Origin of the sequence: Kitasatospora phosalacinea (genome assembly GCF_030268885.1) — a bacterium.
Lineage (GTDB): Bacteria > Actinomycetota > Actinomycetes > Streptomycetales > Streptomycetaceae > Kitasatospora > Kitasatospora phosalacinea_C.
On record NZ_BSSA01000016.1, the window covers coordinates 1 to 57,024 of the forward strand.

Annotated in this window: 47 protein-coding genes, 2 tRNA genes and 1 riboswitch (1 of these 50 only partly in view); of the genes, 36 read left to right on the forward strand and 13 right to left on the reverse strand. The window is 72.9% G+C overall.

What is annotated here, in order from left to right:
* The first annotated feature begins 187 nt into the window (after positions 1-187).
* The 4 genes from QSK52_RS22165 (at position 188) to QSK52_RS22180 (ending at position 3,945) form a co-directional block, all read left to right on the forward strand.
* On the forward strand, positions 188-916 hold the full coding sequence (locus tag QSK52_RS22165) for a SigE family RNA polymerase sigma factor (RefSeq protein WP_285737876.1): 729 nt from the start codon (positions 188-190) through the stop codon (positions 914-916).
* The gene (locus QSK52_RS22170; protein WP_285737877.1) at positions 909-2,066 is read left to right on the forward strand and encodes a hypothetical protein; all 1,158 of its coding nucleotides are present in this window, start codon (positions 909-911) and stop codon (positions 2,064-2,066) included. Before QSK52_RS22165 ends, QSK52_RS22170 begins: the two co-directional genes overlap by 8 nt.
* Positions 2,067-2,365: 299 nt before the next feature.
* Entirely contained in the window at positions 2,366-3,268 is a 903-nt protein-coding gene (locus QSK52_RS22175; RefSeq protein WP_435053328.1) for an ABC transporter ATP-binding protein, read from the forward strand.
* Between the two features lie 11 nt (positions 3,269-3,279).
* On the forward strand, positions 3,280-3,945 hold the full coding sequence (locus QSK52_RS22180) for an ABC transporter ATP-binding protein (RefSeq protein WP_285738018.1): 666 nt from the start codon (positions 3,280-3,282) through the stop codon (positions 3,943-3,945).
* A 59-nt stretch (positions 3,946-4,004) separates the two neighbouring features.
* Here the strand turns inward: QSK52_RS22180 and QSK52_RS22185 are convergent, their stop codons facing one another.
* Entirely contained in the window at positions 4,005-4,835 is an 831-nt protein-coding gene (locus QSK52_RS22185) for a patatin-like phospholipase family protein (protein WP_285737878.1), read from the reverse strand.
* A 139-nt stretch (positions 4,836-4,974) separates the two neighbouring features.
* Between QSK52_RS22185 and QSK52_RS22190 the strand changes: the two genes are divergently transcribed.
* The 4 genes from QSK52_RS22190 to QSK52_RS22205 all read left to right on the forward strand — a co-directional run bounded on the left by QSK52_RS22190 (position 4,975) and on the right by QSK52_RS22205 (position 9,559).
* A complete protein-coding gene (locus tag QSK52_RS22190; RefSeq protein ID WP_285737879.1) occupies positions 4,975-7,653 on the forward strand; it encodes a sensor histidine kinase in 2,679 nt (892 codons plus the stop codon).
* On the forward strand, positions 7,650-8,330 hold the full coding sequence (locus QSK52_RS22195) for a response regulator (RefSeq protein WP_285737880.1): 681 nt from the start codon (positions 7,650-7,652) through the stop codon (positions 8,328-8,330). The genes QSK52_RS22190 and QSK52_RS22195 overlap by 4 nt, the downstream gene beginning before the upstream one ends.
* Positions 8,331-8,396: 66 nt before the next feature.
* Positions 8,397-8,807 carry an OB-fold nucleic acid binding domain-containing protein gene (locus QSK52_RS22200; protein WP_285737881.1) on the forward strand — a complete coding sequence of 137 codons (411 nt, stop codon included), beginning with the start codon at positions 8,397-8,399 and terminating at the stop codon, positions 8,805-8,807.
* A complete protein-coding gene (locus tag QSK52_RS22205; RefSeq protein WP_285737882.1) occupies positions 8,804-9,559 on the forward strand; it encodes a DUF3159 domain-containing protein in 756 nt (251 codons plus the stop codon). Before QSK52_RS22200 ends, QSK52_RS22205 begins: the two co-directional genes overlap by 4 nt.
* A gap of 48 nt (positions 9,560-9,607) precedes the next feature.
* Here QSK52_RS22205 and QSK52_RS22210 read toward each other — a convergent pair whose 3' ends face one another.
* Positions 9,608-10,264, reverse strand: a complete 657-nt coding sequence (locus QSK52_RS22210; protein WP_285737883.1) for a potassium channel family protein — start codon at positions 10,262-10,264, stop codon at positions 9,608-9,610.
* Positions 10,264-10,932: a potassium channel family protein gene (locus QSK52_RS22215; RefSeq protein WP_285737884.1), complete on the reverse strand. Its 669-nt coding sequence runs from the start codon at positions 10,930-10,932 to the stop codon at positions 10,264-10,266. Before QSK52_RS22215 ends, QSK52_RS22210 begins: the two co-directional genes overlap by 1 nt.
* Positions 10,933-11,177: 245 nt before the next feature.
* Here QSK52_RS22215 and QSK52_RS22220 point away from each other — a divergent pair, with 245 nt between their 5' ends.
* The 9 genes from QSK52_RS22220 (at position 11,178) to QSK52_RS39485 (ending at position 21,979) form a co-directional block, all read left to right on the forward strand.
* Positions 11,178-13,256, forward strand: a complete 2,079-nt coding sequence (locus QSK52_RS22220; RefSeq protein WP_285737885.1) for an APC family permease — start codon at positions 11,178-11,180, stop codon at positions 13,254-13,256.
* Between the two features lie 521 nt (positions 13,257-13,777).
* A complete protein-coding gene (locus QSK52_RS22225; RefSeq protein WP_285738019.1) occupies positions 13,778-15,118 on the forward strand; it encodes a class I SAM-dependent RNA methyltransferase in 1,341 nt (446 codons plus the stop codon).
* Between the two features lie 145 nt (positions 15,119-15,263).
* Entirely contained in the window at positions 15,264-17,084 is a 1,821-nt protein-coding gene (locus QSK52_RS22230) for a TerD family protein (RefSeq protein ID WP_285737886.1), read from the forward strand.
* 145 nt (positions 17,085-17,229) lie between these two features.
* On the forward strand, positions 17,230-17,466 hold the full coding sequence (locus QSK52_RS22235; RefSeq protein ID WP_111556198.1) for a toxin-antitoxin system HicB family antitoxin: 237 nt from the start codon (positions 17,230-17,232) through the stop codon (positions 17,464-17,466).
* A complete protein-coding gene (locus QSK52_RS22240) occupies positions 17,463-17,876 on the forward strand; it encodes a hypothetical protein (protein WP_033216979.1) in 414 nt (137 codons plus the stop codon). Before QSK52_RS22235 ends, QSK52_RS22240 begins: the two co-directional genes overlap by 4 nt.
* Positions 17,877-18,016: 140 nt before the next feature.
* Entirely contained in the window at positions 18,017-18,847 is an 831-nt protein-coding gene (locus tag QSK52_RS22245) for a putative RNA methyltransferase (protein ID WP_285737887.1), read from the forward strand.
* 98 nt (positions 18,848-18,945) lie between these two features.
* Entirely contained in the window at positions 18,946-20,373 is a 1,428-nt protein-coding gene (locus QSK52_RS22250; protein WP_285737888.1) for an AAA family ATPase, read from the forward strand.
* Complete coding sequence (locus QSK52_RS22255; protein ID WP_352230297.1) at positions 20,370-20,816, forward strand: nucleotide pyrophosphohydrolase; 447 nt, start codon at positions 20,370-20,372, stop codon at positions 20,814-20,816. Before QSK52_RS22250 ends, QSK52_RS22255 begins: the two co-directional genes overlap by 4 nt.
* Positions 20,817-20,998: 182 nt before the next feature.
* Entirely contained in the window at positions 20,999-21,979 is a 981-nt protein-coding gene (locus QSK52_RS39485) for a DUF6099 family protein (protein WP_352230298.1), read from the forward strand.
* A 323-nt stretch (positions 21,980-22,302) separates the two neighbouring features.
* Here the strand turns inward: QSK52_RS39485 and dapD are convergent, their stop codons facing one another.
* A complete protein-coding gene (gene dapD, locus QSK52_RS22270) occupies positions 22,303-23,292 on the reverse strand; it encodes a 2,3,4,5-tetrahydropyridine-2,6-dicarboxylate N-succinyltransferase (RefSeq protein ID WP_435053325.1) in 990 nt (329 codons plus the stop codon).
* Positions 23,293-23,393: 101 nt separating this feature from the next.
* Here dapD and QSK52_RS22275 point away from each other — a divergent pair, with 101 nt between their 5' ends.
* The 3 genes from QSK52_RS22275 (at position 23,394) to argF (ending at position 28,860) form a co-directional block, all read left to right on the forward strand.
* The gene (locus QSK52_RS22275; RefSeq protein ID WP_285737890.1) at positions 23,394-25,115 is read left to right on the forward strand and encodes a 3' terminal RNA ribose 2'-O-methyltransferase Hen1; all 1,722 of its coding nucleotides are present in this window, start codon (positions 23,394-23,396) and stop codon (positions 25,113-25,115) included.
* Positions 25,112-27,718, forward strand: coding sequence for a polynucleotide kinase-phosphatase (locus tag QSK52_RS22280; RefSeq protein WP_285737891.1), 2,607 nt, complete (start codon positions 25,112-25,114; stop codon positions 27,716-27,718). Before QSK52_RS22275 ends, QSK52_RS22280 begins: the two co-directional genes overlap by 4 nt.
* Positions 27,719-27,858: 140 nt before the next feature.
* Complete coding sequence (argF, locus tag QSK52_RS22285) at positions 27,859-28,860, forward strand: ornithine carbamoyltransferase (RefSeq protein ID WP_285737892.1); 1,002 nt, start codon at positions 27,859-27,861, stop codon at positions 28,858-28,860.
* A gap of 88 nt (positions 28,861-28,948) precedes the next feature.
* Here argF and QSK52_RS22290 read toward each other — a convergent pair whose 3' ends face one another.
* The 4 genes from QSK52_RS22290 to QSK52_RS22305 form a co-directional block, all read right to left on the reverse strand.
* The gene (locus QSK52_RS22290; protein ID WP_285737893.1) at positions 28,949-29,500 is read right to left on the reverse strand and encodes a superoxide dismutase family protein; all 552 of its coding nucleotides are present in this window, start codon (positions 29,498-29,500) and stop codon (positions 28,949-28,951) included.
* Positions 29,501-29,676: 176 nt separating this feature from the next.
* Entirely contained in the window at positions 29,677-30,078 is a 402-nt protein-coding gene (locus QSK52_RS22295) for a type II toxin-antitoxin system VapC family toxin (protein ID WP_285737894.1), read from the reverse strand.
* Positions 30,079-30,168: 90 nt separating this feature from the next.
* On the reverse strand, positions 30,169-31,086 hold the full coding sequence (locus QSK52_RS22300) for a hypothetical protein (protein ID WP_285737895.1): 918 nt from the start codon (positions 31,084-31,086) through the stop codon (positions 30,169-30,171).
* Between the two features lie 107 nt (positions 31,087-31,193).
* On the reverse strand, positions 31,194-31,709 hold the full coding sequence (locus QSK52_RS22305; protein ID WP_285737896.1) for a SigE family RNA polymerase sigma factor: 516 nt from the start codon (positions 31,707-31,709) through the stop codon (positions 31,194-31,196).
* A gap of 406 nt (positions 31,710-32,115) precedes the next feature.
* Between QSK52_RS22305 and acnA the strand changes: the two genes are divergently transcribed.
* The 5 genes from acnA (at position 32,116) to QSK52_RS22330 (ending at position 40,111) form a co-directional block, all read left to right on the forward strand.
* Positions 32,116-34,818, forward strand: coding sequence for an aconitate hydratase AcnA (gene acnA / locus QSK52_RS22310; protein WP_285737897.1), 2,703 nt, complete (start codon positions 32,116-32,118; stop codon positions 34,816-34,818).
* 169 nt (positions 34,819-34,987) lie between these two features.
* Positions 34,988-36,319, forward strand: coding sequence for a glycoside hydrolase family 18 protein (locus tag QSK52_RS22315; RefSeq protein ID WP_285737898.1), 1,332 nt, complete (start codon positions 34,988-34,990; stop codon positions 36,317-36,319).
* Between the two features lie 370 nt (positions 36,320-36,689).
* Positions 36,690-38,087, forward strand: coding sequence for an N-acetylglucosamine/diacetylchitobiose ABC transporter substrate-binding protein (ngcE, locus tag QSK52_RS22320; protein WP_285737899.1), 1,398 nt, complete (start codon positions 36,690-36,692; stop codon positions 38,085-38,087).
* 127 nt (positions 38,088-38,214) lie between these two features.
* Positions 38,215-39,147 (forward strand): carbohydrate ABC transporter permease, encoded by a 933-nt coding sequence (locus QSK52_RS22325; protein WP_285737900.1) that lies wholly within the window; start codon positions 38,215-38,217, stop codon positions 39,145-39,147.
* A 10-nt stretch (positions 39,148-39,157) separates the two neighbouring features.
* Positions 39,158-40,111, forward strand: a complete 954-nt coding sequence (locus tag QSK52_RS22330) for a carbohydrate ABC transporter permease (RefSeq protein WP_285737901.1) — start codon at positions 39,158-39,160, stop codon at positions 40,109-40,111.
* A 62-nt stretch (positions 40,112-40,173) separates the two neighbouring features.
* Here QSK52_RS22330 and pepN read toward each other — a convergent pair whose 3' ends face one another.
* Positions 40,174-42,768, reverse strand: a complete 2,595-nt coding sequence (gene pepN, locus QSK52_RS22335; protein ID WP_285737902.1) for an aminopeptidase N — start codon at positions 42,766-42,768, stop codon at positions 40,174-40,176.
* A gap of 183 nt (positions 42,769-42,951) precedes the next feature.
* Here pepN and QSK52_RS22340 point away from each other — a divergent pair, with 183 nt between their 5' ends.
* Positions 42,952-43,587 carry a mycothiol-dependent nitroreductase Rv2466c family protein gene (locus tag QSK52_RS22340; protein WP_435053326.1) on the forward strand — a complete coding sequence of 212 codons (636 nt, stop codon included), beginning with the start codon at positions 42,952-42,954 and terminating at the stop codon, positions 43,585-43,587.
* A 66-nt stretch (positions 43,588-43,653) separates the two neighbouring features.
* Here QSK52_RS22340 and QSK52_RS22345 read toward each other — a convergent pair whose 3' ends face one another.
* Positions 43,654-45,051 carry an amino acid permease gene (locus QSK52_RS22345; protein WP_285737903.1) on the reverse strand — a complete coding sequence of 466 codons (1,398 nt, stop codon included), beginning with the start codon at positions 45,049-45,051 and terminating at the stop codon, positions 43,654-43,656.
* Positions 45,052-45,327: 276 nt separating this feature from the next.
* Between QSK52_RS22345 and QSK52_RS22350 the strand changes: the two genes are divergently transcribed.
* Complete coding sequence (locus QSK52_RS22350; RefSeq protein ID WP_285737904.1) at positions 45,328-45,924, forward strand: biotin transporter BioY; 597 nt, start codon at positions 45,328-45,330, stop codon at positions 45,922-45,924.
* Positions 45,925-45,995: 71 nt separating this feature from the next.
* Entirely contained in the window at positions 45,996-46,481 is a 486-nt protein-coding gene (locus QSK52_RS22355) for a ribose-5-phosphate isomerase (protein WP_285737905.1), read from the forward strand.
* Between the two features lie 45 nt (positions 46,482-46,526).
* On the opposite strand, the gene QSK52_RS22360 is transcribed toward QSK52_RS22355, so the two are convergent.
* Positions 46,527-47,780 carry a GNAT family N-acetyltransferase gene (locus tag QSK52_RS22360; RefSeq protein WP_285737906.1) on the reverse strand — a complete coding sequence of 418 codons (1,254 nt, stop codon included), beginning with the start codon at positions 47,778-47,780 and terminating at the stop codon, positions 46,527-46,529.
* Between the two features lie 159 nt (positions 47,781-47,939).
* On the opposite strand from QSK52_RS22360, the gene QSK52_RS22365 reads away from it, so the two are divergent.
* The 3 genes from QSK52_RS22365 to QSK52_RS22375 all read left to right on the forward strand — a co-directional run bounded on the left by QSK52_RS22365 (position 47,940) and on the right by QSK52_RS22375 (position 51,295).
* Positions 47,940-49,151, forward strand: a complete 1,212-nt coding sequence (locus QSK52_RS22365) for a PP2C family protein-serine/threonine phosphatase (RefSeq protein WP_285737907.1) — start codon at positions 47,940-47,942, stop codon at positions 49,149-49,151.
* Between the two features lie 429 nt (positions 49,152-49,580).
* Positions 49,581-49,775, forward strand: coding sequence for a hypothetical protein (locus QSK52_RS22370; RefSeq protein WP_285737908.1), 195 nt, complete (start codon positions 49,581-49,583; stop codon positions 49,773-49,775).
* Between the two features lie 402 nt (positions 49,776-50,177).
* Positions 50,178-50,297, forward strand: a riboswitch (cyclic di-AMP (ydaO/yuaA leader).
* A 5-nt stretch (positions 50,298-50,302) separates the two neighbouring features.
* Positions 50,303-51,295 (forward strand): LysM peptidoglycan-binding domain-containing M23 family metallopeptidase, encoded by a 993-nt coding sequence (locus QSK52_RS22375; RefSeq protein ID WP_285737909.1) that lies wholly within the window; start codon positions 50,303-50,305, stop codon positions 51,293-51,295.
* A gap of 110 nt (positions 51,296-51,405) precedes the next feature.
* Here the strand turns inward: QSK52_RS22375 and QSK52_RS22380 are convergent.
* Positions 51,406-51,479 (reverse strand) — tRNA-Gly (locus tag QSK52_RS22380).
* Between the two features lie 151 nt (positions 51,480-51,630).
* Here QSK52_RS22380 and QSK52_RS22385 point away from each other — a divergent pair.
* The 5 genes from QSK52_RS22385 (at position 51,631) to clpX (ending at position 56,455) form a co-directional block, all read left to right on the forward strand.
* A tRNA-Pro gene (locus QSK52_RS22385) sits at positions 51,631-51,704 on the forward strand.
* 211 nt (positions 51,705-51,915) lie between these two features.
* Complete coding sequence (gene tig / locus QSK52_RS22390; protein WP_285737910.1) at positions 51,916-53,307, forward strand: trigger factor; 1,392 nt, start codon at positions 51,916-51,918, stop codon at positions 53,305-53,307.
* Positions 53,308-53,552: 245 nt separating this feature from the next.
* Positions 53,553-54,182 (forward strand): ATP-dependent Clp protease proteolytic subunit, encoded by a 630-nt coding sequence (locus tag QSK52_RS22395; protein WP_285738023.1) that lies wholly within the window; start codon positions 53,553-53,555, stop codon positions 54,180-54,182.
* 44 nt (positions 54,183-54,226) lie between these two features.
* Positions 54,227-54,889 (forward strand): ATP-dependent Clp protease proteolytic subunit, encoded by a 663-nt coding sequence (locus tag QSK52_RS22400; RefSeq protein WP_285737911.1) that lies wholly within the window; start codon positions 54,227-54,229, stop codon positions 54,887-54,889.
* A gap of 279 nt (positions 54,890-55,168) precedes the next feature.
* Entirely contained in the window at positions 55,169-56,455 is a 1,287-nt protein-coding gene (gene clpX / locus QSK52_RS22405; RefSeq protein WP_033250235.1) for an ATP-dependent Clp protease ATP-binding subunit ClpX, read from the forward strand.
* Positions 56,456-56,554: 99 nt separating this feature from the next.
* Here clpX and QSK52_RS22410 read toward each other — a convergent pair whose 3' ends face one another.
* A protein-coding gene (locus tag QSK52_RS22410; RefSeq protein ID WP_285737912.1) for a hypothetical protein crosses the window boundary here: on the reverse strand, positions 56,555-57,024 show its 3' portion. It continues 349 nt past the right edge of the window; the window shows 470 of its 819 coding nt (coding positions 350-819); its start codon lies beyond the right edge, outside the window — the gene reads right to left on this strand; the stop codon is at positions 56,555-56,557.

Here is a 57,024-nt window from a genome sequence, read left to right on the forward strand (position 1 = left end):
CCTCACAGCGCCGATGGTACTGCAGGGGGGACCCTGTGGGAGAGTAGGACGCCGCCGAACAATCTTTCAGAGAAAGGGCTCCAGCCATGCGGCTGGGGCCCTTTCCGCATTTCCGGGCCAGGTCGGATCGGGCCGGAACGAGAGCCGGTGTTGCCGGGTGGGACGGTGCACGGCACACTGTGGCGTCATGGTCGTGGAGCAGGGCGAGGGGGCCGGCGACAGAGCCGGTCAGGGCGACGGCGACTTTCGGGCGTTCTACGAGGCGGCGTACGGGCAACTGGTGGCGCACCTGTACGCGCTGACGGGGGATCTGGGTGAGGCGCAGGACGCTGCCCAGGAGGCGTTCGTGCGGGCGTGGAACCACTGGGGGCGGCTGGTGTCGCACGAGAACCCGGTGGCTTGGGTGCGGTTGACGGGGCAGCGGATCGCGATCAGCCGGTGGCGGCGGGCCCGGACGGCGTTGCAGAGCTGGATCCGGCACGGGGACGGGCAGCAGTCGCCGGTCCCGGGGCCGGGGCCGGAGACGGTCGCGCTGGTGGAGGCGTTGCGGCGGTTGCCGGAGGCGCAGCGGTCGGCGTTGGTGTGGCACCACATGGGCGGGCGTTCGGTGGCGGAGATCGCTGCGGACGAGGGGGTGCCGGTGGGGACGGTGAAGGCGCGGTTGCACCGGGGGCGGCAGGCGTTGGCGGTGCTGTTGGGGGAAGAGCCGGCGGCGGTCGTGGAAGAGCCGGTGGTCGCCCCGCTGCGGCCGGTTCGGGCGGCTGCCGCGGGTGAGGTACGGGGTCGGGGGGAGTCGGCGGACGGGGCGGGGGAGCGGCGGAGGACGGGGGGCGTCGGTGCGGAACGGGGGCCGGTGGACGTGGAGTTGACGGGGGATCGGGTGCGGGTGGCGGAGGACTGCGGGTCGCATGTCTAGGCCCGAGGTCCCTGAGCTGGACGAGGCGGAGGACCGTCCGGCGATCGGTGCTGCCCGGTTGGAGGCGATGTTCGACGGACTGCGGCGCGAGGTGGCGACGGGGGTGCCGGCCCCGGACGCGGTCGAGGTGGTGCGGCGCGGGGTGCGGCGTCGGCAGCGGCGTCGGGTGGGTGCGGTGGCCGGGGCCGGGGTGCTGGGTGCCGCGGCGCTGTGGACGGTGGCGACGGTGGTGCCGTTGCAGTCGAGGCACGGGGTGGCGGGGGTACCGGTGGAGCAGTCGGCGGCGCCGTTGCCGAAACCGTCGAAGGGGTGGGCGTCCTCTGCGGCGCCGGTGCCCTCGTTCCCGGCGGAGCCGACGCCGAGCGGTGCTGCGTCGGCGCGGGTGTGGACGCTGCTGCCGTTGGAGGGGGCCGAACCGGAGGTGCGGGCGCTGGCGCTGGGGGTGCGGCGGATGCCGAGCGTGCTGGGCGGGTACGGCCCGTGGACGGCGGTGGCGCCGTCCACGGGCGCGTCCCCGTTCCTGTCCCCGTCCCCCTCGGTGTCCGCGTCCGCGTCCGGAGCGGGTGCCGGGGCTTCGGCCGCGCCGTCGGGCGGGGCGTCGGGTGCGGGCGTGGTGCTGCCGGTCCCGTCGTCACCGGAGGAGGAGTTCGCGGACGGCTGCGTGGCGGGGTTGGTGGCGCGGACGGGGGCGTCGCGGGCGTGGGGTGAGACGTACACGGACGGCTCGAGGGTGGAGGGCGCAGAGGGAGCAGCGGGCACGGAGAGGGCGGAGGAGGCGACGGCGCACCAGTACGTGCTGGACTTCGGGACGCCGGGGGCGGCGAAGGCTGCGGGAGCCCGGTTGTTGGCGGGTGGGGGGTGCGTGGCGCCGGGGGCGGGGTGGACGGTGGAGGACCAGGGGATCGGCGTGGTGGCGCTGGGGACGAGGGCACCGGCGCCCGCCGCGGAGGAGGTCGCGGTGCACGTCACCGGCTCGGTGGTGGCGGTGCTGACGGTGCGGCGGAGCGGGGACGGGGTGGTGCCGGAGGCGGGGCTGTCGGACTCGTTCCTGTTGGCGGCGGAGGAGTTCCTGACGCTGGGGCAGCCGACGCCGACGGGCTCCCGGGCGGGCTCCCCGACGAGCTCCCCGACGGGTCGAGCGACGGGTTGAGCGACGGTTCGGGCGGGGCGCGGGGCGGGGCGCGGGCGTTCGAAAAAAGTTCGGAACCCCGTGCAACCTGTCCGCCCCGGGCGGCGTTGGAGTGTTGGGACCGTCGTCGTGTGGGCGTCGGTCGACGGGGGAGCATCGAGCCGGTCGGTCGGGGCAGAACAGGGGACTGTCCCGGTCGGCCGGTTCGGAGCCCGCCCGGTGCGAGAGGCCGCGAGAGGCCTTGGTGAGCCGTGCGGCCCGGGCCGCGGAGGGGGAGTGGCGTGGGGGTCGAGGCCGTGGGTACGGAGGCCGTGCCGGATCTGGAGGAGTTGCGCAGGCGCGCGTCCGGGGAGGGCCCGCCGCCCGCGGAGGGCATGGTGGTGTGCGAGAACCTGGTGCGGATCCACCGTTCCGAGGGGGTCGAGGTGCAGGCCCTGCAGGGACTGGACCTGGTGGTGGAGGACGGCGAGCTGATCGCGGTGGTCGGCGCCTCGGGGTCGGGGAAGTCGACGCTGCTGGGCATCCTGGCGGGGCTGGACGTGCCCACGGCGGGCAGTGCCCGGGTGGCGGGGCACGACCTGCTGGCGATGGGCAAGCGCGAGCGGCTGGAGTTCCGGCGCCGGACGGTCGGGTTCGTCTGGCAGCAGACGGCGCGCAACCTGCTGCCGTACCTGACGGCGGCGGAGAACGTGATGCTGCCGATGGGGTACGCGGGCGTGCCGCGGGGCGAACGGCGGCGGCAGGCGGGGGAGTTGCTGGAGCTGCTCGGGATCGGGCACCTGGCGGGCCGTCGTCCGGCCGAGATGTCGGGCGGTGAGCAGCAGCGGGTGGCGATCGCGGTGGCGAACGCGAACTCCCCGGCGCTGCTGCTGGCGGACGAGCCGACGGGTGAGCTGGACAGCGCGACCAGCGAGGAGATCTTCGCGGCGCTGCGTTCGGTGAACGAGGAGCTGGGGGTGACGGTGCTGATCGTCACCCATGACCTCATGGTGGCGCAGGAAGTGCGCCGGACCGTGCGGATCCGCAACGGGCGCACCTCGACGGAGGTGCTGCGTCCCGAGCGGGGCGAGCCGGGCGTGGAGTACGCGGTGCTGGACCGGGTGGGCCGGTTGCAGCTGCCGCCGGACTTCACGGAGGCGTTGCAGCTCAGCCGTCGGGTGCGGCTGGCACTGGAAGAGGACCACATCGGGGTGTGGCGGGCCGAGGAAGAGGTGTGCGGGTGAGCGGCGACGCGATGGTGGTCGTGGAGGACGTGCACCGGACGTTCGGTGAGGGCGACCGGGCGGTGCACGCGGTGCGCGGGGTGTCGTTCACGGCGCGGGCCGGGGAGTTGACGGCGCTGCGGGGACGGTCGGGTTCGGGCAAGACGACGCTGCTGAACCTGGTGGGCGGGCTGGACACGCCGTCCGCGGGGAAGATCAGCATCGCCGGGACGGACCTGGCGGGGCTGGACGAGGCGGGCCGGTTGGAGCTGCGGCGGGACCGGATCGGTTTCGTGTTCCAGTCCTTCGGCCTGATCTCGGTGCTGACGGCGGCGGAGAACGTCGGGGTGCCGATGCGGCTGCGCAAGGTGGCGGTGAAGGAGCGCGAGGAGCGGGTCCGGACGCTGCTGGCGATGGTGGGGCTGGCGGAGCACGCGGAGCAGCGGCCGGCCGAGATGTCGGGCGGCCAGCAGCAACGGGTGGCGGTGGCGCGGGCGTTGGCGAACGAGCCGACGCTGCTGATCGCGGACGAGCCGACCGGCCAGCTCGACTCGGACACCGGGTTGGCGATCATGCAGTTGCTGCGGGCGGTGGTGCGCAGCGAGGGCGTGACGGCGCTGGTGGCGACGCACGACCCGCAGTTGATGGAACTGGCCGACCGGGTCCTGGAGTTGCGGGACGGGAAGATCGTCGAGTAGTCGGCGGGTGGTCCGGGCGGCCGTGTGGGGCCGCCCGGGCCGGTCGACCCGGGCCGTGGTCAGGGCGTCCAGAGCGCGCGGACCTGGTCGGCGATCCGGTGGCCCTGGGCCCGGCCGGCTTCGGCGGAGGGGGTGCGGACGGCGCTGTCGAGCGGGTTGGGACCGGCCGCGGCGAGGGAGGCCTCGTCGGGGGTGACGGCGAGGACCCGGCCGGTGCTCTCCAGCTGGGCGAGTTCGCCGGCCAGGAACGGGTCGGTCATCGGGGCGAGGACCAGGACGGCCTGCTGCCCGGTCATCAGGTCGGCGTTGTTGGAGCTGCGGATGCCGCCGTCCATGTAGTGGCGGCCGTCGATCTCGACGGTGGGCCAGACGCCGGGGACGGCGCAGCTGGCGGCGACCGCGTCGAGCAGCGGGACGCCGCTGTGGCGGTCGAAGGTGCGGGGTTCGCCGGTGGCGGTGTCGACGGCGGTGAGGGTGAGCGGCCAGGCGGGCCAGTCGCGGCCGGGGAGGCGTCCGGCGATGACGGCGAGCCGGTCGGCGGCCGGGACGGTGTCGGCGGCCAGGGCGAGTTCGCCGATGCGGCGGCGCAGTTCGGTGGGGTCGTCGATCTCGGCCATCAGCTCGCCGACGGTGTCGAGGAGCGCGCCGAGGGCTTCGGCGGGCGGGGTGATCTCGTGGTTCTGCAGGGCGGGCTCGGTCTGGCGGCGGTAGAGCTCGGCGAGCGGGAGGCCGGAGGCGAGCTGTCCGGCGACGGTGGCGCCCGCGGAGGTGCCGAGGACGTGGTCGGCGGTGCCGGGGACGTCGACGCCGGCTTCGGCGAGGCCGTGCAGGAGGCCGGTCTCCCAGGAGATGCCGGCGAGCCCGCCGCCGCCGAGTACGAGTCCGCGCATGGTGGTTCCCCCTCGAATCGTTCGTTTCCGGTGGCATTGTGGCCCAGGCGGCGGGGAGGGGCGTCAAGAATGCGACAATTCTTCGCTGGTGGCCGTCTGATCAGCGGATATTGCGATTTCTGGCCGTAGTCTCTGAGCCATGGTGCACACGGCCCGCGGCAGGCTGCGGATCTACCTCGGGGCGGCCCCGGGCGTCGGCAAGACCTACGCGATGCTGGCCGAGGCGCACCGCCGGACCGACCGCGGCGCGGAGGTGGTGGTCGGCTTCGTGGAGACCCACGGCCGGGCCCGCACCGCCGAGTTGCTGGACGGCCTGGAGACCGTCCCGCGCCGGACGGTGGTCCACCGGGGCGCCGAGTTCACCGAGCTGGACCTGGACGCGCTGCTGGCCCGGAGCCCGGCGGTCGCGCTGGTCGACGAGCTCGCCCACACCAACGTCCCCGGTTCGCGCAACGCCAAGCGCTGGCAGGACGTGGAGGAGCTGCTGGCCGCCGGGATCGACGTGGTCTCCACCGTCAACGTCCAGCACCTGGAGTCGCTGGGGGACGTGGTCGAGGGCATCACCGGCGTCCGGCAGCGGGAGACCGTCCCGGACGAGGTGGTGCGCCGGGCCGAGCAGATCGAGCTGGTCGACATGTCCCCGCAGGCGCTGCGCCGCCGCCTGGCGCACGGCAACGTGTACGCGCCGGAGAAGGTGGACGCGGCGCTCGCGCACTACTTCCGGCTGGGCAACCTGACCGCGCTGCGCGAGCTGGCGCTGCTGTGGACGGCCGACCGGGTCGACGAGTACCTGCAGCGCTACCGGGCCGAGCAGGGCATCCAGGGCACCTGGCAGGCCCGGGAGCGGATCGTGGTCGGCCTGACCGGCGGCCCGGAGGGCGCCACGCTGATCCGCCGGGCGGCCCGGATCGCGGCCCGCACCAGCGCGGGCGAGCTGCTGGCGGTGCACATCTCGCGTTCCGACGGGCTGCCGGGCTCCTCCCCGCAGGCGCTGATCGAGCAGCGCGCCCTGGTGGAGAGCCTCGGCGGCACCTTCCACAGCGTGCTCGGCGACGACCCGGCGGCCGGGCTGCTGGACTTCGCGCGCGGCGTCAACGCCACCCAGATCGTGCTCGGCACCAGCCGCCGCAAGGTCTGGCAGTACGTGTACGGGCCGGGGGTCGGCTACACGGTGACCCGGGACTCCGGCGACATCGACGTCCACATGGTCACCCACGAGCACGCGGCGCGCGGCCGCGGCCGGATCCCGATCCGCCGGGTGACCGACCTGGGCCGCACCAGGACGGTCGCGGGCTGGCTGATCGGCGTGGCCGGGCCGCCGCTGCTGGCCCTGCTGCTGACCGGGTTCAGCGGCCCGGGGCTCTCCACCGACATGCTGCTGTTCCTGTCGCTGACGGTGTGCGCGGCGCTGGTCGGCGGGCTGTACCCGGCGATCGCCTCGGCGCTGGTCTCCTCCTCGGCGCTCAACTACTACTTCGCGCCCCCCATCCACACCTTCACCATCGCCCAGCCGGAGAACATCGTCGCGGTGGCGATCTTCGCCGCGGTCGGCATCGCGGTCGCCACCGTGGTCGACCTGGCCGCCCGGCGCAGCCACCTCGCGGCCCGCGCCCAGGCCGAGGCGCAGACGCTGTCCGCGCTGGCGGGCACCGTGCTGCGCGGCGCGCCGAGCGGGGAGGGGGTGCTGACGGCGCTGTTGGAGCAGGTCCGGGAGACCTTCCAGCAGGAGGCGGTGGCGCTGCTGGAGCGGGCCGACGCGCACGGCGCCTGGCAGGCCGCGGCCGCGGTCGGACCGCGGCCGCCCGCCGGGCCGGAGCAGGCCGACGTGGACGTCCCGGTCGGTGAGCGCCTCGCGCTGGTGCTGCGCGGCCGGGTGCTGCCCGCCGCGGACCGGCGGATGCTCGGTGCGTTCGCCAACCAGGCCGCCGTCCTGCTGGAGCGCCGCCGACTGGCCGGGGAGGCGGCCGCGGCCCGCCGGGAGGCGGAGGGCAACCGGATCCGCACCGCGCTGCTGGCCGCCGTCTCGCACGACCTGCGCACCCCGCTGGCCGGGATCAAGGCCGCGGTCTCCTCGCTGCGCGCCGAGGACGTCGAGTGGGACCCGGAGGACGAGGCCGAGCTGCTGGCCGGGATCGAGTCCGGCGCGGACCGGCTCGACCACCTGATCAACAACCTGCTGGACATGAGCCGCCTGCAGACCGGCACGGTCACCCCGCTGCTGCAGCCCACCGACCTGGACGAGGTGGTGCCGTTCGTGCTCGGCGGCGTCCCGCCGGGCAGCGTGCGGCTGGAGGTGGCGGAGTCGCTGCCGATGGTGCGGGCCGACGCCGGGCTGCTGGAGCGGGTGCTGGCCAACCTGGTGGAGAACGCCGTCAAGTACGGGCCGCCCGGCTCACCCGTCCTGGTGAAGGCGGAACTGCTGGAGCGCACCGGACGGGTCGAACTGCGGGTGGTCGACCGCGGCCCCGGCGTCCCCGAGGAGGCCCGGGAGCGGATCTTCGCCCCGTTCCAGCGGCACGGCGACGCCCCGCGCGGCGCCGGGGTCGGCCTCGGCCTGGCGGTGGCCCGCGGCTTCGCCGAGGCGATGGACGGCACCGTCACCGCCGAGGACACCCCAGGCGGCGGGCTGACCGTGGTCGTCTCGCTGCCCGCCGCCCCGCCCGGGCGGCACCCCGGCGAAACACCCGCGACTCCCGCGACTCCCGCGACGCACGAGGCCCACGAGACGCACGAGGCCCACGAGACGCACAAGGCCCACGAGACGCACGAGACGCACGAGACGCACGAGGCACACGAGCGAAAGGCCGGTCCCGCATGACCCGGGTCCTGGTGGTGGACGACGAACCGCAGATCGTCCGCGCCCTGGTGATCAACCTCAAGGCCCGCAGGTACGAGGTGGACGCCGCGCACGACGGCGCGAGCGCCCTGGAACTGGCCGCCGCCCGCCACCCCGACGTGGTCGTCCTCGACCTGGGCCTGCCCGACATGGACGGCGTCGAGGTGATCCGCGGCCTGCGCGGCTGGACCCGGGTGCCGATCATCGTGCTGTCCGCCCGGCACGCCTCCGACGAGAAGGTCGAGGCGCTGGACGCCGGGGCCGACGACTACGTCACCAAGCCGTTCGGCATGGACGAGCTGCTGGCCCGGTTGCGGGCCGCGGTGCGCCGGGCCGAACCGGTCACCGCCGAGGGCGAGCCGGTGGTCACCACCGAGGGCTTCACCGTCGACCTGGCCGCGAAGAAGGTCAACCGGCAGGGGGCGGACGTCCGGCTCACCCCCACCGAGTGGCACCTGCTGGAGGTGCTGGTGCGCAACTCCGGGCGGCTGGTCAGCCAGACCCAGCTGCTCCAGGAGGTGTGGGGCCCGGCCTACCGCAAGGAGACCAACTACCTGCGGGTCTACCTGGCGCAGTTGCGCCGCAAGCTGGAGGCGGACCCCTCGCACCCCCGGCACTTCATCACCGAACCGGGGATGGGCTACCGCTTCGAGCCGTGACCCGGCCGCGGCCGGGGCCGCGCGCGGCCCTGCCGTCCGGCACCGGCGAACCGGTACCCTTCCGGCATGAGTGGTGACAACACCGGCGACCAGCCGCAAGGCCGTTTCCGCCGCATGCTGAACCGGCTGACCTCCTCCTCCGAGGAGCTCGAGGCCGAGGAGCTGCGGCAGGACACCGCGGAGGCGGGCTGCACCCCGATCGCCGCCTGCGGCGACCGCGAGGTCGTCACCGTCACGGGCACGCTGCGCACCGTCACGCTCCGCCCGCGCGCGGGGGTGCCCGCGCTGGAGGCCGAACTGTTCGACGGCACCGAGGCGCTGGACGTGGTGTGGCTGGGGCGGCGCTCGATCGTGGGCATCGAACCGGGCCGCCGCCTGATCGCCAGCGGCCGGATCAGCCACGCACGCGGGCGCCGCGTGCTCTTCAACCCCCGCTACGAGCTGCGTCCGGTGGGACACGGGAGCGAGTCCGCGTGAGCAACGAGGCGATCAGGGTGAGCGCGCACGGCCCGCACGGCCCGCAGGACGACGGGCAGCCCGGCGGGTACGAGCAGCCCGCCGCCGGGCAGGAGCCCGAGCGGGACGCCTCGAAGGAGGCCGCCGAGACGGTGCTCAAGGCGTTCGGCGGCGTGCGCGGCATGGTCGACATGACGCTGCCCGGCCTGGTGTACATCGTCGCGTTCAACATCACCCACAAGGTGCCGGTGGCCGCCTGGTCGGCGCTGGCGCTGTGCGCGGTGTTCGTGGTGGTCCGGCTGGCCCGCCGGGAGACCATCCAGCACGCCTTCTCCGGCGTGTTCGGGGTGGCGATCGGCGCCTGGATCTCGATGAAGACCGGCAAGGCCGAGGACTTCTACCTGCCGGGCCTGCTGTGGAACGTCGGCTACTGCCTGGCGCTGGCGGTCTCCGCGCTGGTGCGCTGGCCGATGATCGGCCTGATGCTCGGCCCGATCACCGGCGAGATGTTCACCTGGCGCAAGCAGAACCCTGGCCGACTGGCCGCCTACACGAAGGCGACCTGGGCCTGGGTGCTGATCATGGGCCTGAAGCCGGTGATCCTGTTCCCGCTGTGGGCCTCCGGGCAGATCAACCTGCTGGGCTGGCTGAAGGTCGCGCTCGGCATCCCGCCGCTGCTGCTGGCGATGTACGTGACCTGGCGGATCCTGCTGACCGCGCCGCCGCCGATCAAGGCGGAGCTCGACGCGGACGACGAGGAGCCGCAGAAGTGACCGGAGGGCCCCGCGCGGCGCGCGGGGCCCTCCGTCGTGCGGGGCGGGTCAGCCGGCCAGCAGCGTCTCCAGCTCCTCCTCGCGCTCCTGGGCGGCGACGAACAGCAGCTCGTCCCCGGCCTCCAGGGTGTCGTTGCCGCTCGGGACCAGCACCCGGCCCTCGCGGATGATGGTGACCAGCGCGGTGTCCACCGGCCAGGCGACGTCGCCGACCCGGGTGCCGACCAGGTCGGTGTCCGCGGCGAGGGTCAGCTCGACCAGGTTGGCGTTGCCCTGGGAGAAGCGCATCAGGCGGACCAGGTCGCCGACGCTCACCGCCTCCTCGACCAGCGCCGACATCAGGCGCGGGGTGGAGACCGCGACGTCCACGCCCCAGGACTCGTTGTACAGCCACTCGTTCTTCGGGTTGTTCACCCGGGCGACCACCCGCGGCACGCCGTACTCGGTCTTGGCGAGCAGCGAGACCACCAGGTTGACCTTGTCGTCACCGGTGGCGGCGATCACCACGTGGCAGCGCTGCAGCGCCGCCTCGTCCAGCGAGGTGATCTCGCAGGCGTCGGCGAGCAGCCACTCGGCGAGCGGGACGCGCTCCACCGAGATGGAGTTCGGGTTCTTGTCGATCAGCAGGACCTCGTGGCCGTTCTCCAGGAGCTCCCCGGCGATGGAACGGCCGACGGCTCCGGCTCCGGCGATGGCGACGCGCATCAGTGACCAGCCTCCTCGGGACCCTGGGCGAAGGCCGCCTCGACCGCGGTCAGTTCGTTGCGGCGCAGCATCACGTGCACCAGGTCGCCCTCCTGGACCACCATCTGCGGGGTGGGCAGCACACCCTCGCCGACCCGGGTGACGAACGCCACCCGGACCCCGGCGGCCTCCTCCAGCTCGGCGAGCCGGTGGCCGATCCAGGACGGGGCGAACGCGACCTCGGCCAGCTGCACGGCGCCCGACGGGTCCTGCCAGAGCGGCTCGGCGCCGCTGGGCAGCAGCCGGCGCAGCATCTGGTCGGCCGTCCAGCGGACGGTGGCGACGGTCGGGATGCCCAGGCGCTGGTACACCTCGGCGCGGCGCGGGTCGTAGATGCGGGCCGCGACGTGCTCGACGCCGAAGTTCTCGCGGGCCACCCGGGCCGCGATGATGTTGGAGTTGTCGCCGCTGGAGACGGCGGCGAAGGCGCCCGCCTCCTCGATGCCGGCCTCCTTCAGGGTGTCCTGGTCGAAGCCGACGCCGGTGACCCGGCGGCCGTTGAAGCCCGCGCCGAGCCGACGGAAGGCCGTCGGGTCCTGGTCGATGACCGCGACCGAGTGGCCTTGTTTCTCGAGCGTTCTGGCGAGGGCGGAGCCTACGCGTCCGCAGCCCATGATGACGATGTGCACGCGCCTACCTCACCCGGTCCGTTGGGGTCATGACCTGCGTAAACACCGCTCATCGTCCTTCCGTGCCCGCGATTTCGGGGGCGTTTCGTCGACCGCGCCTGTGATCCGACGCGAGGGGCAACTCGGTGTTGCCCGCAAACCCTTCTGTCGACACGCTAGCCGGTCCGCCGAACACAGTCGCGACCAAGGTGGCCCCGCGAGGCATCCGGTGCCATCGGGAGCCCTTACGATTCCTTGCTGTGCCTATGCCTGCTGACCTACCGAAACGCATCCTGATCGGGCGTGCGCTGCGCAGCGACAAGCTGGGGGAGACCCTCCTCCCCAAGCGAATCGCGCTGCCGGTGTTCGCCTCGGACGCGCTCTCCTCCGTCGCGTACGCGCCCGAGGAGATCCTGTTGACGCTGTCGCTGGCCGGTGCCTCGGCCATCCACTTCTCGTGGCAGATCGGCGTCGTGGTCGCCATCGTGATGCTCGCGGTGGTCGCGTCGTACCGGCAGAACGTGCACGCCTATCCCAGCGGAGGCGGTGACTACGAGGTCGCGACCGTCAACCACGGGTCGAACTCCGGCCTGGTGGTGGCGAGCGCGCTGATGGTCGACTACATCCTCACCGTGGCGGTGTCGACCACCTCCGGCGTGGCCAACGTGGTCTCGGCGGTGCCCGCGCTGCGCGGGCACGAGATGGCGCTGTCGGTGTTCCTGGTCATCCTGCTGATGGGCATGAACCTGCGCGGCGTGCGCGAGTCCGGTTCGGCGTTCGCCGTGCCGACGTACGCCTTCATGGTCGGCGTGATCGGCATGGTGGTCTACGGCCTGGTCCGGCACTTCGGGTTCGGGGCCGAGCTGCCCGCGGAGAGCGCCTCGTACCACCTGGCGGCGACGCCCGGCAACGACTCGCTGGCCGGGTTCGCGCTGGTGTTCCTGCTGCTGAAGGCGTTCTCCTCGGGCTGTGCGGCGCTGACCGGTGTGGAGGCGATCTCCAACGGCGTGCCCGCGTTCCGCAAGCCGAAGAGCAAGAACGCGGCGACCACGCTGCTGATGATGGCCACCATCGCCGTGACGATGTTCATGGGCATCATCTACCTCGCCCACCTGACCGGCACGCAGATGGCCGAGAACCCGACCGAGCAGCTGGTCGGCGCGCCCGCGGACTACCACCAGAAGACCGTGCTGGCGCAGATCTCCGAGGCGGTCTTCTCCAACTTCACGCCCGGCTTCTACTTCGTCGCCGCCACCACCGGCCTGATCCTGGTGCTGGCCGCGAACACCGCGTTCAACGGCTTCCCGGTGCTCGGCTCGATCCTCGCCCAGGACCGCTACCTGCCGCGGCAGCTGCACACCCGCGGCGACCGGCTCGCCTTCTCCAACGGCATCGTGCTGCTGGCCGGTGCGGCGATCCTGTTCATCGTGGCGTTCGGCGCCGACCCGAACCGGCTGATCCAGCTGTACATCGTCGGCGTCTTCGTGGCCTTCAACATGAGCCAGTCCGGCATGATCCGGCACTGGACCAGGCTGCTGCGCACCGAGACCGACCCGAAGAAGCGCGCCCACATGCAGCGCAGCCGGGCGATCAACGCCTTCGGCCTGGTGATGACCATGGCCGTGCTGATCGTGGTGCTCGCCACCAAGATCGGCCACGCCTGGATCGCGATCGCCCTGATGGTCGTGCTGTTCGTGCTGATGAAGGCGATCCGCCGCCACTACGACCGGGTCAGCACCGAGCTCAAGGCCGCCGAGGAGCCCGACGACGTCGCCCCGCCGACCCGGGTGCACGCCATCGTGCTGGTCTCCAAGCTGCACAAGCCCGCGCTGCGCGCCCTCGCGTACGCCCGCCTGGCCCGGGCCCAGACCCTGGAGGCCGTCACCGTCAACGTCGACCCGGCGGACACCGCGGCGCTGCGCCAGGACTGGGAGGAGCGCGGCCTCGACGTGCCGCTGAAGGTCCTCGACTCGCCCTACCGCGAGGTCACCGGGCCGGTGCTGGAGTACGTCAAGAACCTGCGCCGCTCCAGCCCGCGCGACGTGGTCGCCGTCTACATCCCCGAGTACGTGGTCGGCCACTGGTACGAGCACCTGCTGCACAACCAGAGCGCGCTGCGGCTCAAGGGACGCCTGCTGTTCAAGCCCGGCGTGATGGTGACCTCCGTACCCTGGCAGTTGGAGTCCTCGGAGCGGCGCAAGGCGCCCAAGGCGTGGTCCGCGCCCGGCGCGGTGCGCCGCGGCGAGCCGCGGCGGCGGCCGACGGCGGGCGGGTCGGGCGATCCGGCCGGTTCCGGCGGCCGGGCCGACGGGTCGAGCGGGGCGGACGCCGCGTCGCGCGACTGAGCGCCCGCGCTGCCCGTCCGGCCCCCGGATGGCCTTCAATGGGCCCGTGGCGGATCGTTCCCGGTCCGCCGCGGGCCGCCGTGTTCGCGCCCGCCGCACGGTGCTCCACCCGTTTGTGTCCCGCTGTCTCCCGTAAGGAAGCGACCCCCGTGACCCGCAACAACCCGCCCCGCTCCTCCGGTCGCCAGGGCCGCCCCGGCCGCACGTCCGGCGCCAAGCCGGGGCAGGTCGCGCACCCGCGCTGGAGCAGCCGGCCCGCCCGGCCCGAAGCCACCGACCGGGAGGGCAACACCGCCCGCAGCCTGCCGCCGGTGCCGGGCGAGCAGCGTCCGGAGAAGCCCGCGAAGACCACGAAGGCCGCTCCGCAGGAGGGGGCCCCGAAGCAGCAGCGCGCCCCGAAGCAGCAGCGCGCCCCGAAGCAGGAGCGCGCCCCGAAGCAGCAGGCCGCCGCGCCGGGCGAGGGCGGGAGGAAGCCGGCCCGGCAGGGGCGCAAGCCCGGGGCGGTGCGGCCGCCGAAGGCGCTGCGGCCCGCCCAGCCGGTGCTGCGGCAGCCCTCCGGGGACCCGCTGGTCGGCGAGCGCTACGAGGTCGAGGTCGGGCCGGTCGCGCACGGCGGCCACTGCGTGGCCCGGCACGAGGGCCGGGTGCTGTTCGTCCGGCACGCGCTGCCCGGCGAGCGGGTGGTCGTGCAGGTCACCGACGGCACCACCACCTCGCGCTTCCTGCGGGCCGACGCGGTGGAGGTGCTGGAGGCCGCCAAGGACCGGATCGAGGCGCCCTGCCCGTTCTCCGGCCCCGGCCGCTGCGGCGGCTGCGACTGGCAGCACGTCACCCCCGGCGGGCAGCGCAAGCTCAAGGCCGCCGTCCTCACCGAGCAGCTCGCCAAGCTGGCCGGCCTCACCCCCGAGGAGGCGCACTGGGACGGCTCGGTCGAACCGGTCGGCGGCAAGCTCCCCGCGGGCGAGGTCCCGGCCTGGCGCACCCGGGTCCAGTACGCGGTGGACGAGGAGGGCGTGATCGGCCTGCGCAAGCACCGCTCGCACGACGTCCAGCCGATCGACCGCTGCCTGATCGCGGCGCCCGGGGTGAGCGAGCTCGGCGTCGAGTCCCGCGACTGGACCGGGGTGGCCGCGGTGGAGGCGATCGCCGCCTCCGGCTCCTCCGACCGGCAGGTGATCCTGCGGCCGCGGCCCGGCGAGCAGCTGCCGCTGGTCGAGCTGGACCGCGAGACCTCCATCGCCCGGATCGACGAGCAGGACCTGTTCCACCGCGTCCACGGCCGCACCTTCGTCCGCGAGCGCGCCGCCGGCCGCACCTGGCGGGTCTCCGAGGGCGGCTTCTGGCAGATCCACCCCGAGGCCCCCGACACCCTGGTCGACGCCGTCCTCACCGGCCTCGACCCGCAGTGGGGCGAGAGCGCGCTCGACCTGTACTGCGGCGTCGGCCTGTTCGCGGGCGCGCTCGCCGAACGGGTCGGCGAGGAGGGCGCGGTGCTCGGCATCGAGTCCGGCAAGCAGGCGGTGGCCGACGCCCGGCACAACCTGGCCGCGCTGGAGCAGGTCCGGATCGAGTGCGACAAGGTCGAGACCCTGCTGCCCCGCACCGGCATCACCTCCACCGACCTGATCGTCCTCGACCCCCCGCGCTCCGGCGCGGGCCGCGACACCGTCGCCCACCTCAGCTCCCTGGAGGCCCGCCGGATCGCCTACGTCGCCTGCGACCCGGCCGCCCTCGCCCGCGACCTGGCCTTCTTCCGCGAGGGCGGCTACCGGCCGGTCTCGCTGCGGGCCTTCGACCTGTTCCCGATGACCCAGCACTTCGAGTGCGTCGCCATCCTGGAGCCGGTCGAGCAGGGCCGCTGACCCGCCGTCGGCACCGGGTGCCACCACCCGGTGCCGCCACCGGTGCCGACGGGCCGGCGCCGACGGACCGGTCGGGGAGAACCGGCGGGGGGAGAATCGGCGTTCGGGTTGAAGCGGCCGATGCAGCCGCCCCATCCTTGCTGCCATGCCGCTCGCCTTCCCGCCCGACGCGTCCCGTCCGCCCGGCTACGCGTACGACTGGGCCCTGGTCGACGTCGAGACGTCCGGCCTGGTCGCCCGGCGCGACCGGGTCCTCTCGATCGCCGTGCTGACCTTCGGGCCGGACGGGGTGCAGAGCGGGGAGTACTCCACCCTGCTCGATCCGGGCTGCGATCCGGGGCCGGTGCACGTCCACGGCCTGACGGCGGAGCGGTTGCGCGGCGCCCCGACCTTCGAGCAGGTGGCCGACCGGATCGGGGCGCTCCTGCGCGGCCGGGTCATGGTGGCCCACAACGCCCAGTTCGACTACGACTTCCTGGCCCACGAGTTCGCCCGGGCCCGGCTGCACCTGCCCGTCGACCGGCGCCTGTGCACCCTGGCCCTGAACCGGCGGGTGGAACCGCCGGTGGCCGGCCTCGGCCTGGCGGCCCTCGCCGAGCACTACGGCGTGCCGCAGACCAGGGCGCACGACGCGCTGGACGACGCGCGCGTCCTCGCGGGGGTGTTCCGCGCCTCCCTGGCCGAGGCCGTGCGGCTGGGGGTCCCGCTGCCGCTGGTGGCCTGTCCGCCCCGGCAGGACCCGCGGTTCGCGCCGAAGCCGCCGAAGACGCCGTGCGCCTACCGGAACCCGGGCCGTCCGGCGTCCGGTGGACCGCTGGTCCAGGGCATGAAGGTGGCCTTCACGGGCGAGAGCACCGTCCCCCGGGCGGAGTTGGTGGCCCGGGCCGTCGACGCGGGCCTGAACGTCATGTCGTCGGTCAGTCGACACACCGGCGTCCTGGTCACCAACGACGTGGTCTCGGGTTCCGCCAAGGCGCGGCGGGCGATCGCGGAGGGCGTCACGGTCGTCGACGAGCGGGCCTTCCTCGGGCTGCTGGAGCGGGTGCGGCCCGGGACGCTCCACGAGGGACCGGCCGCGCCACCGACCGCGCCCGCCGAGGCCCCCGCGCCCGTGGCCGCGGCGGCGCCCGCACCCCCGCGGCGGCCCGGGGCACCGTACGCGGCCAAGCCGTTCGGCCGCCGCAGGGTGCTCGTGCTGGGCGGCACCCACGAGGAGGCGTCCGCGGTGCGGGCCAGGGCCGTCGAGCTGGGCGGGACGGCCGCGATCAACCTCTCGGCCGGGGTCACCGACGTCGTCCTCCTCCCCGGCGGCGAGCGCGACCGCCGGATGACCCGGGTCGCAACGCTGGGCATCCCGGTGCACCCGCGCGAATGGCTCGGCGCCCCCGCCGCGGAGCCGGCCGGAGTCCCCGCCCGGGGCACCGCGGAGCACCGGGACGGCACGGCGGCCGAGGTGCTGCCGCGCGGCGGGGTCATCGACCTCCCGGCCGCCGGGCAGTGGCACGTGGCCGCCTCCTGGGCGCAGCAGACGGGCTGCGAGATCGACGTCGTCGCCTTCGTCCTCGACGGGGACGAACAGGTCGCCTGCGACGAGGACTTCGTCTTCTACGGCGCCCCGGAGAGTCCGGGCGGGTCGGTCCGCCTCCTCTGCGACGGCCCGACCGAGCAGACCGTCGCCGTCGACCTCGCAGCGCTGCCGCCCGCCGCCCGCCGGATCGCGATCGCCGCCGCCATCGACGGGACGGACACCTTCGGGGACGTCGGAGCGGTCCAGGTGGCCCTCGCCCCGGGCGCCGACGCACCGGTCGTCGCCCAGGCCACGTTGGACGCCGCCACCAGCGAGCGCACCCTGCTCCTGGCCGAGGTCTACCGCCGCGGTCCGCGGTGGCGCTTCCGCGCCGTCGGCCAGGGCTACGACCACGGCCTGGAGGCCCTGGTGCGCGGGTACGGCGTCGAGGTGGAGTAGTCCCGTTCCGGGACGCTCCCGGTGTCCGTCGGCGGATCGGGACGCGCGGCCGGTTTTCGCGGGGGCGCGGGCGGACATGGTGGGGGAGCGGGGGACGGCCGGTTTGCGCCCTTGTTGTGCTAGCACCTCGGCGCTAGCGTGAAGTATGGCCAAGAAGCAGCTGAACGTCAGGGTGGACGCGACCACCGCCGAGATGGCCCGTGAGCGGGCCGAGCAGCAGGGGATCAGCATGAACCAGTACATCGAACGACTGGTGCAGCAGGACATGGGCGAGGCCGGACGCAACTTCGTGGACGCCGCGGCGCAGTTCATGAAGGAGCACGAGGCGGTGTTCCTCGCCGAGTTCGGGTCGCCCAGCGAACTCCAGGAGGTACGCCGTTGAAACTTGAGGTCGACCTCTCGTGGCTGCTCATGACCGCCGAGCAGTACACGCCCGGTGACCCGCAGGTCACCGACTACGGATCGCTGCTCGCGGCGATCACCAGGCACCAGGCCGAGATCTTCGACATCGCGGTCTACCCCGAACCGCAGGACCGGGCGGCCGCGCTGATGCACCAGCTGATCCGGGTGCCCGCGCTGGAGCGCAACAACGAGCTGTTCGCCACCGCGGTGGCCTACGCGTACCTGGTGGCCAGCGGCTGCCGGGTGGCGACCACGGCGCGCGAGGTTCGCAGCCTGGCCCGGGCGATCCGGGAGGGCAAGCTCGGCATCACCGGCGTGGCGGAGCGGCTGGCGATGTGGGTGGTCGACGAGTCGGAGGAGGAAGAGGTCGGCGACGACGGCGAGGAGTGAGCCGCCGCCGCGGGCGGCATCAGGGGCCGGGAGAGCGACGAGGCGCCCGCGGGCGGGATACCCTCGACGTTCCCCCGGCCCCTGACGGCCCCGGCCGTCCCTCGGGGCACCGAACGATCTGCGCCGAGGATGCGAGCGAGTTGCTGCAGGACATCGAGCCCTACCTGGTCTGCCCGCACTGCGCCCGCCCGCTGGCGCTGGCCGGCCGCACCCTGCGCTGCGCCGACGGCCACAGCTTCGACCAGGCCCGGCAGGGCTACGTGAGCCTGCTCGCGGGGGACGCCGGGCCGGGCACCGCCGACACCGCCGACATGGTCGCGGCCCGCAGCGACTTCCTGGCGGCCGGCCACTACGCCCCGCTGGAACGGGCGTTGGCCGCGGCCGCCGCCGCGACCCCCACCGACAGCGGACTGGTCGCTGACCTCGGCGCGGGCACCGGCCACTACCTGGCCCGGGTGCTGGAGACCCGGCCGGACGCGGCGGGCGCGGCCCTCGACCTGTCCAAGTACGCGCTGCGCCGCGCCGCGAAGGCCCACCCGCGGATCGGCGCCGTGGTCTGCGACGCCTGGCGCCCGCTCCCGCTGCGGGACGCCGCCGCGGACGTGCTGCTGAACGTGTTCGCGCCGCGCAACGGCCCCGAGATGCGGCGGGTGCTGCGCCCCGGCGGGCGGCTGCTGGTGGCCGCCCCGACCTCCCGCCACCTGCGCGAACTGGTCGGCGCGCTGGGCCTGCTGACGGTCGACGAGGACAAGGACCGGCGGATCGAGCAGAAGCTCGGCCCGTGGTTCACCCCGGTCGGGCGCACCGAGGTGGAGTTCGCGCTGCGGCTGTCGCGGACGGACGCCGCCGCCGTGGTCGGCATGGGCCCGAGCGCCTGGCACACCGACCGGGCCGCGCTGGCCGCCGCGCTGGCGGCGCTGCCCGAACCGGTGGAGGTCACCGGTTCGGTGCTGGTCACCGCGTACGAGTGACGCCCCGTCCGGCTGTCGGGGTCGGTTGGGACTCGAAGGGGTGAAAGGGCGCCAGGAGAGACGTTTCTGCAGCTCAGGGCGCACCTAGAGTGCTCCGGGTGACCAGCGAAGCCCCCTTGGCCCCGCCCCCGGTGGCCCCCTCGGCCCCGTCCCCGGTGGCCCTCTCGGCCCCGCCCCCGGCGGCGGCCGCCGCCCGCGAGGTGCGGTCCGCGTCCGCCCGTGACGAACGGCCCGCGTCCGCCCGCGAGGTGCGGCAGGCACCCGGCCCGACGGTGAAGCGCCCCACCGTCGAGGAACTGCGGCTGACCTCCTTCAAGTCCTACCGGCGGGCCACCCTGCCGATGTCGCCGCTGACCGTGCTGCACGGGCCGTCCGGGGCGGGCAAGTCCAACGCGCTGGACGCCCTGGCCGTGCTCTCCCGGCTCGCCCTCGGCGAGGAGATCCGGCCCTCGCTGGACGGCCTCGGCGGCCCGCGCGGCCCGCTCGCCACCCCGGTGCGCGGCGGCCTGAACGGCTGCGTCCCGCACGGGCGCAACGCGATCATCCTCGGCTGCACCGTGCGCTCCGGCGTCGGGACGATCCGGCTCGAAGTCGTGGTCCGCACCGACGGACGCGTCCGGATCGCCCGCGAATGGCTCACCCTGGACGACCGCACCCTGATGGAGACCGGCGAACAGGACCTCGCCCGCGGCCGGGTCAACGTCACCTGGCACAACGACTCCCGGCAGGGCGACATCCGCGCCCCGTTGCCCAGCGGCAGCCTGATCACCGCCCAACTCCCGCTGCGGGTCGCCGGGTCCTCCAACGGCGAACGCAAGGTGCTGGCCGCCGCCGAACAGGTGCTCACCGCGCTGCGCGAGGTGTTCGCGCTGCACCCCGTGCCCGCCGCGATGCGCGGCTGGAACCGGCCCGAACCGCAGGCCAGGCTGCTCGGCACCGCCGCCAACGTCTCCGCCGTCCTCGACCGGCTGGAGCACGAGTGCCCGCGCCGCTGGGCCCGCCTGCTGCGCGCCGTCCAGGCCGCCGCCCCGCACCCGCTGCTCGGCCTCGGCGTCGCCCGCCGCGGCGACGGCGACCGGCGGCGCCTGCTCGCCGTCTTCGACGAGGGCGTGCTCGGCCGCACCGGCGCCGACCAGGCCGCCGACGGCATGCTGCGCCTGCTCGCCTTCGCCGCCGTCCTGCTCACCGGCGCCGCCGTCCTCGACGTCGACCCCGCCATCGAAGTGCCGGACGCCCACCGGCAGTTGGTCCTGCTCGCCGAGGACCTCGGCGCGGGCCTGGCGTCCGACCAGGTCACCGCCCTGCTGGCCCTCGCCCGCGAGGTCACCGGCAAGGGCGACATCCGGCTGCTCGCCACCCTCCAGGAGCCCGGCCCGGCGCTCGGTCCGGACGGCGTCGAACTCGTCGAGTGCCGACGCGATCCGGCCACCGGGCACAGCCTGCTGCGCCGCACCGACCCCGCCGCCCGGGTGCCGGTGCAGGGGGCGGCGCGCGGCGAGGGCGCGGTGGTAGACCTGGGGGAATGAGCGACGAAGAGGAACCCGCGGCCGTGGCGGATCGGGTGGACCGGGCCGGTCGGGCTGATCGGGTGGACCGGGCCGGTCGGGCGGACCGGGCGGACCGGCCGGGCGGGGGCGGCCTGCCCGAGGCCGGGCCGACGGTGCCCGAACTCCAGCGGCGGCTGGCCGAGTTCGCGGCCGTCCGGCAGTGGCAGCAGTACCACACCCCGAAGAACCTGGCCTCGGCGCTGACCGTCGAGGCGGGCGAACTGCTGGAGGTCTTCCAGTGGTTGACGCCCGAGCAGGCCGCGGACGTGATGTCGGACGCGGACTCGGCGCACCGGGTCCGCGACGAGGTGGCCGACGTGCTGGCCTACCTGCTGCAACTGTGCACCGTGCTGGAGGTGGACCCGCTGCAGGCACTGGCGGAGAAGATCGAGCGCAACGAGAGCAGGTTCCCGGCGCCCTGAGCGGGTTCCCGGTGGCGGGGGAAATCATCCGGAGTTCCCCCCTGCGGGGGACCCCGGTTGTCCACAGGGCCGGGTTGTCCACAGGCCGGCCGAACCCGCTGGGCGCCCCCCGCGACCGGCGGCACGCTGATCCCCGTGACCGACCGCCGAAGGACGGCGGCGGCGAGCGAGGGGAGCGCACCGTGGAGGCGCTGCGACTGATCAAGACCGTCCGGCACGCCCTGGCCGAGGCCCGGACGACCGGCGACATCCTGCACGAGGCCTGGCAGTCCGGGCTGCTCACCGAAGCGGTCGGGGCCCGGATCGCCGACCACGACGAGGAGGCGATCGCCACCCTCGGGCAGCTGCTCTGCGAGGCCGGTGCGCACACCGCGAGCTGCCTGCGCCAGCCGCCCGAGCCGGGCCTGGACGACCTGCCCGGCGGGCCGGTCGGCGTCTACCCGGAGTGGACCGGCCCGACGCTGGTCGAGCGGTTCGGCGCGCTCGGCGAGCTGGAGCCGGTGCTGGCCGAGCTCGCCCTGCTGCTGGGGGACGCCAACGAGAGCCTGGTGGTGCTCGCCTGCGGGGCGGACACCGAGAGCCTGTACTGGAGCTGCATCGACGGGCTGGACGCGGGCTCCGAATGCCGCGACCTGGTGGCCCGGCTCCTGCGCGAGCAGCGGAGACTGACGGCCGCGCGGGCCCCGGACGACGGGCCGGACGACGGGCCGGAGGACGGGCCGGACGGCGGGTCGGGTGACGGGCCGGACGGCGGGCCGGACGGCGGGCCGTGGAACGGGGCGGGCGGCGAACCGTGGGACGGGCCGGGGGAGGGCGCGGCCGGGGAGGTGGGAGCGGCGGTCGGGGCGGGGGCCCCGGGCGCGGCCCGGCGGGAGGAGAGGAGGCTCGTGATCCCGCTGGGTCCGCCGGTCCCGGCGGCGCGCAGCGCTCAGGCGCGGGGCGAGCCGTCCGCCGGGGCGTCCTGCCCGCCGCGGGCGGGCGAGGAGCGCAGGTCGGAGTCGAGTCCGGCCAGGTCGGTGTTGATCGAGGCGAGCAGCTCCTGCATCTGCTCCAACAGCGACTTCGGGGTGGCGGGCGCGCCGCCCGCGGCGGTGTCCGCGGTGGGCGGCTCGGTCCAGGGCTCGGACATGAGGGGGCCCCTTCAACTCGGTGGTGCGGTGTGAAGCGCCGGGGTCGGCGCCGCCGGTCCAACGAGCCCCCGCCGCGCGCGGTCACCCCGGACCACCCGTTGAGGTCCAACCGGCGGGCCCGGTCAGCCGCAGGAGTGAGCCGAGTTTGCGGGGGCCGCCCCCGCTCGGCTACGGCCCCGGGCCGGTACCGGGGCCGTAGCCGGAGCGTCGGGGGCCGGGGCTGCCGGGGCCACCGTGGCCACCGGGGCCGCTGAGGTCGCTCCGGCGGGAGCCGGACGACGGCGGTACGACAGCCGGACGGCCGGGCTGCTGGGGAGCAGACACCGGCCGCCGGACGGACACCACCTGACAGGAGGTCAGTTGTGCGAGTGCAGGTCCGCGTTCAGACCGCCCCACGAACCGGTGCGGGCGATCACCTCGACCGCACCGGACTGCGAGTTGCGGCGGAACAGCAGGTTGTCCTGGCCGGACAGCTCCACCGCCTTGGCCACCGAGCCGTCCGGGGCGGTGACCCGGGTCCCGGCGGTGACGTACAGGCCCGCCTCGACCACGCAGTCGTTGCCCAGCGAGATGCCGATGCCCGCGTTGGCGCCCAGCAGGCAGCGCTCGCCCACCGAGACGACCTGCTTGCCGCCGCCGGACAGGGTGCCCATGATCGAGGCCCCGCCGCCGATGTCGCTGTGGTCGCCGACCACCACGCCCGCGCTGATCCGGCCCTCGACCATCGAGGTGCCCAGGGTGCCCGCGTTGAAGTTGACGAAGCCCTCGTGCATCACGGTGGTGCCCTCGGCCAGGTGCGCGCCCAGGCGCACCCGGTCGGCGTGGGCGATCCGGACGCCGGACGGCGCCACGTAGTCGGTCATCCGCGGGAACTTGTCGATGCCGTACAGGGCGAGCTGCCCGCCCTGGGCGCGCACCGCCAGCCGGGCCTGCTCCACGTTGGCGACCGGGGTCGGGCCGATCGACGTCCAGGCGACGTTCGCCAGCAGGCCGAAGATGCCGTCCAGGTTCTGGCCGTGCGGCTTCACCAGGCGGGCGGAGAGCAGGTGCAGGCGCAGGTAGACGTCGTGCGCGTCCAGCGGCTTCTCGTCCAGCGAGGAGATCACGGTGCGCACCGCCACCACCTCGACGCCGCGGCGGGCGTCGGTGCGGAGTGCCTCGGCCGCGCCGGGGCCGAGCGCCAGTTCGGCCTCCTCGGCGCTCAGCCGGACGGTGCCGGACGGGCCCGGGGCGGCGGCCAGCTCGGGCGCGGGGAACCAGGTGTCGAGGACGGTGCCGTCGGCCGCGATGGTCGCCAGGCCGGCGGCCACCGCGCCGCTTGCAGGGGTGGAGGTTTCAGCAGTCACATCCCGCACCGTAACCAATCGGGCCGAGGGCTGACCAACACGCTCACCGGACGGACAAAACCCGGTGCCCCCGGACGGGCCCGCAGGACATACTCGGCCGGGTGTTCGTATCGATCTCCACTACCGGCACCGCCGAGAACCCCGCCTCCGACCTGGGCTTCCTGCTGCACAAGCACCCCGACCGGGTGCAGCAGTTCGCCACCGCGCACGGCACCGCGCACGTCTTCTACCCCGAGTCCGGTGCGCAGTCCTGCACCGCCGCGCTGCTGCTGGAGGTCGACCCCGCGGCGCTGCTCCGCCAAGGCCGCGGCAAGGGCCGGTCCGGCTCCCCCGACCTGGCGCTCGCCCAGTACGTCAACGACCGCCCGTACGCCGCCTCCTCGCTGCTCGCGGTGGCGCTGCGCACGGTCTACCGGTCCGCGATGAAGGGCGAGTGCGCGCACCGGCCCGAACTGCCCGGCCGCGCGCTGCCGCTGCGGATCGCGCTGCCCGCCGTCCCGGTGGCCGGTGCCGGCGATCCCGCGCTGGTGGAGCGGCTGTTCGCACCGCTGGGCTGGCAGGTCGACGCGCGGCCCGTCCCGCTGGACGAGTCCTTCCCCGAGTGGGGCGACTCCCGGTACGTGCGGCTCGAACTGACCGGCACCCTGCGGCTCGCCGACGCGCTGCAGCACCTCTACGTGCTGCTGCCCGTCCTCGACGGGGCCAAGCACTACTGGGTCGCCCCCGACGAGGTCGACAAGCTGCTCGCGGCGGGCCACGGCTGGCTCGCCGACCACCCCGAACGGGCCCTGATCACCCGCCGCTACCTGGCTCGCCGTTGGTCGCTGACCAAGCTCGCGATGGAACGCCTCGCCCTGGCCCGGCTGGCCGAGGCCGACGACCGCGAGGCCGAGGAGATCGACAACGCCGTCCCGGACGTTCCGGATGTTCCGGACGCCCCGCAGGCTCCGCAGGCTTCGGAGGTTCCGGACGCCCCGGAGGCTCCGGACGCCGCAGCGACCGCAGACACCGCAGGGGCAGCGGAGATGACCGCCGTCGACCCGGCCGACCCGGCAGGCCCGCTCACCGCTCCGGCCGCTCCGGCCGCGGTCACCGAGCGGGGTGAGTCGCTCGCCGTGCAGCGGCGGACGGCGATCCTGGCGGCGCTGGCCCGGACGGGCGCGGCCCGGGTGCTCGACCTGGGCTGCGGGCAGGGCGAGTTGGTCGGCGCGCTGCTCAAGGAGCCGCGGGTCACCGAGGTGCTCGGGGTGGACGTGTCCTCGCGGGCACTGACGATCGCCGCCCGTCGGCTCCACCTGGACCGGATGCCGGAGCGGCTGGCCCGCCGGGTCAAGCTGGTCCAGGGCGCCCTGACGTACACCGACGCCCGGCTGAAGGGCTACGACGCGGCGGTGCTGTGCGAGGTGATCGAGCACCTCGACCTGCCCCGGCTGCCCGCGCTCGAGTACGCGGTGTTCGGCGCGGCCCGGCCCGCGACGGTCGTGGTCACCACCCCGAACGCCGAGTACAACGTCCGCTGGGAGACCCTGCCCGCCGGGCGGATGCGTCACGACGACCACCGCTTCGAGTGGAGCCGGGCCGAGTTCGCGGCCTGGGCGGAACGGGTCGCCGCCGACTACGGCTACGGCGTCGAGCTGGAGCCGGTCGGCCCGGTCGACCCCGAGGTCGGTGCGCCCACCCAGCTCGCCCACTTCCGCCTCGCCGAACCCGACCCGACCGCCGCCACCACCACCAGCACGGCCCTTGCCGCCGACACTGCCACTGCCACCGCCACCGACGTCCCGTCGAACGACCTCGCCCCGGAAGGGAGCGCCCACCGATGACCACCGACACCACGGAGCCGACCCCTGCCCGGGCGGGCCGCCGACTGCCCGTCACCGACGTCTCGCTGGTGGTGCTGATCGGCAGCACCGGTTCCGGCAAGTCCACGTTCGCCCGCAAGCACTTCAAGCCGACCGAGGTGGTCTCCTCCGACTTCTGCCGCGGCCTGGTCGCCGACGACGAGAACGACCAGTCCGCCTCCGGCGACGCCTTCGACCTGCTGCACTACATCGTCGGCAAGCGGCTCGCGGCGGGTCGGCGCACCGTGGTCGACGCCACCAACGTCCAGGACCACGCCCGCCGGGCCCTGGTCGCGATCGCCCGGGAGCACCACGTGCTGCCGATCGCCATCGTGCTGGACGTCCCGGCCGAGGTGTGCGCCGAGCGCAACCGGGCCAGGGCGGACCGGCAACTGCCCGCCCACGTGATCCCCCGCCACCAGCGGGACCTGCGCCGTTCGCTGCGCGGGCTGGAGCGCGAGGGCTTCCGCAAGGTGCACGTGCTGCGCGGGGTCGAGGAGGTCGAGCATGCCGAGATCGTCCCGGAGAAGCGGTACAACGACCTGCGGCACCTGACCGGTCCGTTCGACGTGGTCGGCGACGTCCACGGCTGCCGCTCCGAGCTGGAGACCCTGCTCGGCCGGCTCGGCTACGCGATCACCCGCGACGAGCAGGGCCGCGCCGTCGACGCCGCGCACCCCGAGGGCCGCACCGCGGTCTTCGTCGGCGACCTGGTCGACCGCGGCCCGGACAGCCCGGGCGTGCTGCGCCTGGTGATGGGCATGGTCGAGGCCGGCCACGCCCTCTGCGTCCCCGGCAACCACGAGAACAAGCTGGGCCGCTGGATGGACGGCCGCAAGGTCACCGTCTCGCACGGCCTGCAGGAGACGATCGACCAACTGTCCGCGGAGAGCGAGGAGTTCCGGGCCCGGGTGCGGGAGTTCATCCGCGGCCTGGTCAGCCACTACCTGCTGGACGGCGGCGCGCTGGTGGTCTGCCACGCCGGTCTGCCGGAGAAGTTCCACGGCCGCGCCTCCGGCCGGGTCCGCTCCCACGCGCTGTACGGCGACACCACCGGCGAGACCGACGAGTACGGCCTGCCGGTGCGCTACCCGTGGGCCGAGGAGTACCGCGGCCGCGCCCTGGTGGTCTACGGCCACACCCCGGTGCCGGTGGCGAGCTTCCTCAACAACACCATCTGCCTGGACACCGGCGTCGTGTTCGGCGGCAGCCTCACCGCGCTGCGCTACCCGGAGCGGGAGGTCGTCGCCGTCCCGGCCGAGCAGGAGTGGTACGCGCCAATCCGCCCGATGCGCACCGACGCGCCCGGCGGCCGCGAGGGCCGTCCGCTCGACCTCGCCGACGTGGTCGGTCGCCGGGTGGTGGAGACCGCGCACCTGGGCAACGTCGCCGTCCGGGAGGAGAACGCCGCCGCCGCGCTGGAGGTGATGAGCCGCTTCGCGCTCGACCCGCGGCTGCTCGGCTACCTGCCGCCGACCATGGCCCCCTCGCCGACCTCCCGACGCGAGGGCCTGCTGGAGCACCCCGAGGAGGCGTTCCTCGCCTACCGGCAGGACGGCGTGCGCCAGGTGGTCTGCGAGGAGAAGCACATGGGCTCCCGGGCCGTCGTCCTGGTCGCCCGGGACGCTGCCGCCCTGGAGAAGCGCTTCGGGCTGCCCGGCCCCGGCGCGATCTGGACCAGGACCGGTCGCGCCTTCCTGTCCGACCAGGGGCTCACCGAGGCGCTCCTCGACCGGCTCCGCGCCGCCGCCGAGCGCACCGGTCTGTTCGACGAACTCGGCACCGGCTGGCTGCTGCTGGACGCCGAGCTGATGCCCTGGTCGCTCAAGGCGGTCGAGCTGCTGCGCCGCCAGTACGCCGCCGTCGGCGCGGCCGCCGGGGCCGCCCTGCCCACCGCGCTCGACGCCCTCGCCCGGGCCGCCGGGCGAGGGCTGGACGTGGCGGAGCTGACCGACCGCCAGCAGGGGCACGCGGCCGACGCCCGGGCCTTCACCGAGGCGTACCGGCGCTACTGCTGGCCGACCGAGGGGCTCGACGGCGTCCGGCTGGCCCCGTTCCAGCTGCTCGCCGCCGAGGGCGCCAACCTGGCGCTGCGCCCGCACACCAAGCACCTCGCCCTGATCGACCGGCTGGTGGACGCCGACGGGCAGCTCGCCGCGGAGACGGACGGCACCGCGCCGGTGCTGCACCGCACCGGGCGGCTGCTGGTCGACACCGCGGACGACTCCTCGATCGCCGCCGCCGTCGCCTGGTGGGAGGAGCTGACCGCGGCGGGCGGCGAGGGCGTGGTGGTCAAGCCGGTCGAACCGCTGCACCGGGACGGCTCCGGGCGGCTGGTCCAGCCCGGGATGAAGGTCCGCGGCCGCGAGTACCTGCGGATCATCTACGGACCGGACTACACCCGGCGCCTGGACCGGCTGCGCCAGCGCTCGCTCGGCCACAAGCGCTCGCTCGCCCTGCGCGAGTACGCGCTCGGCCTGGAGGCGCTGGACCGGCTGGCGGCCGGGGAGCCGCTGTGGCGGGTGCACGAGGCGGTGTTCGCGGTGCTGGCCCTGGAGTCAGAACCGGTCGACCCCCGGCTCTGACCCGGCTCTGGTCCCGGTCCCGGCCATGGTTCGATCTCCGATCGCCACGGCCGGGGCAGGGCCGTGGAAGTGTTGCATGAATATTCGAATCCTCGTATACACTTCCCACTTCAGTCCGTTGACCGACCCAGGAGACCGGTATGGCGTTCAACCTCCGGAACAGGCACTTCCTCAAGGAGCTCGACTTCACTCCCCAGGAGTTCCGTCACCTGGTCGACCTGGCGGCCCAGCTGAAGGCCGCCAAGTACGCGGGCACCGAGCAGCCCCGCCTGCGCGGCAAGAACATCGCGCTGATCTTCGCCAAGACCTCCACCCGCACCCGCTGCGCCTTCGAGGTGGCCGCCCACGACCAGGGCGCCTCCACCACCTACCTGGACCCGGCCGGGTCGCAGATGGGGCACAAGGAGTCGATCAAGGACACCGCCCGGGTGCTGGGCCGGATGTTCGACGGCATCGAGTACCGCGGCGACGGGCAGGAGATCGTCGAGGAGCTGGCCGCGCACGCGGGCGTCCCGGTCTGGAACGGCCTGACCGACGAGTGGCACCCGACCCAGATGCTCGCCGACGTGCTCACCATCCAGGAGCACTCCACCAAGCCGCTGAACGAGACCACCCTGGTCTACCTCGGCGACGCCCGCTTCAACATGGGCAACTCGGTGCTGGTCACCGGCGCGCTGCTGGGCATGGACATCCGGATCGTCGCCCCGGCCTCGCTCTGGCCCAGCGAGGAGGTCCGCAAGGCGGCCGACTCGCTGGCCGAGGCCAGCGGCGCCCGGATCACCCTCACCGAGGACGTGGCGGCCGGCGTGGCCGGGGCGGACTTCCTCTACACCGACGTCTGGGTGTCGATGGGCGAGCCCAAGGAGGTCTGGGCCGAGCGGATCGCGCTGCTCAAGCCGTACCAGGTCTCGATGGACACGGTGCGCGCCACCGGCAACCCGGCGGTCAAGTTCCTGCACTGCCTGCCCGCGTTCCACGACCTCGGCACCGAGGTCGGCCGGCAGATGTTCGAGCTCACCGGCATGTCGGAACTGGAGTGCACCGACGAGCTGTTCGAGTCCGCGCACTCCGTGGTCTTCGACCAGGCCGAGAACCGCCTGCACACCATCAAGGCCGTGATGGTGGCGACCCTCGGGTCCTGACGGCCCCGGCCCCGAGCGCGGGGACGCCCGCGGGACGCACCGGCGTCCGGCGGGCGTCGGCGCGTGGTGCGGAGGTCGCCCCGCTGCCTCAGAAGTCGACGTCCACGCAGGCCGCCCGGTCGGCCGCGGCGTGCGGCCCGGCGGGGGTGCCCGCGTGCAGGACCAGCGAGTGCGCCTCGTCCGGGCGGAACTCCCACGGGACGGTCGCCGAGGCGGTGCCGGTCCCGTCCGGGCCGGTGCGCAGCGTCATCCGCACCTCGTTGTCGGCAGCGTCCGACCCCGCCACCTGCTGGTAGTGCGGCCCGGAGGAGGCCGGGTCGGCGCCGCAGCGCCCGGTGTGCACGTGCGCCGGGAACTCGTGCGAACCGGCCACCCCGGCCAGCTCCACCGTGACGGAGGTGCGCCCGGCCGCCCGCCCGACCGTGACCCGCACCTGCGAGCCGTACGGCACCAGGTCGGGCGCGTGGGTGACCGCCCGGGCCGGGACGAAACCGTCCGCCCGGTCGAAACGGGCGTCCACCACCCGGCCGGCACCCGGACCGGCCGGGGCGTCCGTCGGGCGGCCCTGGGCGTCGGGCGGCCCGATCGGCAGCAGGGCGAGCGGCACCAACAGCGCACCGGCAGCGGGGGACAGGGGCATCGCGGACCTTCCGACGGGCGGGCAGGGACAACACCCGACACGGTGGCCGTCCCCGTCCCGCCGCGCACGCCGCCGTGCCGCAGCGCCAACCGCAGTCACCCGTACGGGAACCGGGGCTCGAACCGGGGCGCGAAGCGGGACGCGCACCGCGCCGCGCACCGGGTGCGGACCGGCGGTCAGGCCGCCGCGATGCCGCGGATCTCGCAGCGCGGCCCGCTGGCGCGCATCAGGCGCAGGTCGGCGGTGACCAGCGGGGCGCCGTGGAGTTCGGCGACCGCGACGTAGGCGGCGTCGTCCGGGGTCAGGTTGTCCTTGAGCTCCCAGATCCGGCCGAGCAGCGGGGCGACCTCCACCTTGCGGATGGCCAGGCCCGGGAGCCGGAGGGTGAGTGCGGCGACCTCCTCGGCGGTCAACTGCTTGGCCAGGTACAGCCCGCGCAGCGACTGCATCACCTCGATCACCACGTGCTCGGGCGCCACCCACTCGGGGTCGGCGGCCAGCGCGGCCCGGGCGGCATCGCCCCGGGGCCCCCGGTCGGAGAACGACAGCACCAGTGCAGAAGCGTCCACCACGATCACCCGCCCACCGTAGTCCGCCCGCGCCCGCCGTCCGGCCCGGGGGGTGCCGGGTGCGGACCCGATGCGGCTACCGGCCGCCGCCACCCGCCGTCACGGGCCGCCGCCACCCGCCGCGGTGGGCTCGCCGCTGCCGGGGCGGGCGCTGCCGGGGCGGGCGCTGCCCGGGCGGCTGCTGCCGGGCGCGCCGCTCGGCACGGCGGTGAGGGCGGGGCCGGGGGAGGCGGGCGGGCTGGTCACGGCCGTGACCGCCTGCCGCCGCGCCCGCTCCCGGGCCGCGTACGCGTCGAGGTCGGCGGACAGCGTCTGCTGCAGGCCCACCGCGATCTTGCCCATGGCGCTCGGTTCGAGCGGCGGGGCGTCGCCCGTCGGTCCGGTGGCGGACAGGACGAGCCGGACGCCGTGGGGGTCCATCAGGTCCGCCCGGTTCACGGTCCGGCCCTGATCGTCGGAGAGGGTGAGGTTCACTCCGCTGACGTCCCCGCTGCCGACGGGTGCGCAGGCCCGGACGGCCGGGTCCTCGCGGCAGTCGTGGCCCCAGATCAGGGTCTGCGCGCCCTCGTCGGCCAGTTGCACGCGCACCTCGATCGTCCCGGCGTCCCCGCCGGAGGCCCAGTGGAACCGGGCCAGGACGGAGAGACCGGTCGAGCCGTCCGGGGCGGCGCCGGTGTCCTCCCAGGCGGTGAGGGCCAGTTCGTGCGGCAGGAACGGCAGCAGCCGGTCGAGCGTCACGGGCCGGGCCGGGACGGACGGCGAGGCGGCCGGGCCGGTGCCCGGGCCGGTGCCCGGGGCGGCCGCCGACACCGCGGGCGGGGCCGCGGCGGGGCGCAGCAGCAGCCCGCCGCCCACCGCCAGCGCGGCGACGGCGGCGACCGCCCCGGTGAACGCGAGCCGCCGCCGCAGCCGGATGCTCCGCCCCTCGGCGGTGGCCCCGGCGACCAGCAGGCCGAGGTCGGGCACGCTGCTGCCGACCGCCCGCGCGAAGACGTCGCTCAGCTCCTGCTCGGACATCGGGAGGTTTCTCGCTTTCTGGCGGTCGTCACGGGCGCGGTCAAGGTCAAGGTCAAGGTCACGGGCGCGGTCAAGGCCAGGGTCGTGGGCGCGGTCGCGGGGGCGCGTCACGGCACCAGGCTGTCCAGGTGCGGGGCGAGTTGGCGGCGCAGCCTGGTCAGGGCCCGCAGGGAGCGGACCCGGACGGTGCCGGGGGAGAGCTGGAGCTCGGCGGCGGTCTCGTCGACGCTCCGGTCCTCCCAGTAGCGCAGCACGAGCACGGCCCGGTCCTTGGGCGGCAGTTCGGCGAGCGCGGCGAGCAGGGCGACCCGCAGCGCGGGGTCGTGGTCGGGGGCGGCCTGCTCGGGGAGGCCGTCGAGCACCGGCAGTTCGGTGCTGCGGCGCAGTCTGCGGTGCGAGAGGTAGCAGCGGACCAGCACGGTGCGGGCGTACGCGGCGGGGCTCTCGGCCTGGGCGACCCGGTGCCAGGAGGCGTAGATCCGGGCGAGGGCGGTCTGGGTGAGGTCCTCGGCGAGGTGCCAGTCGCCGCACAGCAGCAGCGCGGTGCGGAACAGCGCGGCGCCGCGCTCGTGCGCGAACTGCTCGAACTCGCGCCGCTCCTCGGCGCCCCTGCGTCGTCCCACCACCGTCCGCGCGCCCCCGTCCTCGTCCTCGTCCGTCGCCCCGGCCCGTCGCCCCGCGCGGCCCGCAGTCCGCGGCCCCGCAGTCCGCGGCCCCGCGAAGGAACGGACGCGGCCCCGCGAAGGAACAGACGCGCCGGGCGCCCGGTACGTTGCGTCCCGGTCGTGCTCCGGGGCCGGGGAGGTGCACCCTGGTGGGGAACCGCGGTGGGGCGAGCCGGTGGAGTGCGGGCGGACCCCATGCACTATGGTTTATCTCGACATCGAGATACATTCCGCGCTACGCTTTATCTTGACGTCAAGATACTTGCCGAGAGGCGCAGGCCTTCCATCATCGGCTCGGTAAGCGGCGGCAGTCAGGTTAGCTGAGGCTTACCTCATCACCGGGTGGACCAAGAAGGAGTCAGTCGTGTCCGCGAACAGCTTCGACGCCCGCAGCTCGCTGCAGGTGGGCGACGAGTCGTACGAGATCTTCAAGCTCTCCGCCGTCGAGGGTGCCGAGCGGCTGCCGTACAGCCTCAAGGTCCTGCTGGAGAACCTGCTCCGCACCGAGGACGGCGCCAACATCACCGCCGACCACATCCGCGCCCTCGGTGGCTGGGACCCGACGGCCGAGCCGTCCGAGGAGATCCAGTTCACCCCGGCGCGCGTGATCATGCAGGACTTCACCGGCGTGCCCTGCGTGGTCGACCTGGCCACCATGCGCGAGGCCGTGAAGGAGCTGGGCGGCGACCCGTCCAAGATCAACCCGCTGGCGCCGGCCGAGCTGGTCATCGACCACTCGGTCATCGCCGACAAGTTCGGCACCCCGGACGCCTTCGTCCAGAACGTCGAGATCGAGTACGGCCGCAACAAGGAGCGCTACCAGTTCCTGCGCTGGGGTCAGACCGCCTTCGACGAGTTCAAGGTCGTCCCGCCCGGCACCGGCATCGTCCACCAGGTCAACATCGAGCACCTGGCCCGCACCGTCATGGTCCGCAACGGCCAGGCGTACCCCGACACCTGCGTCGGCACCGACTCGCACACCACCATGGTCAACGGCCTGGGCGTGCTGGGCTGGGGCGTCGGCGGCATCGAGGCCGAGGCCGCGATGCTCGGCCAGCCGGTCTCGATGCTGATCCCGCGCGTGGTCGGCTTCAAGCTGAACGGCCAGCTCCCGGCCGGCACCACCGCCACCGACCTGGTGCTCACCATCACCGAGATGCTGCGCAAGCACGGCGTGGTCGGCAAGTTCGTCGAGTTCTACGGCGAGGGCGTCACCTCGATCCCGCTGGCGAACCGCGCCACCATCGGCAACATGTCGCCGGAGTTCGGCTCGACCTGCGCGATCTTCCCGATCGACGCCGAGACCATCAACTACCTCAAGCTCACCGGCCGCAGCGAGCAGCAGCTCGCCCTGGTCGAGGCGTACGCCAAGGAGCAGGGCCTCTGGCACGACCCGTCGGTCGAGCCGGTCTACTCCGAGTACCTGGAGCTGGACGTCTCCACCGTCGTCCCGTCGATCTCCGGCCCGAAGCGCCCGCAGGACCGCGTGGTGCTGGCCGAGGCCGCCGAGCGCTTCCGCACCGCCGTGCGCGACTACGTCAGCGTCGACGAGGCCGGCGAGGAGTCCTTCCCCGCCTCCGACGCCCCGGCGTCCAGCAACGGCATCCACCGGCCGTCCCTGGTCACCGCCCCCGACGGCTCGTCCTACGAGATCGACAACGGCGCGGTCGTGATCGCCTCGATCACCTCCTGCACCAACACCTCCAACCCCTCCGTCATGCTGGGCGCCGCCCTGCTGGCGAAGAAGGCCGTGGAGAAGGGCCTGCACGTCAAGCCCTGGGTCAAGACCACCCTGGCGCCCGGCTCCAAGGTCGTCATGGACTACTACGAGAAGGCCGGCCTGCTCCCGTACATGGAGAAGCTGGGCTTCAACCTGGTCGGCTACGGCTGCGTCACCTGCATCGGCAACTCGGGCCCGCTGCCCGAGGAGGTGTCGAAGGCGGTCAACGACAACGACCTCGCGGTCGTCTCGGTGCTCTCCGGCAACCGCAACTTCGAGGGCCGGATCAACCCGGACGTCAAGATGAACTACCTGGCCTCCCCGCCGCTGGTGGTCGCCTACGCGATCGCGGGCAACATGGGCGTGGACATCACCAAGGACGCCCTGGGCCAGGACGCCGACGGCAACGACGTCTTCCTCGCCGACATCTGGCCGTCGGAGCAGGAGGTGGCCGACGTGGTCGCCAACTCCATCGACCAGGACATGTTCGCCAAGGACTACGCGGACGTCTTCGCGGGCGACCACCGCTGGCAGTCGCTGCCCGTCCCGACCGGCGACACCTTCGAGTGGGACGCCGAGTCCACCTACGTCCGCAAGCCCCCGTACTTCGAGGGCATGGCCAAGACCCCGAGCCCGGTGACCGACATCTCCGGCGCCCGCGTGCTGGCCAAGCTGGGCGACTCGGTCACCACCGACCACATCTCCCCGGCCGGCAACATCAAGCCCGGCACCCCGGCGGCGCAGTACCTGACCGCCAACGGCGTGGAGAAGCGCGACTTCAACTCGTACGGCTCGCGCCGCGGCAACCACGAGGTGATGATCCGCGGCACCTTCGCCAACATCCGCCTGCGCAACCAGATCGCGCCGGGCACCGAGGGCGGCTACACCCGCGACTTCACCCAGGCCGACGGCCCGGTGTCGTTCATCTACGACGCCTCGCAGAACTACCAGGCCGCGGGCATCCCGCTCGTCGTCCTGGCGGGCAAGGAGTACGGCTCCGGCTCGTCCCGCGACTGGGCGGCCAAGGGCACCGCGCTGCTCGGCGTCAAGGCCGTCATCGCCGAGTCCTACGAGCGCATCCACCGCTCCAACCTGATCGGCATGGGCGTCCTGCCGCTGCAGTTCCCGGCCGGCCAGAACGCCGAGTCGCTGGGCCTGACCGGCGAGGAGACCTTCGAGATCACCGGTGTCACCGAGCTGAACGAGGGCCGCACCCCGAAGACCGTCAAGGTCAAGGCCGGTGAGGTCGAGTTCGACGCGGTGGTGCGCATCGACACCCCCGGTGAGGCGGACTACTACCGCAACGGCGGCATCCTGCAGTACGTGCTGCGCAGCCTCATCGGCTGATCCGGGCGGCAACGAGAAGGCCGCACCGTCCCGCGAGGGGCGGTGCGGCCTCCGTCGTTCCCCGGCGCGGATCCTGCCGTTCCCCTTGTGCGGCCCCCGCCGAGTGGACTAAACCTCTCCACAGCACATGGTCCATACCAATTGACGCTGAATCGGAGAGATTCACGGAATGACCAGACGCAGCTCCGCCGCGCTCCTCGTCGCGGCCACGCTCGGCGCCCTGCTCGTCTCCCCGGCGGCCGCCCAGGCCCACGGCGACGACGACCGCGGCGGCCGCCACCGGCTGGAGGGCCAGCGGGTCGGCTACTTCACCCAGTGGGGCATCTACGGCGGCTTCTCCGCCAAGAACGTCCAGACCAGCGGTCAGGCCGGCAGGCTGACCGTGATCAACTACGCCTTCGGCAACGTCTCCGCCGACGGCACCTGCTTCGAGGCCAACGCGGCCGGGGTGGGCGACGCCTGGGCCGACTACCAGCGCCCGGTGGGCGCCGAGGAGTCGGTGGACGGCGTGGCCGACACCGCCGACCAGGCGCTCAAGGGCAACTTCAACCAGATCCGCAAGCTCAAGGCCAAGAACCCGCAACTGCGCGCGGTGATCTCGCTGGGCGGCTGGAGCTGGTCCAAGTACTTCTCGGACGCGGCGCTCACCGACGAGTCGCGCAAGAAGTTCGTCTCCTCCTGCATCGACCTGTACCTCAAGGGCGACCTCCCGCAGCTGGGCTCCGCCGAGGGCGGCGCGGGCGCGGGCGCCGGGGTGTTCGACGGCATCGACATCGACTGGGAGTACCCGGGCGGCGGCGGTGACGGCGGCAACGTGGTGCGCCCCGAGGACGGCCGCAACTACACCCTGCTGATGCAGGAGTTCCGCCGCCAACTGGACGCGCTGTCCGGCAGGAAGGGCCCGCACTACCTGCTCACCGCGGCCGTCCCGGCGGGCGAGGCGAAGATCGACCAGCTGGAGGTCAAGAAGGTCGCCAAGTCGGTGGACTGGCTCAACCTGATGACCTACGACCTGCACGGCCCGTGGGAGGCCCAGGGGCCGACCAACCACGACGCCAACCTCTACGCCGACCGGGCGGACGCCTCCGGGCTGAAGCTCGGTGTCGACCGGGTGGTGCGGACCTACCTGGACCGCGGCCTGCCCGCGAAGAAGGCCGTGGTGGGCGTCCCGTTCTACGGCTACGGCTGGACGGGCGTGCCGGCCGGGCCGAAGAAGGACGGCCTGTACCAGTCCGCCACCGGCCTGGCCCGGGGCGGGAACCTGCCGTACAACCAGATCAAGGACCTGCCGGGCACGGTCTTCACCGACCGCGCGCACGGGGCGACCTGGAAGTACGACGGCACCGAGTTCTGGACGTACGACACCCCGGACCTGCTGACCCGCAAGGCCCGGTACGTCGAGGAGAACGACCTGGGCGGCGTGATGGCCTGGTCGCTCGACAACGACGACGCCCGGGGCACCCTGGTCGCGGCCCTGGACCGGGGCCTCCAGGAGCGCTGACCCCGGCCCGGGGCGGCTCCGCGCGCAGCTCCGCGCAGCACGGTTCGCGAACCGTGCTGCGCGAAGCTGCGCATTTCTATGTTCTGGCGCGCACGAACGCGCTAGATTGCGGTCCAGGCTCGGCGCGGACGGGCAATGTGCAGGGTCCCTGCACATTGCACATGCTGCATCGCCGACAACGGTTCGACTGTCAGGTTTGTTATCAGACCCGCTGACTATTGCCGCTGGGTGAACAGTGGACTATACCTTTGCAGCATCATCACACCGCCTCTGACCGGCACCTTCGCCGCTGGGCACCTTCCGGGCCGCGGGAGTTGACGCTACGTCAGCTCCGGTCCGCTTCTTCTGGAACTGAGGGGTTAGGGCACTCATGGGCTCTGCAACTGAGTACAACCGTCGCGACCTGTTCAAGCGTGCGGCCGCGATCACCGTCCTCGCGGCGGGCGGCACCTCGCTGCTCGCGGCCTGCGCCGGTGGTTCCGGCAGCAGTGACAACAAGTCGGGCGCCTCCCCGACGCTCGGCGGCGACAGCAAGAACCCGTTCGGCGTGAAGGCCAGCGACGCGCTGGACGTCGTGATCTTCAAGGGCGGCTACGGCGACGACTACGCCAAGGTCTTCGAGGATGCCTACAAGAAGGCGTACGCGGGCGCGAACGTCTCCCACCTGGGCACCCAGGAGATCAGCGGCAAGCTGCAGCCGCGCTTCAACGCGGGCAGCCCGCCGGACGTCTTCGACAACTCCGGCGCCCAGGCCATGAAGGCGGACGTCCTGGTCAGCGCCGGTCAGCTGACCGACCTGACGGTGCTGCTGGAGGCCCCGTACCTGGACGACCCGTCCAAGAAGATCAAGGACGTCCTGCTGCCCGGCACCGTCGAGCAGGGCACCATCGACGGCAAGATGTACTCGCTGAACTACGTCTACACCGTGTTCGGCCTCTGGTACTCCGCCAAGCTCTTCAAGGACAAGGGCTGGACCCCGCCGAAGACCTGGGACGAGTTCATCACCCTCTGCGGCACCATCAAGGCCGCGGGCATCGCCCCGTTCGCGCACCAGGGCAAGTACCCCTACTACGCGAACTACATCATCTTCAGCCTGATCGCCAAGCAGGGCGGCCTGGACCTGGTCAAGAAGATCAACGCCTGTGACACGGCGGCCTGGGACGACCCGGCGGTGCTGGCCGGCGTCAAGGCGTTCTACAAGATCATGGAGGGCGACTTCCTCCTCCCCGGCACCAACGGCATGACCCACACCGAGTCGCAGACCGCCTGGTGCCAGGGCAAGGCCGCCTTCATCCCGTCCGGCTCCTGGCTGGAGAACGAGATGCTGGCCTCCACCCCGGCCGACTTCGACATGGCCTTCCTGCCGGTCCCGTCGCTGCCGAACGACAAGCTGCCCGCCACCGCTCTGTGGGCCGGCGCCGGCGAGCCGTTCATGGTCCCGAGCAAGGCCAAGAACAAGGCCGGCGGCCTCGAGTTCCTGCGCATGATGCTGACCAAGGACGGCTCCTCCAAGTTCGTGGCCACCGCGAACTCGCTCACCGTCCTGAAGGACGGCGTCAACGCGGACGTCCCGCTCAAGCCGGGCACCAAGTCCTCGGCCGCGGCGGTCAAGGCGGCCGGCGACGTCACCTTCAACTTCAGCTTCCAGGACCTGCAGACCGCGTTCGACGCCGAGGTCGAGAACGCCACCAACGAGCTGGTCAACAAGCGCATCACCCCGGAGGAGTGGGTCTCCCGCGGCAAGGCCGCCACCTCCAAGAAGGTCTGACCCCCCAGCAGGCCGACGGCTTGTCACCGCAAGGCCGGGGCCCGCTCGCGGGTCCCGGCCGTTCCACGCGATACCGCAGTTCCAGGCCTGTCTGACCACAGGCTGTCGGCGGACAGGAGCAGCTCCCATGCGACACCGTAAAACACCCTTCATCCTCGGGTTCCTCGTGGTTCCCGTGGCGCTGTACATCGCCCTGGTCATCTGGCCCTACCTGCAGACCTTCGGCTACTCGCTGACCGACTGGTCCGGCGCCTCGTCCGAGATGAACTTCATCGGACTGGACAACTACACCGCGCTGTTCAAGGACAGCGCCTTCCTCGGCGCGCTGCGGCACAACCTGCTGCTGCTGGTCGTGCTGCCGCTGGCCACCATCCTGCTGGCGCTGTTCTTCGCCTTCATGCTCAACGTGGGCGGCAGGAGCGGCACCGGCGGCGTGCAGGGCGTGCGCGGCTCGGCCTTCTACAAGGTCGTCTTCTTCTTCCCGCAGGTGCTGTCGGTCGCCATCCTGTCGGTGCTGTTCCAGGGCGTGTACCGGACCGACAAGGGCGGCCTGCTCAACGGCGTCCTGATCGCGCTCGGCATCGTCGACGAGAACCACCCCTGGGACTTCGCGTCCAACCCGACCTTCGGCCTGTGGTGCGTCATGGGCGTGATCGTCTGGTCCGGCGTCGGCTTCTACCTGGTGCTGTTCTCGGCCGCCATGCAGAGCATCCCGAAGGACATCTACGAGGCCGCCCTGCTGGACGGCGCCCAGCGCGGCACCACCTTCTTCAAGATCACGCTGCCGCTGCTCTGGGAGAGCATCCAGACCGCCTGGGTCTACCTCGCGATCGCCGCGATGGACGCCTTCGCCCTGGTCTCCACCATGACCCCCGGCGCGTACTACGGCGGTGGCCCGGACCACCACAGCGAGATCATGGCGACCTTGCTGATGCGCAACTTCATCACCTACGGCAAGGCCGGCTACGCCTGCGCCATGGGTGTGGTGATCTTCTTCATCACCCTGGTCCTGTCCGTCGTCTCGCTCCGGGTCACCCGGCGCGAGAAGATCGAGTTCTGAGGTTCCCGGCATGAGCACCAACACCGACGCGACCACCGGAATCCCGGCCCAGCGCAGCGGCGGGAACGACGAGCCGCGCAAGCCCGGCAAGCAGCAGCGCTTCGCCGACGGCGGGGGAGTCCTCAACGTCTTCTCGCACGGCTTCCTGGCCCTGTGGGCCGTGCTGATCATCGTCCCGCTGATCTGGATCGTCCTCGGCTCGTTCAAGAACAACACCGAGATCGGCGACAGCGCCTGGAGCTGGCCCTCGCACTGGGGCTTCGACGCCTTCACCCGCGCCTGGGACAAGGGCATCGGCGACTTCTTCGTCAGCACCGTGATCGTGCTGGCCGGTTCGCTCACCCTGACCATGCTGCTCGGCTCGATGGCCGCCTACGTGCTGGCCCGCTACGAGTTCCGCGGCAACCGGGTCATCTACTACTTCTTCGTGGCCGGTGCGATGTTCCCGGTCTACCTGGCGCTCGTCCCGCTGTTCTTCATGATGAAGAACCTCGGCACGGTGATCCCCTGGCTGGGCCTGAACCAGTACGCCGGCCTGATCCTGGTCTACACGGCCTACTCGCTGCCGTTCACCGTGTTCTTCCTGCACTCGTTCTTCCGGTCGCTGCCCAGCGCCGTCCACGAGGCGGCGATGATCGACGGCTGCTCGCACACCCGGGCGTTCTTCCAGGTCATGGTGCCGATGGCGAAGTCCGGCCTGATCAGCGTGTTCATCTTCAACGTGCTCGGCCAGTGGAACCAGTACCTGCTGCCGCTGACCCTGATGCAGCAGCAGAGCAGCAGCGACCCGGACCGCTCGATGCTGGCCCAGGGCCTGATGAACCTGGCCCAGCAGTCCGGCTACGCCAGCGACTTCCCCGGCCTGTTCGCGGGCATGACGATCGCGATGCTGCCGGTCCTAGTGGTGTACCTGTCCTTCCAGCGGCAGGTCCAGGCGGGTCTGACCTCGGCCACCCTGAAGTAACCGCGCCACCCCTGCACGTGGGGCAACCCCCTCCCCGGAGGAGGGGGTTGCCCCACCGGTCGTCACCGGGCGTCGCACTCCTGGGCGCGCAGCGCCCGGGCCAGGTCGTCCCGGCACTCCAGCACCAGCCGGCGCAGCGCCGGGGCGGCGTCCGGGTGGGCGGTCAGCCAGGCGTCGGTGGCGGCCAGGGTCCGCGGCGTGGTCTGGTACCGCGGGAAGAAGCCGCCGACGATCCGCATCGCGATCTCGATCGAGCGCTCCGCCCAGACCGACTCCAGCAGCTCGAAGTACGGCGCGGCGTACGGGGCGGTCAGCTCCCGGTGCCCGGCCCGGTTGAAGCCCGAGATCTGGGCCTCCACCAGGGCGTTGGGCAGCTCGTCGGAGTCGACCACCGCGGCCCAGGCGGCGGCCTTGGCCTCCGCGGTGGGCAGCGCGGCCAGGCACTGGGTCTGCTGGCGGCGGCCGCTGGCGGTGTGGTCGCGGGCCAGTTCGGCGGCCAGCTCCTCGGCGGTGGCGGCCCCGTGCGCGGCCAGCGCCAGCCAGAAGCTCCAGCGCAGCTCCTGGTCGACGTCCAGGCCGTCGATCCGGCCGGTGCCGTCGAGCAGTCCGCGCAGCAGCTGCAGGTGGTCGGCGCGCTCGGCGGTGTCGGCCAGGAACCGGGCCCAGGCGAGCTGGTGGTCGCTGCCGGGGGCGGCCTGCGACAGCTCGCGCAGCGCGCACTCGGCGAGCGCGGTGCCGTACTCGGCGCGGTGGGCCGGGTCGGCGTACACCGCCAGCGCGGTGGCGGCCTGCTGGTGCAGGGACTGCAGGACGCCGACGTCGGACTCCCGGCCGGCGAAGCGCAGCACCAGGTCGAGGTAGTCGCGGGTGGGCATCAGGCCGTCCCGGGTCAGGTTCCACACCGCGGACCAGGCCAGCGCCCGGGCCAGGCTCGGGGTGCTGCCGCCGTCCGGGCCGGTGCCGTCGGCGAGGTCGCCGAGGCCGGTGCGCAGGGTCTCCAGCGAGTGCTCGTCGAAGCGGACCTTGCAGTACGTCAGGTCGTCGTCGTTGACCAGCACCAGCGCGGGCAGCTCCCGCCCGGCCGCCCCGGCGACCACGGTGCGCTCCCCGGCGACGTCCAGCTCGTAGCGGTCGGTGCGCACCAGCGCGCCGTCCGCGCCCCGGTCGTACAGGCCGACCGCGATCCGGTGCGGGCGCAGCGGCGCACCGTCCTGGCGGACCGCCAGCTCGGTGATCCGGCCCTCGGCGTCGCAGGTCACCTCGGGGGTCAGGGTGTTGACCCCGGAGGTCTGCAGCCAGGCGGCGGCCCAGGCGCGCAGGTCGCGGCCGCCGGTCTCCTCCAGGGCGTCCAGCAGGTCGTCCAGGACGGTGTTCCCGAAGGCGTGCTTCCTGAAGTAGGCGCGGGCGCCCTCGAAGAAGGCCTCCGGGCCGACGTAGGCGACCAGCTGCTTGAGGACGGAGGCGCCCTTGGCGTAGGTGATGCCGTCGAAGTTGAGCTTGGCGTCCTCCAGGTCGCGGATGTCCGCGGTGATCGGGTGGGTGGTGGGGAACTGGTCCTGCCGGTACGCCCAGGCCTTGCGGCGGTTGGCGAAGGTGATCCAGGCGGAGCGGTACTTCGTGCCCGCGGCGATCTGCGCGTAGGAGCCCATGAAGTCGGCGAACGACTCCTTCAGCCACAGGTCGTCCCACCACTTCATGGTGACCAGGTCGCCGAACCACATGTGGGCCATCTCGTGCAGGATCACGTTGGCCCGGGACTCGTACGCGGCCTCGGTGACCTTCGAGCGGAAGACGAACTCCTCGCGGAAGGTCACGCAGCCCGGGTTCTCCATCGCGCCGATGTTGTACTCGGGGACGAAGCACTGGTCGTACTTGCCGAAGGGGTACGGGTAGTCGAACTCCCGGTGGAAGTAGTCCAGGCCCTGCTTGGTGACGGTGAGGATCTCCTCGGCGTCGAAGTGCGGGGCGAGCGAGCGGCGGCAGGTGGCGGCCAGCGGGATCTCCAGCAGCGTGCCGTCGGGCAGTTCGCGCCTGTAGTGGTCGCGCACCACGTGGTACGGGCCGGCCACCACGGCGGTCAGGTAGGTGGAGATCGGCCGGGTGGGCGCGAACTCCCAGGTGCGGGAGTCTCCTTTGTCGGTGACGCGCTCGTGCACCGCGTTGGCGTACACGTCCCAGGCGGCGGGGGCGGTCACGGTGAAGGTGAACGGGGCCTTCAGGTCGGGCTGTTCGAAGTTCGCGAAGACCCGGCGGGCGTCGGCCGGCTCGTAGTGGGTGTACAGGTAGGTCTCGCCGTCCACCGGGTCGACGAAGCGGTGCAGGCCCTCGCCGGTGCGGCTGTACGCGCACTCGGCGACCACGGTCAGCCGGTTGTGCGCGGCCAGCACCGGCAGCGCGACCCGGGCGCCGTCGAACACCTCGGCCACGTCCAGCGCGCGGCCGTTCAGCTCGACCGAGACCACCTCGGGGGCCAGCAGGTCGGCGAAGCTGCTCGCGCCCGGCTCGGCGCAGTCGAAGGAGATCCGGGTGGTGGAACGGAAGGTGGGCCGGCCGGGGTCGGCCGCCGCACTGACGTCCAGGTGCACGCGGTAGCTCTCCACCCGGATGATCGCGGCCCGGTCGCGGGCCTCCTCGCGGCTCAGGTTCTTGCCCGGCACGTCGGCACTCCTCTGTACGGAACACACGGTTTCGGAGTGTTCATGGCACTCCGTCGGGGGCATCCTTTCACGCCGCCCCACCTGTGCCATTGCACTGAGGGAGGAATCATCGCGGACGGTCCGGAGTTGCACCCCGGAGGGGAATCCCCGAACCGCCGAACCGCCGACCGAAGGACGCCGTCAGTGACGACCGCAGACTCCCGCAAGATCGCCGACTTCTGGTTCGACCCGATCTGCCCGTGGGCCTGGATGACCTCCCGCTGGATGCTGGAGGTCGAGAAGCTCCGCCCGGTGGACACCCGCTGGCACGTGATGAGCCTGTCCGTCCTCAACGAGAACCGGGACGACCTGCCCGAGCAGTACCGCGACCTGCTGGCCGCCGGCTGGGGCCCGGTCCGGGTCCTGATCGCCGCCGCCCGGGAGCACGGCGACAAGGTGCTCGGCCCGCTCTACACCGAGCTCGGCACCCGCTTCCACAACCAGGGCCTGCCCAACAACCGCGAGACGATCGTCGCCGCGCTGCGCGCCGCCAACCTGCCGGAGGAGCTGGCCGACGCCGCCGACACCGACGCGCACGACGACGCGCTGCGCGCCTCGCACGCCGAGGGCATCGGCCTGGTCGGCGAGGACGTCGGCACCCCGGTGATCGCCGTCGACGGCCCGGACGGCAACCGCGTCGCCTTCTTCGGCCCGGTCGTCACGCCCACCCCGCGCGGCGAGGCCGCCGCCCGGCTCTGGGACGGCACGATCCTGGTCGCCTCCACCCCCGGCTTCTACGAGATCAAGCGTACCCGCACCGCGGGTCCGTCCTTCGAGTAGCCGCCCGCACGACGGAGCCCCGCACCCCGGCCCGGGGTGCGGGGCTCCGCCGCGTCGGCGTCGCCGTCAGGGCGCGACCGCCCGCCGCCGGCCGCGCAGCGCCCCGACCACGGCCAGCGCCAGTGTCAGCCCCGCCGTGAAGTAGAGCTGCACGCGGTTGGCGGAGTCCAGCGTCATCAGCACCAGCACCGCCAGGATCGCGGCCAGCGCCAGGTAGGTCAGGTACGGGAACGCCCACATCCGGACCGGCAGTTGCCCGGCCGACAGGTGGCGCCGCATCCGCAGCTGGGCCGCGCAGATGAACGCCCAGACCACCAGGACCGCGGCGCCGACCATGTTCAGCAGCCAGGAGAACACCGTCTCCGGCCACCAGTAGGAGAGCAGCACCGCCAGGAACCCGAACCCGCAGGAGGCCAGCACCGCGCGCCGCGGCACCCCGCCGGAGATCCGGGACAGCCCGGCCGGACCGTGGCCGCGGGCGATCAGCGAGTGCGCCATCCGCGAGGCGCCGTAGATGTTGGCGTTCATCGCGGACAGCAGCGCGATCAGCACCACCACGTTCATCAGCTGCGCGGCGCCCGGGATGCCCAGTGCGTCCAGCACCGCGACGTACGGGCCGGGCTTGACCACCGCCGGGTCGTCCCACGGGACGAGGGTGACGATCACCGCCATCGAGCCGACGTAGAACAGCGCGATCCGCCACATGGCGGTGCGCACCGCGACCGCCACGCTGCGCCGCGGGTCCTCGGACTCGGCGGCGGCGATGGTGACGGTCTCCAGGCCGCCGTACGCGAAGACCGAGGCGAGCAGGCCGGTGATCAGGCCGCCGGCCCCGTTCGGGAGGAAGCCGCCGTGGCCGGTCAGGTTGCTCAGCCCCGGGGCGGGGGTGTCGGGCAGCAGGCCGCAGATCGCCAGCACGCCGATCACCAGGAAGGCGCTGATGGCCAGCACCTTGATCGCGGCGAACCAGAACTCGAACTCGCCGAAGTTGCGGACGGCGGCCAGGTTGGTCAGGCAGAAGAAGGCCATGAAGACCGCGACCCAGGCCCAGGACGGCACGCCGGGCAGCCAGCCGGAGACGATCCCGGCCGCACCGATCGCCTCCACCGCGACGCCCACGCACAGCAGCACCCAGAACAGCCAGCCGACGGTGAACCCGGCCCACGGGGCGATCTCCCGCTCGGCGTGCACCGAGAAGGAGCCGGAGGCGGGGCGGGCCGCGGACATCTCGCCGAGCATCCGCATCACCAGCATCACCAGCAGCCCGGAGGCGGCGAAGGCCAGCACCACGGCCGGCCCGGCCGCGGCGATCCCGGCGCCCGAGCCGACGAACAGCCCGGCGCCGATCACGCCGCCGAGCGCGATCATCGACAGGTGGCGCTGCCTGAGCCCGTGGGACAGGCCCGCGTCCTCGGTGGCCGACTCCCGGGCGGGCGCGGTATCGGGGGTGGGGGTGCGGGTCATGCGACGATTCCAGACTGTTCGACGGATTGGTCGTGTTCACGGAGGTCTGTCCACTATTCGGCAAGGGATGTGGACATCCCAGGCGGTACCGCCATCCGGACGGAATCCTGACACAGGGTGTCCTGTCGTGTACACGTAGCGAGGGTGAGGGCCCGGTCACAGGCCGGATCCGACAAGCCGGAGCGGTCGGCTTTTGTCACGGCCGACGCGGCGCGAAGCACCTGACAGCGCGTAGGTTCGCAGGTGATCACCCGCACCGGAGCCCAGGGAGCAGCCATGGCCATCGCCGCGCCGACACCGTCCACCGCCGTCCTCGCCGACCTGCTGCCGCAGGCCGCCACCCGGCTCGGCGCCCGCGCCCGCGACCTGGCCCTGGTGACCGGCGGCGCCGCGCTGACCGGCCTGGCCGCCCAGCTCTCGGTGCCCGTCCCCGGCTCGCCGGTGCCGGTCACCGGGCAGACCTTCGCCGCGCTGCTGGTCGGCACCGCGCTCGGCGCCCGCCGCGGCGCCGCCGCCCTCGGCCTCTACCTGGCGGCGGGCATGGCGGGCCTGCCCTGGTTCGCCCAGGGCACCTCGGGCGCCGGCCTGGCCACCCTCGGCTACGTGATCGGTTTCGTGGTCGCCGCCGCGCTGACCGGCGCGCTGGCCCGCCGCGGCGCCGACCGCAGCCCGCTGGCCACCGCCGGGGCGATGGCGCTCGGCAGCCTGGCCATCTACGCCATCGGCGTGCCCTACCTCGCCTTCGCCCTGGACGTCCCGCTGGCGAAGGCCGCCCACCTCGGCCTGTACCCGTACCTGGTCGGCGACGCGCTCAAGGTGGTGCTCGCGATGGGCGCCCTGCCGCTCACCTGGAAGCTGCTCGGCCGCCGCTGACGCAGCGTCACCGCCGCCGGGTCCGCGCCCCTGTCGGGGAGCGGGCCCGGCGGCATGTCACACTCGTGGTCATGCGCGTCTACCTGGGCTCCGACCACGCCGGATACGAACTGAAGAACCACCTCGTCGAGTGGCTGAAGGGGGCCGGTCACGAACCGGTCGACTGCGGCCCGCACGTCTACGACGCCGAGGACGACTACCCGCCGTTCTGCCTCCGGGCGGCCGAGCGCACCGCCGCCGACCCCGAGTCGCTGGGCGTGGTGATCGGCGGCTCCGGCAACGGCGAGGCGATCGCCGCCAACAAGGTCAAGGGCGTCCGGGCCGCCCTCGCCTGGAGCGAGCAGACCGCCGCCCTCGGCCGCGAGCACAACAACGCCAACGTGATCTCGATCGGCGGCCGGATGCACACCGTCGAGGAGTCCACCAAGTTCGTCGAGATCTTCCTCAACACCCCGTACAGCGGCGAGCCGCGGCACACCCGCCGGATCGAGATGCTCTCCGAGTACGAGACCACCGGCGAGCTCCCGCCGATCCCGGCCCACCACCCGCAGGGCTGAGCCGACGGGGGGACGCCCGCCCGGGCGTCCCCCGCGCCGTCGTGCTCAGAAGCCGTGCGGCAGCCAGGGCTCCAGCACCGAGCGGAACGCCGCCGAGGCCGGCTCCAGCGCCCCCGGCCGCAACTCCCGCACCAGGCCCGCCGCGGCCAGCGCCGCCAGCGAGCCCCCGCCCAGGTACGCCGAGCCCAACTCGCGGACGTCCAGCGCCAGTTCGGCCGCCTTGCCGGTCCGCACGCAGGAGACCGGTCCGCCCGGCACCGCTGTCAGCCGCCAACGCCCGGCGTTCCACGGGCAGAACGCGTCGGTCACCTCCAGCACCACGTCCACCGCCGCCGGGTAGCCGCGCGCCTCCAGCGCCACCGGCAGGTCCACCAGCCGCACGTACATCCCGTCCACGATCCGCGGCACCAGGTGCCGGACGTCCGACACCAGGTGCAGCAGCGCGTCGTCCACCGGCAGGTTGTGCGCCTCCACCCGCTCGGTCAGGTCCAGGTCCAGCAGGAACTCCCACAACCGGGCCGCCACCCACGGCCGTTCGGCCTGCACCACCCGCACCCGCACCACCCCGGCCGCGCCCCGGTCGGTCCACTCCGGCTTCACCGCGTACCGGGCGTAGCCCAGCAGTTCACCGCTCCCCGCGTCCTCGGCCAGCACGCACTGCAGCGGGGAGAAGCCGTCCCGGTCGGCCGGCGCGTCCAGCACCGCCCAGTCCTCCCAGCCCGGCCGCCGCAGCAGGGTGCCGGGACGGGCGGGGGCCAGCCGGGCGTACAGCTCCTCGCAGCGCGGCAGTTCGGCCACCGGGTCGGCCAGCCGCAGCACCACCTCGCCGTCGCGCTCCGGCGTGCGCAGCCGCACCCGGCCGCGCAGCGCCGACACCACGGCCTTCCGGGTGGCCGGGCCGTACCCGAAGCGGCCGTAGATCGCCGGCTCGGAGGCCGTCAGCACCGCCAGCGGCTCCCCGGCCGCCCGCACGTCGTCCAGCTGGCGGCGCATCAGCGCGCTCAGCGCGCCCCGCCGCCGGTGGGTCGGCAGCACGCCGACCGCGGCCACCCCCGCCGCCGGGAGCACCGCGCCGCCCGGCACCACCAGCCGGAAGTCGAACGACGTCGTCCCGCCCACCGGCCGACCGTCCGCGCAGGCCACCAGCGTGCGCTCCGCGTCGATCAGCCGTCGCCACAGCTCCCGGGCCTCGGGCGCCTCCTCGGTACCGCCGAAGGCCACCTCCACGCTCCGGTACCAGGTCTCCCACTCCTCGGCGCGCAGCGGCCGGACGGTCAGCTCGGGGTGTCGTGTCGTCATGCCGCCTGCCTACCAGCCGGGTCGGGGCCCGGCGAGCGAATAACCGCGCCCCTGACGTGTCCCGGGCGGCCGAAACCCGCCGGGCGTGCCACCCCCCGCTGCACCCGGTGCCACCCACCCCGTCGACGCGGGCACCGGCGGTGGATAAGGTCGGTCCCCATGGCCGGCAGCGCGCGTCCCAGTGCGACGGGCCGGGACGGCCGCCCGTCCCGCGAACCCGTGACGGCCCGGCTGCGCGCGACGCTGTACCGGGCCCGGCGCAGGCTGCGCCGCACCGGCGTCGACTACTTCCGCGGCGACGGCGCCGACTGGTGGGCGTTCGCCGCGCTCGCCCTGGTCGTCCCGCTGCTGGTGCTGCTCAACATCCTCGTCCCCGACTGGGCCCCGCCCACCGCCCTGGTCCTGCCGATCCTGGCGGGCGCGCTGCTGCTGCGCCCCGGCACCCTGGTGCTGCTGTACGCCGTCGCGGCGGGCGGCCTGGTCACCGAGTCCGTGGTGCACACCGGGGAGCGGGTGGCCAGCCAGCGTCCCGAGGCGTACACCCACGGCGTCACCCCCGGCGCCGCGCTGGTGGTCGGCGCGGTCGGCGTCGCCGGGCTGCTGGTCGCCCAGTTCCGCCGCCGGATCGGCGTGCCCTGGCGCGGCGGCTCCACCATGCTGTTCGACCTGCGCGAACGGATCCGGGTGCAGGGCCGCGTCCCGAAGCTGCCGGACGGCTGGCACACCGACACCGCGCTGCGCCCGGCCGGCGGCCAGTCCTTCTCCGGCGACTTCATGGTCGCCGCCCGCACCGGCCCCGGCCGCCGGGTGCTGGAGGTCGTCCTCGCCGACGTCTCCGGCAAGGGCATGGACGCGGGCAGCCGCGCCCTGCTGCTCTCCGGCGCCTTCGGCGGACTGCTCGGCTCGCTGCCCGCCCACGACTTCCTCCCCGCCGCCAACGGCTACCTGCTGCGCCAGGACTGGGCCGAGGGCTTCGCCACCGCCGTCCACCTGGTCCTCGACCTGGACACCGGCGAGTACGAACTCCTCTCCGCCGGGCACCTGCCCGGCATGCACCGGCTCGCCGGGGCCGGGCGCTGGGAGGTCAAGGAGGCCGAGGGGCCGCTGCTCGGCGTCTACGACGGCGCCAAGTTCGAAGGCGTGCGCGGTACTTTGGGTTCCGGCGACGTGCTGATGCTGTGCACCGACGGCATGGTGGAGATCCCCGGCCGGGACCTGGGCGAGGGCATGGACCGGCTGATGGGCGAGGCCGACCGGCTGGTCGCCACCACCCCGGTGGCCGGGCGCTCCGGGGCCGCGGTCCGGCTGATCGACAGCGTGGCCAAGCACGTCAACGACGACCGCGCCGTGCTGCTGGTCTGGCGCCGCTGACCGCCGCCGACCGCTGCCGACCGCGGCCGACCGCGGCCGACCGCGCCGTCCGGCGCGGAGGAACGGTGCGCACGAGGTGTCCACGGAGTGTCAAACCCGGACGTTGATCTTCGGCCAATTCCCCTGGCATACCCGGCCGGTGGGCGGGTAACCGGTCTGCCTGCCGCTTTGCCGCCGCCACCGCGGCGGACGGCCTCCCGCCGACGGCCCGTCAGAACCCGTCCGCTATCGTCACGGTCGGCGAAAATCAGCCCTGCCACGCGGGTTGGGGCCCCGGGGGACGGGGCAAGTCCTTTACGCACTCCGCACGAGCGACCACACTGAGTCCGGATGGAGTGGTGGGGACACGGGGGGCACGGGCCGGTTTCCGCCCGGAGCCGTCGCCGGTTCCGACCCGAATCCCCGCCACGAATCGAGGAAGTGAGTCCGGTGGCCTTCTCCGTCTCCGCCCTGGTCCTGTTCGGCATCATCGTTGCGATCTTCATCCGCAACAAGCAACTGAAGCCCGGCCACGCCGTGATCGCGGCCCTGTTCGGCTTCATGCTCAACCAGTCGAACATGGCCGCCCCGATCAGCCAGTTCCTGGAGTCCGTCTCCAAGGCCATCTCCGGCATCGCGGGCTGACCGGCCCGACCCCGGAGAACGCCCTCCGGCGGACGGAAGACACCCTCCGACCGTCCGAAGGTCCCACCCGCGGGTGACCAGGGTCACCCGATCCGTCACGCCAGGTCAGCGCCCGGGCGCGCACGGTGGCCGAAGTCGCCCACCGTACGCCGTTCGTGGGCGCACCGTCATGATCCCGTACGCACAGCGCAGCCCGGTGGTGGCGCAGCGTGACCTGGCGGACCGTCAGCCCCCTCCCGAGCTCGGGGACGGGGCCTTTCGGCGCTTGCCAGCTTCGCGAGCCGTGGGTTTTGCTTCCTCCGCAACCCGGACATCGGCCGGGTGGGCCACCGAGCGGAACGCCTAGTCCTGCCGCCGTCCGGTGCCGACCAGACACCACGCCACGGCAGGAGCGGGGGAACCACAGGTAGTACGCCGGACCCGGAACGCACGGGACCGGCTCGGGGTGAAGCCGCGGAGAACGCGGCCGGGCAACTCTCGCCCGAACCCGACAGCTCACCTCGCAGGCGTCGGAGAGGAACAGCTTCATGTCCGCTCAGGGCAAGCACCGCAAGCAGCGCCTGGCCACCGTCGCCCGCATCGCCATCGCCGCCGGAGTCGTCGGCGCCGCCGTCGGCCTCCCGGTCAGCGCCGCCTCCGCGCACGGCACCACCGACCACCAGGACGGCGGCCGCCAGTGGGCCAACGTCTCGGTCGACGCGACCCCGGTCGCCGACACCACCGCCGAGCAGGCCGCCCCGGCCGCCGCGCAGACCTACAAGGTCGCGTCCGGCGACACCCTCTCCAAGATCGCCACCGCGAAGAACGTGGACGGCGGCTGGGAGAAGCTCTACCAGGACAACCGCTCGGTCATCGGCGGCAACCCGAACCTGATCTACCCGGGCCAGCAGCTGACCGTCAACGGCAAGGCCGCCGCGACGACCCCGTCCTCCTCGGACGCCGCGGCCACCACCGCGGCCCCGAAGGCCTCGACCAAGTCGAGCGGCACCGCCGCCGCGAAGACCCAGACCCGGACCCAGGTCCAGGCGCAGACCCAGACGCAGAAGTCGACCACCCCGTCGTCCTCCTCCGCGAAGCCGTCGACCACCACCGCCACCACCTCGGCGAGCTCCACCTCCGGCTACGTCGCCCCCGCGCCGGGCGGCGTCACCACCGGTTACAAGGTGGCGGGCTCCAACTGGTCCAGCGGCTACCACACCGGCATCGACTTCCCGGTCGCCACCGGCACCAGCCTGAAGGCCGTCGCCAACGGCACCGTGGTCTCGGCCGGCAACGGCGGCGCCTACGGCAACCAGGTCGTCATCAAGCTCGCCGACGGCAAGTACGCCCAGTACGCGCACCTGTCCTCGATCTCCGTCTCGGCCGGCCAGACCGTGACCGCGGGCCAGCAGATCGGCCTCTCCGGCGCCACCGGCAACGTGACCGGTCCGCACCTGCACTTCGAGATCCGCACCACCCCGGACTACGGCTCCGACATCGACCCCGTCGCCTACCTGGCGGCCCACGGCGTCAACGTCTGACCCCCGGCACCACCCGAAGGCCCCGCGATCCGCTGCGCGGGGCCTTCGGGCTTTCCGGGCGCACGGGGAACGGCGAGGGCCCCGACCGCGGCGCGGTCGGGGCCCTCTCGTGGAGCGGGTGACGAGAATCGAACTCGCGTGACCAGTTTGGAAGACTGGGGCTCTACCATTGAGCTACACCCGCAACGCAACGTCCGCCGCCAACCCGTGGGGTGGTGCGGACGGCCCCAGCGTACCTGGTCGGGTCGGTGGATTGCACACTCCTTCCCCGTTGTCGCTCGCCGATATCGCCCCGGCCGGGGGCGGGTCGACGTGTACTCTTCTGCTCGGCACCACGGGGTGTGGCGCAGGTTGGTAGCGCGTCCGCTTTGGGAGCGGAAGGCCGTCGGTTCGAATCCGGTCACCCCGACCGTGTGCGGCAGGGTCTCGTCAGCGGGCGGGGCCCTGTTGTCGTTGCGGCGGGACCGCGGCGGCAGTCGCCCCCCGTCCTCCGCCCACCCAGGTGCCGGGCACAGTCGCTTTCGTGGTACCGGTAGGATGGATCGCTGGCGGTAGTACGGACAGCAATGCAGCCCCAACCGCCTATCGCCCTGACCGCAAGCCCCCTAGGAGACCCAACCGTGAAGAGCGCCGTCGAGACTCTGAACCCCACTCGGGTTCGACTCACCGTCGAGGTGCCCTTCGAGGAGCTCAAGCCCAGCCTCGACGCGGCGTACAAGAAGATCAACCAGCAGGTCACCGTTCCGGGTTTCCGCAAGGGCAAGATCCCGAACAAGGTGATCGACCAGCGCTTCGGTCGTGGCGCGGTGCTGGAGGAGGCCGTCAACGACGCGCTTCCGCGCTTCTACACGCAGGCCGTCGACGAGGGCCAGATCGACGTCCTGGGCCAGCCCGACATCACCGAGATCGAGGGTGTCGAGAACCTGGTCGACGGCGGTGACCTCAAGTTCACCGCCGAGGTCGACGTGCGCCCCGAGGTCACCCTGCCCGAGTTCTCCGAGATCGAGGTCGTGGTCGACCCGATCGAGGTCAGCGACGAGGACGTCGAGAAGTCCCTGGAGCAGCTGCGCGAGCGCTTCGCCTCCGTCAAGGACGTCGAGCGCGCCGCCGCCGAGGGCGACATCGTCGTGATCGACCTGGAGGCCAAGGTCGACGGTGAGGTGCCGGAGGACGGCACCGCCACCGGCGTGAGCTACGAGATCGGCTCCGGCCGCCTGCTGGACGGCATCGACGAGGCCGTCATCGGCCTGTCGGCCGGCGAGTCCAAGACCTTCACCACCACCCTCAAGGGCGGCACCCAGGTCGGCAAGGACTCCGAGGTCACCGTCACTGTGACCACCGTCCAGGAGAAGGAACTCCCCGAGCTGGACGACGAGTTCGCGCAGCTGGCGAGCGAGTTCGACACCCTGGAGGAGCTCCGCGCCGACTCCGTCAAGCGCCTGGAGCGCATGAAGGAGTTCGACCAGGCCACCCAGGCCCAGGAGAAGGTCCTCGACGAGCTGCTCGCGCGCGTCGAGATGGAGTACCCGGAGAAGCTGCTCGCGGACGAGATCGGCACCCGCAAGCACAACCTGGAGCACCACCAGCTGGAGCCGATGGGCCTGACCCTCGACACCTACCTCGCCTCCCAGGACAAGTCCCGCGAGGACTACGACAAGGAGACCGAGGAGCAGGCGAAGAAGGGCATCAAGACCCAGTTCGTGCTGGACCAGATCGTCAAGAACGAGGAGCTGGGCGTCAACCAGGAGGAGCTCACCGAGCACCTCATCCGTCGCGCCGCCGGCTCCGGCCTGACCCCGGACCAGTTCGCCCAGCAGGTCGTCCAGGGCGGCCAGGTGCAGCTGCTGGTCGGCGAGGTCGCCCGCGGCAAGGCGCTGGCCCTGGTGGTCGAGGCCGCCAAGGTGACCGACACCAACGGCGAGACCGTCTCCTTCGAGGACGACGAGGAGGAGACCACCGAGGCCGCCGAGGCCGCCGCGGAGGAGACCTCCGAGGAGTCCGCCGAGGCCTGAGCCTCCTGACCGCCGGTCCGCCGGCGGGCACCCGCACCGGGAACGGGCCCGGACACCGCACGGTGTCCGGGCCCGTTCGGCTTGCCCCGGCACGGGTGGTGCGGGTCCGTGCCGCTCACCCTGCGCTCACAGCGAACAGTTCTGCGTGGGGGATTCAGCGACGGGGCCTGCGCGTTAGGGTCGTTGAACAGCGACACACACAGATCGACTGAGCAGGTGGCTAAGTGACGTTCCCGCAGATGCAGATGCCTGGCCTGATGGCACCGCACGCCGCCGGCGGCGACGTGGGTGGCGGCCTGGGCGACCAGGTCTACAACCGGCTGCTCAACGAGCGCATCATCTTCCTCGGCCAGCAGGTCGACGACGACATCGCCAACAAGATCACCGCCCAGCTGCTGCTGCTCGCGGCGGACCCGGACAAGGACATCTACCTCTACATCAACTCCCCGGGTGGATCCATCTCGGCGGGCATGGCGATCTACGACACCATGCAGTACATCAAGAACGACGTGGTGACCATCGCGATGGGCATGGCGGCGTCGATGGGCCAGTTCCTGCTGACCGCGGGCGCCAAGGGCAAGCGCTTCTCGCTGCCGAACGCCAACATCCTGATGCACCAGCCCTCCGCGGGCCTCGGCGGTTCCGCCACCGACATCCGGATCCAGGCCGAGCAGCTGCTGCGCACCAAGAAGCGGATGTCGGAGCTCATCGCCTTCCACAGCGGCCAGTCCTTCGACCAGATCACCGCGGACTCCGACCGCGACCGCTGGTTCACCCCGGAGGAGGCCAAGGCGTACGGCCTGATCGACGAGATCATGCACAGCGCCGCGGACGTCCCGGGCGGCGGCGGCACCGGCGCCGGCCTGGCCGGCTGACCGGCAACGCATCCCTGACCGCACGCTTCGGAGGACCAGAAACCATGAACATCCCCAGCCTGTCGGGCGCCAAGGCCCGCCTGGAGGACATGCGCGCCGAGGGCCGCTACATCGTCCCGCGCTTCGTCGAGCGCACCTCGCAGGGCATCCGCGAGTACGACCCGTACGCCAAGCTGTTCGAGGAGCGCATCATCTTCCTCGGTTCGCAGGTGGACGACGTCTCGGCGAACGACATCATGGCGCAGCTGATCTGCCTGGAGTCGATGGACCCGGACCGGGACATCTCGCTCTACATCAACTCGCCCGGCGGCTCGTTCACCGCGCTGACCGCGATCTACGACACCATGCAGTTCGTGAAGCCGGACATCCAGACGGTCTGCATGGGCCAGGCCGCCTCGGCCGCCGCGGTGATCCTGGCCGCGGGCACCCCCGGCAAGCGCCTCGCGCTGCCGAACGCCCGGGTGCTGATCCACCAGCCGTACACCGAGACCGGCCGCGGTCAGGTGTCGGACCTGGAGATCCAGGCCAAGGAGATCTTCCGGATGCGCGAGCAGCTGGAGACCATGCTGGCCAAGCACTCGACCAAGACGGTCGACCAGGTCCGCGAGGACATCGAGCGCGACAAGATCCTCACCGCCGAGGAGTCGCTGGAGTACGGGCTGATCGACCAGATCGTCTCGACCCGGAAGAACTCGTACACCGACTGACCCGCCGCCCCGGGGTGGTGCGTACGTGACGTACGCACCACCCCGGGGCGTTCCGGTCCGGGCGTCCGTCCCGCACAATGGGCAGTCGGGTCCATGCGCCCGCGACGGCATCTGTTCGGTATCAATTCGCCCAGGGCGTAGGGCAGAGCGGTCGAAGTCGGCGGAAACAGCGGCTCGGCAGAGTACCGTCGGATACCAGACCGACCGCCGACGGCGAAGCCGGTCTCACAGCACCAGGCCCCGACCCCCGCGGGGCCCCTGGCGAAGGGGAAGCACCTCGTGGCACGCATCGGAGACGGTGGCGACCTGCTCAAGTGCTCGTTCTGCGGCAAGTCGCAGAAGCAGGTGAAGAAGCTGATCGCCGGGCCAGGCGTGTACATCTGCGATGAGTGCATCGACCTGTGCAACGAGATCATCGAGGAGGAGCTCGCCGAGAGCTCCGAGGTGCGCTTCGAGGAACTCCCGAAGCCCCGCGAGATCTACGAGTTCCTCGACCAGTACGTGGTCGGCCAGGACCTCGCCAAGAAGGCGCTGTCGGTCGCGGTCTACAACCACTACAAGCGCGTCCAGGCCGGTGAGGCCGGGCGCTCCGGCAGCGGCCGGGACGACGCGATCGAGCTGGCCAAGTCCAACATCCTGCTGCTGGGCCCGACCGGCTCCGGCAAGACGCTGCTGGCGCAGACCCTGGCCCGGATGCTGAACGTGCCGTTCGCGATCGCGGACGCCACGGCGCTGACCGAGGCCGGCTACGTCGGCGAGGACGTCGAGAACATCCTGCTGAAGCTGATCCAGGCGGCCGACTACGACGTCAAGAAGGCCGAGACCGGGATCATCTACATCGACGAGATCGACAAGGTCGCCCGCAAGAGCGAGAACCCGTCGATCACCCGGGACGTCTCCGGCGAGGGCGTGCAGCAGGCGCTGCTGAAGATCCTGGAGGGCACCACCGCCTCGGTGCCGCCGCAGGGCGGCCGCAAGCACCCGCACCAGGAGTTCATCCAGATCGACACCACCAACGTGCTGTTCATCGTGGGCGGTGCGTTCGCGGGCCTGGAGCGGATCATCGAGGGCCGGGCCGGCGCCAAGGGCATCGGCTTCGGCGCGACCATCCGCTCCAAGCGCGAGGTCGACTCGGCGGACCACTTCCGCCAGGTGATGCCGGAGGACCTGGTGAAGTTCGGGATGATCCCGGAGTTCATCGGCCGCCTCCCCGTCATCACCAGCGTGCACAACCTGGACCGCGAGGCGCTGCTGCAGATCCTCACCGAGCCGAAGAACGCGCTGGTGAAGCAGTACCGCAAGCTGTTCGAACTCGACGGCGTGGAGCTGGAGTTCACCCGGGACGCGCTGGAGGCGATCGCCGACCAGGCGATCCTGCGCGGCACCGGCGCACGCGGTCTGCGGGCCATCATGGAGGAGGTGCTGATGTCCGTGATGTACGAGGTCCCGTCCCGGCAGGACGTCGCCCGCGTGGTGGTCACCGGGGACGTCGTCTCCAAGCACGCCATCCCGACCCTCGTCCCGCGCGACATGATCAAGCGCGAGCGCCGGGACAAGAGCGCCTGATCCGCCGCCCGGCCGACGGCTGACGCAGCAGGGCCCCGCACCGTCCGACGGTGCGGGGCCCTGCTGCGTCGTGCTGGCCGAACTGCCTTGCGGAGAGCGTTACTTGACGACCTCGGCGGCCTGCCGGAGCTCGCGGGCGTCGGCGGCGATCTTGTCCAGGGGGACCTCGCCGTCCGCGGACTCCTCGATCACGTACATCACGGTCGAGTAGTCGGCCCAGAGGCAGAAGTTGGTCTTCTCGCCGCTGGAGTCGGTGCCGGTGGCGCAGTCCATCTTGCCGCCGAGCGGGCCCGGGTCCACCGACTTGCGCTGGCCGACCTTGTCGCCGTCGCGCTCCATCGCCCTGAACTCGGCGTCGAGCTGGGCCTTGGGGTTGCTGAACTTGCCGTAGTAGCCGCCGGCCTGGACGGCCCGGCTCCGGTCGTCGGCGACGTAGACCGCGGCGGCCGTGCCCTCGGGCGCCTCGCTGTTGGAGGCGGTGTCCTTGCGGATCTGGTCGGCGATCTCCTGGGCGGAGTCGGCGTTGGCCGAGCCGTCCATGCCCTGGAAGCTGGCCGGCACGGACAGCT

Excerpts from the sequence above, each read along its gene's own strand:
- QSK52_RS22165 (WP_285737876.1), top strand. The coding sequence starts at position 188 with ATGGTCGTGGAGCAGGGCGAGGGGGCCGGCGACAGAGCCGGTCAGGGC.
- QSK52_RS22170 (WP_285737877.1), top strand. The coding sequence starts at position 909 with ATGTCTAGGCCCGAGGTCCCTGAGCTGGACGAGGCGGAGGACCGTCCG.
- QSK52_RS22180 (WP_285738018.1), top strand. The coding sequence starts at position 3,280 with ATGGTGGTCGTGGAGGACGTGCACCGGACGTTCGGTGAGGGCGACCGG.
- QSK52_RS22185 (WP_285737878.1), bottom strand. The coding sequence starts at position 4,835 with ATGCGCGGACTCGTACTCGGCGGCGGCGGGCTCGCCGGCATCTCCTGG.
- QSK52_RS22190 (WP_285737879.1), top strand. The coding sequence starts at position 4,975 with ATGGTGCACACGGCCCGCGGCAGGCTGCGGATCTACCTCGGGGCGGCC.
- QSK52_RS22195 (WP_285737880.1), top strand. The coding sequence starts at position 7,650 with ATGACCCGGGTCCTGGTGGTGGACGACGAACCGCAGATCGTCCGCGCC.
- QSK52_RS22200 (WP_285737881.1), top strand. The coding sequence starts at position 8,397 with ATGAGTGGTGACAACACCGGCGACCAGCCGCAAGGCCGTTTCCGCCGC.
- QSK52_RS22210 (WP_285737883.1), bottom strand. The coding sequence starts at position 10,264 with ATGCGCGTCGCCATCGCCGGAGCCGGAGCCGTCGGCCGTTCCATCGCC.
- QSK52_RS22220 (WP_285737885.1), top strand. The coding sequence starts at position 11,178 with ATGCCTGCTGACCTACCGAAACGCATCCTGATCGGGCGTGCGCTGCGC.
- QSK52_RS22230 (WP_285737886.1), top strand. The coding sequence starts at position 15,264 with ATGCCGCTCGCCTTCCCGCCCGACGCGTCCCGTCCGCCCGGCTACGCG.
- QSK52_RS22235 (WP_111556198.1), top strand. The coding sequence starts at position 17,230 with ATGGCCAAGAAGCAGCTGAACGTCAGGGTGGACGCGACCACCGCCGAG.
- QSK52_RS22255 (WP_352230297.1), top strand. The coding sequence starts at position 20,370 with ATGAGCGACGAAGAGGAACCCGCGGCCGTGGCGGATCGGGTGGACCGG.
- QSK52_RS22280 (WP_285737891.1), top strand. The coding sequence starts at position 25,112 with ATGACCACCGACACCACGGAGCCGACCCCTGCCCGGGCGGGCCGCCGA.
- argF (WP_285737892.1), top strand. The coding sequence starts at position 27,859 with ATGGCGTTCAACCTCCGGAACAGGCACTTCCTCAAGGAGCTCGACTTC.
- QSK52_RS22290 (WP_285737893.1), bottom strand. The coding sequence starts at position 29,500 with ATGCCCCTGTCCCCCGCTGCCGGTGCGCTGTTGGTGCCGCTCGCCCTG.
- QSK52_RS22300 (WP_285737895.1), bottom strand. The coding sequence starts at position 31,086 with ATGTCCGAGCAGGAGCTGAGCGACGTCTTCGCGCGGGCGGTCGGCAGC.
- QSK52_RS22315 (WP_285737898.1), top strand. The coding sequence starts at position 34,988 with ATGACCAGACGCAGCTCCGCCGCGCTCCTCGTCGCGGCCACGCTCGGC.
- ngcE (WP_285737899.1), top strand. The coding sequence starts at position 36,690 with ATGGGCTCTGCAACTGAGTACAACCGTCGCGACCTGTTCAAGCGTGCG.
- QSK52_RS22325 (WP_285737900.1), top strand. The coding sequence starts at position 38,215 with ATGCGACACCGTAAAACACCCTTCATCCTCGGGTTCCTCGTGGTTCCC.
- QSK52_RS22330 (WP_285737901.1), top strand. The coding sequence starts at position 39,158 with ATGAGCACCAACACCGACGCGACCACCGGAATCCCGGCCCAGCGCAGC.
- QSK52_RS22345 (WP_285737903.1), bottom strand. The coding sequence starts at position 45,051 with ATGACCCGCACCCCCACCCCCGATACCGCGCCCGCCCGGGAGTCGGCC.
- QSK52_RS22350 (WP_285737904.1), top strand. The coding sequence starts at position 45,328 with ATGGCCATCGCCGCGCCGACACCGTCCACCGCCGTCCTCGCCGACCTG.
- QSK52_RS22355 (WP_285737905.1), top strand. The coding sequence starts at position 45,996 with ATGCGCGTCTACCTGGGCTCCGACCACGCCGGATACGAACTGAAGAAC.
- QSK52_RS22360 (WP_285737906.1), bottom strand. The coding sequence starts at position 47,780 with ATGACGACACGACACCCCGAGCTGACCGTCCGGCCGCTGCGCGCCGAG.
- QSK52_RS22365 (WP_285737907.1), top strand. The coding sequence starts at position 47,940 with ATGGCCGGCAGCGCGCGTCCCAGTGCGACGGGCCGGGACGGCCGCCCG.
- QSK52_RS22375 (WP_285737909.1), top strand. The coding sequence starts at position 50,303 with ATGTCCGCTCAGGGCAAGCACCGCAAGCAGCGCCTGGCCACCGTCGCC.
- QSK52_RS22395 (WP_285738023.1), top strand. The coding sequence starts at position 53,553 with ATGCCTGGCCTGATGGCACCGCACGCCGCCGGCGGCGACGTGGGTGGC.
- QSK52_RS22400 (WP_285737911.1), top strand. The coding sequence starts at position 54,227 with ATGAACATCCCCAGCCTGTCGGGCGCCAAGGCCCGCCTGGAGGACATG.